At 73.0% G+C, this 41,077-nt stretch carries 32 protein-coding genes and 1 tRNA gene (1 of these 33 cut by a window edge); 16 read left to right on the top strand and 17 right to left on the bottom strand.

Annotation, left to right across the window (positions count from 1 at the left end; all coding sequences use genetic code 11):
• The first annotated feature begins 490 nt into the window (after nucleotides 1–490).
• Nucleotides 491–892, top strand: coding sequence for a hypothetical protein (locus IEY93_RS29120; protein WP_189166333.1), 402 nt, complete (start codon nucleotides 491–493; stop codon nucleotides 890–892).
• Between the two features lie 91 nt (nucleotides 893–983).
• Nucleotides 984–1,175: a hypothetical protein gene (locus IEY93_RS29115; RefSeq protein WP_189166332.1), complete on the top strand. Its 192-nt coding sequence runs from the start codon at nucleotides 984–986 to the stop codon at nucleotides 1,173–1,175.
• A gap of 73 nt (nucleotides 1,176–1,248) precedes the next feature.
• On the opposite strand, the gene IEY93_RS29110 is transcribed toward IEY93_RS29115, so the two are convergent.
• Complete coding sequence (locus IEY93_RS29110; protein WP_189166331.1) at nucleotides 1,249–2,835, bottom strand: bifunctional 3'-5' exonuclease/DNA polymerase; 1,587 nt, start codon at nucleotides 2,833–2,835, stop codon at nucleotides 1,249–1,251.
• A gap of 169 nt (nucleotides 2,836–3,004) precedes the next feature.
• Here IEY93_RS29110 and IEY93_RS29105 point away from each other — a divergent pair, with 169 nt between their 5' ends.
• Entirely contained in the window at nucleotides 3,005–3,841 is an 837-nt protein-coding gene (locus tag IEY93_RS29105) for a UbiA family prenyltransferase (RefSeq protein WP_189166330.1), read from the top strand.
• 219 nt (nucleotides 3,842–4,060) lie between these two features.
• Here IEY93_RS29105 and IEY93_RS29100 read toward each other — a convergent pair.
• The 5 genes from IEY93_RS29100 to IEY93_RS29080 form a co-directional block, all read right to left on the bottom strand.
• Nucleotides 4,061–4,134 (bottom strand) — tRNA-Met (locus tag IEY93_RS29100).
• A gap of 221 nt (nucleotides 4,135–4,355) precedes the next feature.
• Nucleotides 4,356–7,310, bottom strand: coding sequence for a UPF0182 family membrane protein (locus IEY93_RS29095; RefSeq protein WP_307837548.1), 2,955 nt, complete (start codon nucleotides 7,308–7,310; stop codon nucleotides 4,356–4,358).
• Between the two features lie 307 nt (nucleotides 7,311–7,617).
• Nucleotides 7,618–8,661, bottom strand: coding sequence for a YlbL family protein (locus IEY93_RS29090; RefSeq protein WP_189166328.1), 1,044 nt, complete (start codon nucleotides 8,659–8,661; stop codon nucleotides 7,618–7,620).
• 99 nt (nucleotides 8,662–8,760) lie between these two features.
• A complete protein-coding gene (locus IEY93_RS29085) occupies nucleotides 8,761–9,186 on the bottom strand; it encodes a molybdenum cofactor biosynthesis protein MoaE (protein ID WP_189166327.1) in 426 nt (141 codons plus the stop codon).
• A gap of 47 nt (nucleotides 9,187–9,233) precedes the next feature.
• Nucleotides 9,234–10,304, bottom strand: coding sequence for an NAD-dependent epimerase/dehydratase family protein (locus tag IEY93_RS29080; RefSeq protein ID WP_203967985.1), 1,071 nt, complete (start codon nucleotides 10,302–10,304; stop codon nucleotides 9,234–9,236).
• Between the two features lie 82 nt (nucleotides 10,305–10,386).
• Here IEY93_RS29080 and IEY93_RS29075 point away from each other — a divergent pair, with 82 nt between their 5' ends.
• From IEY93_RS29075 to IEY93_RS29065, 3 genes are all read left to right on the top strand, one after another.
• Nucleotides 10,387–11,718 (top strand): zinc-dependent metalloprotease, encoded by a 1,332-nt coding sequence (locus IEY93_RS29075; RefSeq protein WP_229691570.1) that lies wholly within the window; start codon nucleotides 10,387–10,389, stop codon nucleotides 11,716–11,718.
• A complete protein-coding gene (locus IEY93_RS29070; protein ID WP_189166325.1) occupies nucleotides 11,715–12,296 on the top strand; it encodes an NUDIX hydrolase in 582 nt (193 codons plus the stop codon). The genes IEY93_RS29075 and IEY93_RS29070 overlap by 4 nt, the downstream gene beginning before the upstream one ends.
• 166 nt (nucleotides 12,297–12,462) lie before the next feature.
• Nucleotides 12,463–13,473: an endonuclease/exonuclease/phosphatase family protein gene (locus IEY93_RS29065; protein ID WP_229691569.1), complete on the top strand. Its 1,011-nt coding sequence runs from the start codon at nucleotides 12,463–12,465 to the stop codon at nucleotides 13,471–13,473.
• Between the two features lie 29 nt (nucleotides 13,474–13,502).
• On the opposite strand, the gene IEY93_RS29060 is transcribed toward IEY93_RS29065, so the two are convergent.
• A complete protein-coding gene (locus tag IEY93_RS29060; protein ID WP_203967986.1) occupies nucleotides 13,503–14,147 on the bottom strand; it encodes a glycosyltransferase family protein in 645 nt (214 codons plus the stop codon).
• Nucleotides 14,141–14,656 carry a M48 metallopeptidase family protein gene (locus IEY93_RS29055; RefSeq protein ID WP_189166324.1) on the bottom strand — a complete coding sequence of 172 codons (516 nt, stop codon included), beginning with the start codon at nucleotides 14,654–14,656 and terminating at the stop codon, nucleotides 14,141–14,143. Before IEY93_RS29055 ends, IEY93_RS29060 begins: the two co-directional genes overlap by 7 nt.
• A 209-nt stretch (nucleotides 14,657–14,865) precedes the next feature.
• On the opposite strand from IEY93_RS29055, the gene IEY93_RS29050 reads away from it, so the two are divergent.
• Entirely contained in the window at nucleotides 14,866–15,999 is a 1,134-nt protein-coding gene (locus IEY93_RS29050) for a ThiF family adenylyltransferase (RefSeq protein ID WP_229691568.1), read from the top strand.
• Nucleotides 15,996–17,306, top strand: coding sequence for an ABC1 kinase family protein (locus IEY93_RS29045; protein ID WP_189166322.1), 1,311 nt, complete (start codon nucleotides 15,996–15,998; stop codon nucleotides 17,304–17,306). Before IEY93_RS29050 ends, IEY93_RS29045 begins: the two co-directional genes overlap by 4 nt.
• Before the next feature lie 38 nt (nucleotides 17,307–17,344).
• Here IEY93_RS29045 and fxlM read toward each other — a convergent pair whose 3' ends face one another.
• The 6 genes from fxlM to IEY93_RS29015 form a co-directional block, all read right to left on the bottom strand.
• Nucleotides 17,345–18,583, bottom strand: coding sequence for a methyltransferase, FxLD system (gene fxlM / locus IEY93_RS29040; RefSeq protein ID WP_189166321.1), 1,239 nt, complete (start codon nucleotides 18,581–18,583; stop codon nucleotides 17,345–17,347).
• A 381-nt stretch (nucleotides 18,584–18,964) separates the two neighbouring features.
• On the bottom strand, nucleotides 18,965–19,159 hold the full coding sequence (locus IEY93_RS29035) for a putative WhiB-interacting protein (protein ID WP_189166320.1): 195 nt from the start codon (nucleotides 19,157–19,159) through the stop codon (nucleotides 18,965–18,967).
• A 44-nt stretch (nucleotides 19,160–19,203) separates the two neighbouring features.
• The gene (locus IEY93_RS29030; RefSeq protein WP_189166319.1) at nucleotides 19,204–19,473 is read right to left on the bottom strand and encodes a WhiB family transcriptional regulator; all 270 of its coding nucleotides are present in this window, start codon (nucleotides 19,471–19,473) and stop codon (nucleotides 19,204–19,206) included.
• Between the two features lie 132 nt (nucleotides 19,474–19,605).
• Complete coding sequence (locus tag IEY93_RS29025) at nucleotides 19,606–19,941, bottom strand: hypothetical protein (RefSeq protein ID WP_189166318.1); 336 nt, start codon at nucleotides 19,939–19,941, stop codon at nucleotides 19,606–19,608.
• 114 nt (nucleotides 19,942–20,055) lie between these two features.
• Nucleotides 20,056–20,928, bottom strand: a complete 873-nt coding sequence (locus IEY93_RS29020) for an acyl-CoA thioesterase (protein WP_189166317.1) — start codon at nucleotides 20,926–20,928, stop codon at nucleotides 20,056–20,058.
• Entirely contained in the window at nucleotides 20,925–22,994 is a 2,070-nt protein-coding gene (locus IEY93_RS29015) for an ATP-dependent DNA helicase UvrD2 (RefSeq protein ID WP_189166345.1), read from the bottom strand. The genes IEY93_RS29020 and IEY93_RS29015 overlap by 4 nt, the downstream gene beginning before the upstream one ends.
• A gap of 238 nt (nucleotides 22,995–23,232) precedes the next feature.
• Between IEY93_RS29015 and IEY93_RS29010 the strand changes: the two genes are divergently transcribed.
• Nucleotides 23,233–24,243, top strand: a complete 1,011-nt coding sequence (locus IEY93_RS29010) for an alpha/beta hydrolase (protein ID WP_229691567.1) — start codon at nucleotides 23,233–23,235, stop codon at nucleotides 24,241–24,243.
• Nucleotides 24,244–24,382: 139 nt separating this feature from the next.
• Nucleotides 24,383–24,628, top strand: coding sequence for a mycoredoxin (locus tag IEY93_RS29005; RefSeq protein WP_189166344.1), 246 nt, complete (start codon nucleotides 24,383–24,385; stop codon nucleotides 24,626–24,628).
• Nucleotides 24,629–24,733: 105 nt separating this feature from the next.
• Here IEY93_RS29005 and nudC read toward each other — a convergent pair whose 3' ends face one another.
• Entirely contained in the window at nucleotides 24,734–25,708 is a 975-nt protein-coding gene (gene nudC / locus IEY93_RS29000; RefSeq protein ID WP_189166343.1) for an NAD(+) diphosphatase, read from the bottom strand.
• Between the two features lie 200 nt (nucleotides 25,709–25,908).
• Between nudC and IEY93_RS28995 the strand changes: the two genes are divergently transcribed.
• The 6 genes from IEY93_RS28995 to IEY93_RS28970 all read left to right on the top strand — a co-directional run bounded on the left by IEY93_RS28995 (nucleotide 25,909) and on the right by IEY93_RS28970 (nucleotide 34,322).
• Nucleotides 25,909–27,099: an ATP-grasp domain-containing protein gene (locus IEY93_RS28995; protein WP_189166315.1), complete on the top strand. Its 1,191-nt coding sequence runs from the start codon at nucleotides 25,909–25,911 to the stop codon at nucleotides 27,097–27,099.
• The gene (locus tag IEY93_RS28990; protein ID WP_189166314.1) at nucleotides 27,096–28,835 is read left to right on the top strand and encodes an IucA/IucC family protein; all 1,740 of its coding nucleotides are present in this window, start codon (nucleotides 27,096–27,098) and stop codon (nucleotides 28,833–28,835) included. The genes IEY93_RS28995 and IEY93_RS28990 overlap by 4 nt, the downstream gene beginning before the upstream one ends.
• Nucleotides 28,832–30,637, top strand: a complete 1,806-nt coding sequence (locus IEY93_RS28985) for an IucA/IucC family protein (RefSeq protein WP_229691565.1) — start codon at nucleotides 28,832–28,834, stop codon at nucleotides 30,635–30,637. Before IEY93_RS28990 ends, IEY93_RS28985 begins: the two co-directional genes overlap by 4 nt.
• Nucleotides 30,634–31,740 carry an alanine racemase gene (locus IEY93_RS28980; RefSeq protein WP_189166313.1) on the top strand — a complete coding sequence of 369 codons (1,107 nt, stop codon included), beginning with the start codon at nucleotides 30,634–30,636 and terminating at the stop codon, nucleotides 31,738–31,740. Before IEY93_RS28985 ends, IEY93_RS28980 begins: the two co-directional genes overlap by 4 nt.
• 325 nt (nucleotides 31,741–32,065) lie before the next feature.
• On the top strand, nucleotides 32,066–32,461 hold the full coding sequence (locus IEY93_RS28975; RefSeq protein WP_189166312.1) for a hypothetical protein: 396 nt from the start codon (nucleotides 32,066–32,068) through the stop codon (nucleotides 32,459–32,461).
• Between the two features lie 463 nt (nucleotides 32,462–32,924).
• Nucleotides 32,925–34,322: a sensor histidine kinase gene (locus tag IEY93_RS28970; protein ID WP_189166311.1), complete on the top strand. Its 1,398-nt coding sequence runs from the start codon at nucleotides 32,925–32,927 to the stop codon at nucleotides 34,320–34,322.
• Between the two features lie 19 nt (nucleotides 34,323–34,341).
• Here IEY93_RS28970 and IEY93_RS28965 read toward each other — a convergent pair whose 3' ends face one another.
• Both IEY93_RS28965 and IEY93_RS28960 read right to left on the bottom strand, forming a co-directional pair.
• Nucleotides 34,342–38,127 carry a UvrD-helicase domain-containing protein gene (locus IEY93_RS28965; RefSeq protein WP_189166341.1) on the bottom strand — a complete coding sequence of 1,262 codons (3,786 nt, stop codon included), beginning with the start codon at nucleotides 38,125–38,127 and terminating at the stop codon, nucleotides 34,342–34,344.
• Between the two features lie 181 nt (nucleotides 38,128–38,308).
• Nucleotides 38,309–41,077: the 3' portion of an ATP-dependent helicase gene (locus IEY93_RS28960; RefSeq protein WP_189166310.1), read on the bottom strand. The gene runs 411 nt beyond the window's last position; the window shows 2,769 of its 3,180 coding nt (coding positions 412–3,180); the start codon falls outside the window, past its right edge; its stop codon occupies nucleotides 38,309–38,311.

Here is a 41,077-nt window from a genome sequence, read left to right as displayed (position 1 = left end):
GGCCCCGGCCGGGGCGTTCATTTCGTTGTGCCTTAATCTTAGCCGCTCCCCGCGGCCGGGACCAAATCGCGCTGTTTCCCAGCACTTGACTCCCAGCCACCCGAACCAACTAACATTCAGGCCGCCCCGTCTCCAGGGCAACCCCTCTACCTTACCAGCCAACCGGGCAGATGTCACATCAGGCCATCAACCGGGAGGAACCGGGCAGTAGGTGGGCTTGCCGGACATACTGACCAGGCCTCAAGATTTTTTGGATCTCTCGGGGCTTGATCTCCGCCCAACGAGGGAAAACTCTAGCAGCCCTCGGGCGTGCCCGATGCCACTTCGCCATCCTGTAAACCTTTCCCGCCTCTCAGCCATCCCAAACAGCGAGCGATTCGCGCCGGGGCAACCCCTCGGCAAGTCATCCGCAATCGCCACACGTTACGAAGAGGGTGCGGGACCCGCTCTGCGCCACCCGGCGCCGAGGACCCGCCCGTGGAGGTGGATCATGACACGGTCGGAGTTCGACGACATCCGTGCTCACATCGCGGCCGAGAGGGGTGCCTCTGACGAGCTGCTGCAGATCGCCGGCACCCTGCTCGACGACCTCGAGCAGGCACGCCTCCGCGAGGCGACCCTTCGCGCGCACTACCTGGGCCTGCTGACGGCCGCCCGGGCCAGCATCGCCGCGGACGCGGTGGGCGACCCCGACCCGTTGACCTTCCTGCGGCACGAGCTGGGCAAGAAGGGACAGCTCCCCACCGGCGAGGAGGACATCGTGCGCATCCTGTCCGACGTGCGTTCCACCGAAGCCCTGATCGCCCATCTGGAGCAGCGGCCGGCCGCGCGTCCTCGCTCCGCTTCCCGCATGCGGCGGTGCTCCGGCACCGCCCGCCGGCTGCCCCATTGACCAGCAATGCCGTGAAATCGACACAGCAAGCTCACGTGTCGAGATGACTCGCTTTGCCGTGACATGAGAGTTGCCCTGGGAGACTTCCCCCATGTGGACGCGGGGGCTGAACTGGGCGGCGATCACCTTGGTAGGAGTGTTCGGCATGCTCTGGCTCGGCGTGGTGGTCTTCGCCGCCACGGCGACGCCGGGGTGGCTGCGCGTCGCCCAGGTGGTCTTCAGCGTCTCCCTGATCGTCTGGGCGGGCCGCAGGTCGGTCGCGCTGCTCAGGTCACCGGCCTGACCCTGCGTGCGTCCCGCCCGGGGCTCCCGGGGGCACCGGACGTGCGCCGGTGCGCGTCCGGGGTGAGCGTGGGCTACTTGGCGTCGGCGTAGCAGGCGACCGCGACGGCTTCCATGGGGATGCGCACAGGCGTCTCCCCGAAGAGCAGCCGGGTGGCCTCCTCCGCCGCCCGGCTCACCCCCGCCGACACCTCGTTCACGAGGTCCTCCGGGCAGTGGACCATGACCTCGTCGTGTTGGAAGAACACCAGCCTGGCCGGGGCCGGCAGCAGCCCGCGCAGCAACGCCATCAGCGTGAGGGCCCACTCCGCGGCGGTCGCCTGCACCACGAAGTTGCGGGTGAACCGGCCACGGTCACGCGCCGCCCGCCCGCCCTCGGGCCCGGAGACCAGCTTGAGCCAGTGAGCCGACGGCGGCGGGCAGGTGCGCCCGAGCCAGGAACGTACCAACCGGCCGTCCTCCCCCGCCTTCGCGGCATCTTCCACGAAGGCGTAGGCCAGCGGGAACCGCTGTCGCATGACCGCCAGGAGCTTGGCCGCATCGCCGCTGGTGCCGCCGTACATCGCGGACAGCATGGCGATCTTGGCGTTCTCACGCGCGCCGCCGAACGCCTGTGCCAGCGCGGCGTACAGGTCGATCTCGCCGGCCGCCCGGGCGAGGCCCCGGTCACCGGCCATCGCCGCCAGCACCCTCGGCTCCAGTTGCGCCGCGTCGGCCACCACCAGCCGCCACCCTTCGTCGGCGACCACCGCGCGGCGCATGACCTTCGGGATCTGCAGGGCTCCGCCACCGCTCGTCGCCCAGCGTCCGGAGACCACGCCGCCGGCGACGTACTCAGGACGGAGCCGGTGACCGCGCACCCACTGCTGAGCCCAGGCCCAGCCGTGAGAGCTGTACAGACGGGCGAGCTCCTTGTAGGCGAGCAGCGGCCCGACCGCCGGGTGGTCGACCTGTTTCAGCACGTGCGACCGGGTCGAGGTGACGGTGAGCCCGGCCATCTTGAACGCCTTGACGAGCTGTTGCGGCGAGTCGGGGTTCACGGCGGTGCCGAACGCGGCGCCGACCTGGTCGGCGAGGGCCTGGAGCTTCGCCGGGCGCATGCCGCGCACGGGCTTGGGGCCGAGCAGCTCGCTCAGCAGCTGGTCATGGAGGTCCTCCCGCCAGGGCATGCCGTCATGGCCCATCTCGGCCGCGACCAGTGCTCCGGCGGACTCGGCGGCGACCAGGAGGCGGAAGCGGGCGGGATCTTCGGTGGCGGCGACCCGCCTGAGCTGGTCGGCGTACACCGCGGCGAGATCGATCTCGACGGGCTCGGGCTCGAAGAGGGTGTCCTGCACGGCGTGCGGGCCGGTCTCGTCGGCGGGCACGGGCAGGCCGCGCAGCCGGGCGTGGGCCGCCTGGGCCGATCGGGGCTCGCCGTACCTGCCCTCGTAGGCCAGGAGCAGCGACTCGGTGAGCGTCAGGTCGTGGCAGCGCGCCACCCGGACGTCCCGCTCGATCAGCGCCGGGTAGACGGCGCGGGTGTCCGCCCAGATCCACCGGGGACGGACGTCACGTTCCAGATCGTGAACGGCCCGCGCGAGATCGCCGACGCGCCGGGCCTCCTCCCCCAGGGGCCACAGCGTGCCGCCGTGCGCGTCCGCCGCGAGCGCGATCCGCATGGCGGCAGACTATCCGAGGGCGGCGACAGTGCTCGATCACAGGTTCGAGTTCGCCCGCCTGGGCGCGGCCTGGTGAGGCGCCGGCCCGGACGCGGTTCGCGGCGATCTGGGACGAGGAGCGGCGGAGCGGCGGTTCCGGGGTCCTGCGCGGGCAAGGGAGACTGATCGCATGCTCGCGCTGATCCGGGCCTGCCATCCGGGCCCCACGGTGGTCGTGACGGTCGTGGGCGCGGCGCTGGCGGCCGGCGTCGGCAGAGGCCCCGGCGGCACCCTGCTCGTCGGCGCGGCGGTGCTGAGCGGCCAGCTCTCGATCGGCTGGAGCAACGACTGGATCGACCGGTCACGTGATCAGGCGGCGGGCCGGTCCGACAAGCCTCTCTCCGGCACGTCCACCGGCCACTCTGCGGCGTCCCTCGCTCCCGGAACGGTGGCCCGCGCCGCCTTCGCCGCGCTCGCGGCGTGCGTGCCGCTGTCGCTGGCGAGCGGCGTCCTGGCCGGAGTGGTCCACCTTGTGGCCGTCGCCTGTGGCTGGCTGTACAACATCCGGCTCAAGGCCACGCCGGCCTCACCGCTGCCGTTCGCCGTGGCCTTCGGATTGTTGCCCGCGTTCGTGACGCTCGGCCTGCCCGGGGAGCCCTGGCCCGCGCCGTGGGCCCTGGCGGCCGGCGCGCTGCTCGGCATGGGCGCGCACTTCGCCAACGTCGTGCCCGACCTCCCGGAGGACCTGACGCTCGGGGTGCTCGGCCTGCCCCAGCGTCTCGGCCCGACCGGCGCGCGGATCGGCGCGGCCATCCTGTTCGTGACCGCGTCCGCGGTCATCGCGCTCGCTCCCGGCGCAGGCCCCGGCGCGGTGGCCGTGGCCGGCCTGGCGGCCGTGGTGGTGGCCCTCGCCGGAGGCCTGATCGCGGGCCGGGGCGACCTCAGACGGACGGCGTTCGTCGTGACCGTCGCGGTGGCGCTGATCGACGTGGCGATGTTCGTCGGCCAGGGCGGCCAGATCGTCTGAGCCTCCCCGGCCGCCGAGCGGTGGTAAGGCGGGCGGGAGGAGCGAACGCGGCAGTAAGCCGCCGATCTCGAGTCACCACCAGCACCCCGGATCCATCCGGTCGCACTGGTCGTCGGCCGGCACTCCCTCCGCCGGGCGGAGGAATGGGGACAGCGGGCGAACAGGGGGAAAGAAGAAGGCCCTGGTCTCCGAGAAACTCGGTGACCAGGGCCTTTTCAGTAGCGGGGGTAGGATTTGAACCTACGACCTCTGGGTTATGAGCCCAGCGAGCTACCGAGCTGCTCCACCCCGCGTCGGCTTGCTTTGAAAGACTATCGGCCCTGGAGAGCACTGGCAAATCATCGCCCCCGCCAGGCGGCCCATACCGAGGCGTCCGGGCGGTGTTGTCGCAGGACATCCCACTCGTGGGACCGATTTTCCCCATGCCGTGCGGCCGGTGCTTCCGGTCCGGGAACCTCGGGGTTCCCGGACCGGAAGCGGAGCCTGCGTGCCGCCTGCCGGCGGGACGGCGGCGTTACGAACTCGGCGGTGAGACGGACGGGCTCGGCGCGGGGCTCGGCGTGCCGGTGCCCGCCGCCGCGGCCGACGGGTCCGGCGTGGGCGTGGCGCCACCGGACGCTCCCGGTGACGGCGTCGCCGACGGGGACGGCGACGTCGTCGGAGCGGCGGCCTTCTGCTTGCCCAGCGCCGACTCGATCTGCTTCAGCGCCTCGGCGAGCCGCTTCTGCGCCTCGCCGTACGCGGCGAAGTCGCCCTTCTTGATCGCCTCCTGGCCCTCGTCGTAGGCCTTCTGGGCGTTGGTGTAGGCGGTGGTCAGGTCCGTCGTGACCTGCGAGGCCGTCGGATCCTGCGGCGTCGTCGGGTTGGCCGGGGTCTGCGCGGACCGCCCGAAGACCTGGTCCAGGGCCTCCTTGAGGTTGCCGCCGAGACCGACGTCATTGCCGAACGACACCAGCACCCGGAACAACGTCGGGTAGCGCGCGGAGTTCTCGACCTTGGGCTGGACGTACACCGGCTGGACGTACAGCAGGCCGCCACCGAACGGCAGGGTGAGCAGGTTGCCGTTCAGCAACTCGGTCGTGCCGCCGATGCGCAGGTCGTTGAGTACGCTCGCCGCCTTGGTGTCGAAGGCGTTCTGCGCCTGCTTGGGACCCGGGATCGTGGTGTCACTCGGCAGTTGCAGAATGCGGATCTTCGTCCCCGGGCCGGCCGTGGCGTCCACCGCCATGAACGCCGCGAGGTTGTCCCGGTTGTTGGGCACCAGCGTCGTGGTCAGCGAGAAGCGCGGCTCGGTGTCACCGGGCATCCGCAGCGTCACGTAGTACGGCGGCTGCTTGGTCTTCGTGCTCGCCGGGTCCTCCGGCACCTTCCAGAAGTCCTGGCCGCCGTAGAAGGCGTTGGCGTCGGTCACGTGGTACTGGCCGAGAATGTCACGCTGCACCTTGAAGAGGTCTTCGGGGTAGCGCAGGTGGGCCATCAGCTCCGGTGAGATCTTGGACTTGGGCTGGACGACGCCGCCGAAGGCCTTCTCCCAGGTGCGCAGCAGCGGGTCGCTCTCGTCCCAGGCGTACAGGGTCACCGAGCCGTCGTAGGCGTCGACGGTGGCCTTGACCGAGTTGCGGATGTAGTTGATCTGGTCGCGCGGCTGCTGCGGGGTGAGGGCGCGGGTGGTGGAGGTGTCGTCGGTCATCGTGCCGAAGCTGCGGCGCTCGGCGTAGGGGTAGTCCTCCGACATGGTGTACCCGTCGATGATCCACACGATCTTCCCGCCGACGACCGCGGGGTACGGGTCGCCGTCCAGGGTGAGGAACGGGGCGACCTGCTGCACCCGCTCGCGCGGGCTGCGGTTGTACAGGATGCGGGAGCCGCTGTTGATGTCCGACGACAGCAGCAGGTTGGTCTCGCTGTACTTCGCGGCGTACAGCAGGCGGGTGAAGTAGTTGCCGATCGGCACGCCACCCTTGCCGTGGTAGGTGGTGTTCACCTGGCCGCTGTTGTCGTTGGTGCTCTGGTCGGGGTAGTCGAGCTCCATGTTGCCGCGGCCACCGACGATCGAGTAGTCCGGAGAGTGCTCGCCGAAGTAGACGCGCGGCTCGAACGTGCCGAGCCCACCGGTCGGCGGGATGTCCTTGACCAGGAAGTCGGGCCTGCCCTGCGGGTCGGTCTTGTTCCCCTGGCTCGCCACGAAGCCGAAACCGTGCGTGTAGACCAGATGGTCGTTGATCCAGTTGCTCTCCGGCGGCCGGCCGATCTCGCGCACCGCGACGACCGTGTCACGTGACACCCCGTCGATGGTGTACCGGTCGACGTCGAGCTGCTCGGGGAACCGGTAGTAGCCCTTGATCTGCTGGAGCTGCTCGTAGGTGGGCGGCAGCACGGTCGGGTCGAGCAGGCGGACGCCCGGGATGGTGGCCGCCTCGCTCTGGATCTCCTGCTGGGTGCCCTCGGTCTTGGCGCTGTAGGGAGTCACCTCGGCCGATCCGACGCCGTAGGCGTCCCGGGTGGCCTGGATGTTGTAGCCGATGAACTCCCGCTCCTTGCTCTGCTGGTTCGGCCTGACCTGGAACTGCTCGACCAGCACAGGGTAGAGCCCGCCGACCAGGATGGCCGAGAGCACGAGAAGGCCGAGGCCGACGCCGGGCAGCATGCCGCCCGGCCGCACCACGCCGGCGAAGAACAGCACCGCGCAGATGAGCGCGATGATCGCCAGGATGCTCTTGGCCGGGAGCACGGCGTTCACGTCGGTGTAGGAGGCGCCGAACACCTTGCCGCGGTCGGAGAAGACCAGGCCGAACCGGTCGACCCAGTAGGCGACGGCCTTGAGCAGCACGAACAGGCCGACCAGCACCGACAGGTGGACCCGGGCGGCGCGGGTGGCGTGCAGGCCGGGGGCGTTGAGCCGGAAGCCGCCGTACAGGTAGTGGATGATCGCCGCGACGATGATCGAGATGATGACCGCGGTGAACAGGAAGTTCAGCACCATCCGGATGAACGGATAGGTGAACATGAAGAACGAGATGTCCATGTGGAACATCGGGTCGTTCTTGCCGAACGGCGTGCCGTTGGCGAACAGCAGCCAGGTCTTCCACTGGCCCGCCGTGGAGGAGCCGGTGAACAGCCCCAGCACCGCCAGGCCGACAATGAAGATCATCTTACGGTGCGGGTCGAGCGCCGCGCGGTAGCGGTCGGCTCCCTGGGCCGGGCCGCCGAACATGCCGATGCCGAACAGCGGGCGCGTCCGGAAGGCGAGCAGCGCGTTGCCGCCGACGATGACACCCATCAGCAGCGCGCCGACGACGAACAACAGCAGCTGGGTGAGGAGCATCGTCGAGAACACCGAGGTGTAGCCGACCGAGTCGAACCACAGCCAGTCGGTGAAGACGCCCGCGAAGACGAAGAAGAGAATAATGATCACGACCAGCGTGATCGCGACAGGGACGAGAAGCCGCGGCCGGCGGGGCAAACGCACTGCCCGACCCGCGCCGGGGTTCCGGAAGGTCAAGGCCCACCCCTAGGTTTCACGAGTAACGGTCGGTGTCTGGCAACCTACACCGGTGATGGCGCGGTCACGCTCCGAGCCCTGAGCCCGATGGGGCCGCAAGACGCCTCCAGTGCGGGGGGCGCCACCGCCCGTGACGGAGGGTGGCCGCTGGGAGGGCTCGGTGAACGCGCGCCGCCACCGGATGCGACGCGCGCGTTCACGTGGCCCAACGGCCCGAGCGCACGACGGGTTCCCCGCTACGGGACGAAAGGGCGTCATCGGGACGGGCACCGTGTCATCGCGCCGCGCAGCCCGGCACCGATCCCGCGCCGGTGCGCAGGGCGTCGATGGCCTGGATGGCTTCGTGCATGGTGCCGACCTTCACCAGTCGCAGCCCGTCGGGCACGGCCGGCAGGGCCTCGTCGCAGTTGTCCGCGGGGGTCAGGAAGACCGTCGCACCGGCGTCGCGCGCCCCGACCATCTTCTGCTGGATGCCGCCGATCGGGCCGACCTTGCCGTCGGGGGTGATCGTCCCGGTGCCGGCGATCGACTTGCCCCCGGTGAGCGGGCCCGGGGTGAGCTTGTCGTAGATGCCCAGCGAGAACATCAGCCCGGCGCTCGGGCCGCCGACGTCCCCCACGTTGACGTCGACCTTGAAGGGGAACTTGTACCGGCTGTTCATGTTGACCCCGACGATCGGGCCGTCCGGCCCCGCGACCGTGCCCACCCGGACGGTCATCGGCTTGCCTCCCCGCAGCAGGGAGAACACGGCCTCCTCGCCCGGCTTGTGCTTCAGGACCGCCGCCTTGACGTCCTCCACGGAGGAGATGGGGGCGCCGTCCACCGCGGTGATCTCGTCGTTCTGCCGCAGCCTGCCGTCCGCGGGCCTGCCCTTCAGGGTGGAGGCGACGTACACGATGACGTTGATCGGGACCTTGAGCTCGTTCAGCGCGGCCGCCGTCGCGTCCTGCTGGGAGCTGCTCATCTCCTGGGTGTTCTGCTCTTCGACCTCTTTGACCGACACGGTCTTGGGGAAGATGGTCTCTTCCGGCACGACGGCGACCGTCGGGTTGATCCAGCCGCGCAGCGCGGTCAGCAGGTCGATGTGGGCGTCCGGGCCGCCCTGGTAGGCGACCGTGACCAGGCTCAGCTTGCCCGCCGTGGGATAGGTCTGGCGTCCCGAGATGCTGATGACCGGCTTGCCCTTGACGTCGCCGAGGGTGTTCTCGGTGGGCCCCGGGCTCAGCGCGACGTACGGCACGGGAAGCAGCGCGCCCGCGCCACCGAGCGCGAGCGTGAGGACGGCCGCCATCGTCAACGTCAGACGTCGTCGGGACATGGTGGCAACTCTATGCGCTCACCAGGGCGGCGGTTACCCGGACACTCACCGGGCGGACATCCTGGTCAATCGCTGCTTCCCGCCGTCTGTGCGGTGCGGTCACCCGCCGGCGCCGACCCACTCGGTGGAGCCGTCCGCGAACGCCTGGTGCTTCCAGATCGGCACCTCCTTCTTCAGGTCGTCGATCAGCCGCCGTGACGCCTCGAACGCCTCACCGCGGTGCGGCGCGGAGACCGCGACGATCACCGCGGCGTCGCCCAGCTCGAGCTCGCCCACCCGGTGCACGGCCGCCAGGGCCGTGATCGGGAAGTCGGCGGCGACCTTCTCGGCGACCCGGCGCAGCTCGGCCTCGGCGCTGGGGTGCGCGGAGTACGCAAGCTGAGTGACCGGCTTGCCGCCGTCGTGGTCGCGCACGGTGCCGACGAAGAGTGTCGTGCCGCCGGCCGCGTGGTCACCGACGGCGGCGAGCACCTCTTCCACCGACAGCGGAGTGTCTCGAATGCCGAGCAAACGAATCGCCTTCACGAGGAGAGTCTAAGAGCCCGCGCACTCAGAGGGGGAGGGTTCGGCGGTCAGGTGCGACGGCGGCGGCGGGCGCGGCGGACGATGGCGGCGGTGCCGATCACCGCGACGGTGGCGCCGGCCGCGGTCAAGGTGGCCTCCTTGACCGGCAGTCTGCGGCCGACGACGGCGTGGTGGCCCTCGCGCAGGTCGAGGAGCTGCTGGAACGCCGCCTCGTTCGTCCAGGTGGGCTTCCAGCCGGCCTCGCGCAGCGAGGTGCAGTCGACCACCCAGGGGTAGACGACGTAGTGCAGATCGGTCGCCGGGGCCGGGGTGATGCCGAGCCGGTGCAGGCGCTGGGCGGTCCCGAAGGTCACCCCGGCGGGCAGCTCGAACCGCCGCAGGCCCGATAGCTCCTCCACCTGCTCCATCTCCAGCCAGCCCTCACCGCCCACGTTCACGACCCCGGACACCTGCCCGAGCGCGGCCAGCTCCAGCGCCGAGACCAGGTCCTCCACGTGGCAGAACTGCCAGCGGGGCGCCGAGCCCTTGACGGTGAGCAGGCGCGGGGCCTCGAAGTGACGGGTGACCACGGTGTCCACGCCCGGACCGACCACGGCGGCCGGCCGCAGCACGGTGACCTCCAGGCCCGGATGACTGCGCAGGCAGCGCCGGACCAGCGCCTCGATCTCCAGGTGGTCGCCGACCACTCCGGAGTCGGGCTCGGCGGCGACCGGAGCGTCCTCCGGCAGCGGGACGGGGTTGTCCGGCGCCGCGCCGTAGACCATGGCGCTCGTCACGAGCACCACCCTGCGGACCCGTGCGGCGGCGGAGGCGGTGAGCACCGTCTGGGCGGCCCGCAGGTTGTAGGCGCGCCGCTCCGCCGGGTCGGTGTCGAGCCGGTAGTCGGCCGCCAGGTGCACCAGGACGTCCACGTCCGAGATGCGGTTCGCCAAGAGCGGATCTCGGACGTCGATCACCCGCCAGGTGACGTCCGTGACGTCGCCCCGCTGATCGTCGATCGCCACGACGCGGCGGAAATCCGCAGACGAGGCGACCCGGGAGAGGAACTCTCTCCCCAGACCGGTCGCCGCGCCGGTCACCGCGACGACCGGCGGGCGGAGGCGTTTCGAGGTAGGCACGAGGTCCTCACTTTGCACTGATCCGCCCTGCGACGGATAACGTGGCGGATGTGGACTCCTCCATCCTGCACGAGGTAGAGCGGTGACTGACCTGCCAGGTCGCGAAAACGACCCCAACGAGAACCCGTTCGAGATGTTCGGCGACCCGCAGCAGATGGCCGCGGCCATGCGGCAGTTCGCCGACATGCTGTCGGCTCCGGCGGGCTCCGGGCCCGTCAACTGGGAGATGGCCAAGAACATCGCCCGGCACGCCGTGGTCGCCGAGGGCGACCCGAGTGTCATGGAGGGGGAGCGCCGTCAGATCGTCGAAGCGCTCCGCCTCGCCGATCTGTGGCTCAATGAGGTCACCGAGCTGCCGAGCGGGCTGACCGCGCCCGAGGCGTGGAGCCGCTCGGAGTGGATCGAGAAGACCGTCCCGGTGTGGAAGCGGCTGTGCGACCCGATCGCCGAGCGCATGGTCGAGACCATGGGCGGCGTCCTCGGCGGAGGCGGCGCGCTGGGCGGGCTCGGCCCCGAGGCCCAGTCCATGGCCGCGCAGCTCGGGCCGCTCATGGGCATGATGCGCCAGATGGGCGGCATGATGGTCGGCAGCCAGATCGGGCAGGCGCTCGGCACGCTGGCGCCCGAGGTGATCGGCTCGTCCGACATCGGGCTGCCGCTCTCGGACACCGCCGCACTGCTGCCCGGCGGCATCGCCGCCTTCAGCCACGGGCTGGAGATCCCCTCCGAGGAGATCCGCCTCTACCTGGCTCTGCGGGAGGCCGCGCACCACCGCCTGTTCCAGCACGTGCCGTGGCTGCGCACCCAGCTCTTCGGCGCCGTCGAGGAGTACGCCAAGGGCATCACCGTGGACACCTCCGCGCTGGAGGAGCAGATCCGCGGGCTCGACGTCAGCAACCCGCAGCAGATCCAGGAGGCCCTGAGCGGCGGCGCGCTGCTCAAGCCCGAGGAGACCGAGCGCCAGAAGGCCGCGCTGTCCCGGCTGGAGACCATCCTGGCCCTGGTCGAGGGCTGGGTGAGCACAGTGGTGGACGCCGCCGCCGAGGGCAAGCTGCCCTCCTCCGCCGCGCTGTCGGAGACCATGCGGCGGCGGCGCGCGACCGGCGGCCCGGCCGAGCGTACATTCGCCACGCTCGTCGGGCTGGAGCTGCGGCCGCGCCGCCTGCGCGAGGCCGCGGCCCTGTGGCAGGCCCTCGCCGCCGGCCGCGGCGTCGAGGGGCGCGACGCCGTCTGGTCGCATCCCGACCTCATGCCCACCGCGTCCGACCTGGACGACCCCGAGGCGTTCGTCCGGGGCGACGCGAAGTTCGACCTGTCGCACTTCGAGGACGGGGGGGCGGGCGAGGGCAGGCCTTCCGACGACGAGAAGCCGGGCGAGGGCGACCCGGGCGGGCCGGAGTCCGGCCGAGGATGACTCTTCACGACCAGGCGCGGGCCGCCCTGACCGGCTGGACCGCGCCCACCCCCGACGAGGAGTCGCTCCGCTTGCGGTTCCTCGAACACCTTGACCGGCACGACGACGCGATGTGGCGCTCGTGCGCGCCGGGCCACCTGACGGCCACCACGGCGGTGCTCTCGCACGACGGCGCGCAGGTGCTGCTCACCCTGCACCCGAAGGCCGGCATGTGGCTGCCCATGGGCGGCCACTGCGAGGCCGGTGACGTGTCGCTGGAGCAGGCCGCGCTGCGGGAGGCCACCGAGGAGTCCGGCATCGCCGGTCTCACCCTGCTTCCCGGGCCGCTCGCGCTCGACCGGCACCGGGTCTGGTGCCATCCCCCGCACAGCTGGCATCTGGACGTCGAGTACGGCGCGGTGGCGCCGCCAGGGGCGGAGTTCGTGATCAGCGACGAGTCGCTGGAGCTCCGCTGGGTGCCCGTGGACGACATCCCGGAGCCGACCGACGAGGCCACCCGCCGCCTGGCCCGCCGCGCCCGGGCGGCGCTGGCCGCCGTGCCGCGCCCGGAGGTGCCCGTCCGGTCCCCTGTGGACTGACGCGCGGAGCACGCCGGCGCCGCGAGCGGTGCGGGCAGCGAGGCCGGGCGCCCGCGTGCGACTCCTCCTCGCGGACACCCCGCGCGGCGCTCCGGCTTTCACGCGGGCCATACGCGCGCTGGATAGGGTCAGGACGTACAGACGGAAAGACGCCGGGGGGCTCTGGGTGAACACCACGACCGAGACGCCGGTGGGGGGTGTGATCGTCACACCTCGCCGGCGCCTGCGTGTCTCGGGCAAGCTCGCCTGGCTGGCGGTGACCCCGTTCGCCGCCTGGGCGGTCTGGCGGATGGGCGGCCTGGAGCGTGGATCGTTCCCCGCGCAGATCATGACGGCCACGCCGTACGCCGCCGCGGGCTCGCTGCTGCCGGTGCTGCTGTCGGTCCTGTCACGCAAGAAGGCCGTGACGGTCGTGGCGCTCGCCACGACCGCCGCGCTCGGCACCGGCGTGCTCCCCCGCGCCTTCGGGGACGTCCCGGTGGCCGGCGCGGCGTCCGGGGTGCCGTTCACGGTCATGACGTCGAACCTGTTCTTCGGCCACGGCGACGCCCGCACCATCGTCGACCTGGTACGCCGGAACAAGCCCGACGTGCTGAGCACCCAGGAGCTCACCCCCGCGGCCGTGACCGAGCTGGACGCCGCCGGGCTGAAGGACCTCATGCCCTACCGCCATCTGCAGGACGAGTGGAGCGCGGCGGGCAGCGGTATCTTCTCCCGTCACCCGATCACTCCGCTCGACGGCCTTTTCCCGGTGATCGGGCACAACATGCCGGCCGCGAAACTGACGCTTCCCGGCGGGGCCCAGGTCGAGCTCGTCGACGTGCACACCCTGCCGCCGCTCGGCCGTCAGGTCACCCAGTGGACCGAAGGGCTGCGCGCGCTGCCGTCCGGGCCGTCGTCGGGACCGTTCCGCATCCTGGCCGGCGACTTCAACGCCAGCCTCGACCACGCCGAGATGCGGGGCGTGGTGGCGCGCGGTTATCGCGACGCCGGGGACGTGACCGGGCGCGGGCTGACGCCGACCTGGCCGGCCGGCCGGAAGCTGCCGCCGATGATCACGATCGACCATGTGCTGGCCGACCGGCGGGTCTCGGTGCTCGACTACCAGGTGTACACCGTCCCGCGCACCGACCATCGCACGGTGATCACCCGGCTGTCCCTGCCGGCGCCCCGCTGAGCGCCTGCTCACGGGCGCCGCAGCTGCGGTCAGTGCCCGCTGAGCAGGGCGCGGGTGGTGTCCCAGCCTTCCAGGCCCGGGTCGAGCCGGGCGATGTCGGCGGGGACGCGCAGCCGGTGCCAGCCGGGGCCGGTGGCCACCATGCGCCTGCCCGGCGCCTGCCCGCGTAGCCGCGCGACCATGTCCTCGTCGTCCAGGCCCGCGGTGGCCCACGGGGGGAACGGCAGCCGGGCGGCCACGGCCACCGCGCCACCGCCCGAGGCGGGGCAGACCGCGATCGGCGCCCGGCCGAGCTCACGGAACAGCTTGCCGATCAGCAGCGGCGGCAGGTCGGGAGCGTCACCGCTGATCACCACGGCCTCCTGGCCGTAGGGCGCGAGGGCCGCGAACGCCTCCGTGACCCCGCCGGAACCGGGCAGGTCGATCACACGGGTGCCCGGCCAGGCGATGTCCTGCAGTCCGTCCACTCCCGCGGCCAGGATGACCGGCTCCACCAGGTCGAGCCCGGCGACGATCTCGTAGGTGTCCTCGGCGAGGGCCAGCAGGAACTCGTCCGGGTCCACTCCGGGCGGCGCGGCCTCGCCCGCGGCCGGCGTGACCAGGACCGCCGCGAGCCGTACGGCCCTTCCCGTACCGTCGTGCGCGGGGCCGCCATCAGCTTGCGTGGTCAGCATTCCTCCACCGAACCGTTGGCCGCCATGGAGTACCCTTCCAGGAAACCGCGTGCCCGTTCGGCCCTAGGGTAGCGCTCGACGAGAGTCCAGAAGCGGGGGCCGTGGCTGGGCACCAGCAGGTGTGCCAGCTCGTGCATGATCACATAGTCCACGACCCAGGCGGGCATGCCGCGCAGGCGCGTGGAGAGCCGTATGGTGCCGTGGTCCGGAGTGCACGAACCCCAGCGGTGCCGCTGGTTCTCCGCCCACCGCACGCTGGACGGCATGGCCGTCCCGTCGAGATAGCGGAGGGCGAGGTCACGCGCCCGGTCGAGCAGGTCGTCATCGCTCGGCCGCCTGCGCTGCTCCTTGGCCGCGAGGCGATCGAGCATCCGCCGGACCCATTGCTCCTCGTCTGTCCTGCTCAGACCGGCAGGCAGCAGCACGATGGTCTTGTCGCCATCGCGGTATGCGGATACGGTCCGCCGGCGGCGTGCACTCCGGCGGACCTCGACTGTCTCGGGGGGCACATATGCACGGTAGCCGACAGTGCCGAATTTCCACAGGGGGTGAACGACGTTTTCGCTGGTCAATCAGCGTTCGCTGAGTGTTCAGCCAACTCAGCTCTCCCACGGGTCTCACATGATGGCGCCGCTCGCGGTGAGAACCGCGCGAGAGTTGTCCACAGGTGGGGATGAACGGCGACCGGCGGGGCGGCGCGTGTGCGACGCTCGCGCCCGTGACCTTCCTCCCTTCCTTCTCGCCTCGCCGCCGCCGGCCCCGGCCGGCCCCCGTCCGCCCGCGGCTCAAGCCCGCGCTGCGCCGTCTGTGCCGGGACGAGCGCACCCTGCAGTTCGGCGTCCATCCGCTGCGCGCGGTCGTGCTCACCGATTTGGAGCCGCCCGTGCGCAGCCTGGTCGAAGCTCTGGACGGCACCCGCACGCTGGACGAGTTGATCGCCTCGGCCGATCTCGACGAGGGCACCGTCCGGGGGGTCGTGGGGCTGCTGGCCCAGCATGGCGTGCTCGACGACGCCGCCACGCGCCCCGCGGCGCTGAGCGACATCGGGATGGACGAACGCGACCGTCTCGGGCCCGATCTCGACGCTCTGTCGCTGTCCACCGTGGACGCGGGGGATGGCGGCCTCGCCGCGCTGGCGCGCCGCCGTGCCGCGTGCGTCCGGGTGATCGGCGCCGGGCGGGTCGGCGCCCAGGTCGCGGTGCTGCTGGCCGCCTCGGGCGTCGGTCACCTGTGCGTGGTCGATCCCGGGACGGCCCGGCACGAGGACGTCGTGCCGGGCGGGCTGTCGTTCGCCGACGCCGGCCGCCCCCGGGAGGACGGCGCGGTGGCCGCGGCCCGCCGGGTGGCGCCCGGGGTCAACGCGTGGGCCGGGCGCACCGCCGCGCATCTCGCCGACGGCGCCCACCGTCCTGATCTGGTGGTTCTGGCGCCGGTGGGCCCGCTGGACGCCCTTGTGACCCACGAGCTGGTGACGCTGGGCCTGCCGCACCTGCTGGCGACGGCCGGCGAGGGCGTGGGCTCGGTCGGCCCGCTCGTGCTTCCCGGAGTCACCTCCTGCCTGCGCTGCCTGGAGCTGACCCGTCGCGACCGAGACCCCTCGTGGCCGATGCTGGGTGCCCGGCTCGGTGGTTTCCCCGCTGGTGAGATCGCCTGCGGCACCGTGCTGTCAACGCTGGTAGCGGCGCACGCGGCGGCCGAGGCGCTGGGTTGTGTCGACGGCCTGGAGCCTACTGTGACCAACAGCACAGTTGACGTAATGCCTGATTGGCGTTGGAAAAAACGCAGCTGGCGGGCTCATCCGCAATGTCGTTGTAGTCGAAACCACTTTGGTCCGCTAACAATGGTCGCGTGAGCGACTTCCCGCAGCACGCCGTGACGCGTTCGGCCAAGCTGGCGACCCTGCCTCTGGGATTCGCCGGCCGCACCGCCCTGGGCATCGGCAAGCGCATCGGCGGGAAGCCGGCCGAGATCGTCGCGCAGGAGATCCAGCAGCGCACCTCCGAGCAGATCTTCAAGGTTCTCGGCGAGCTCAAGGGCGGGGCGATGAAGCTCGGCCAGGCCCTGTCGATCTTCGAGGCCGCGCTGCCGCCCGAGATCGCCGGGCCCTACCGCGCGACACTGACCCGGCTGCAGGACGCCGCGCCGCCCCTGCCGGCCTCGACGGTGCACGCCGTCCTCGCCGAGCAACTCGGGGACGGCTGGCGCGAGCACTTCCTGAGCTTCGAGGACACGCCCACGGCCGCCGCCTCCATCGGGCAGGTGCACAAGGCGGTCTGGCAGGACGGCCGCCAGGTCGCCGTCAAGATCCAGTATCCGGGGGCGGGCAAGGCGCTGCTGGCCGACTTCAACCAGCTCGCCAGGCTGGGCAAGCTCTTCGGAGTGCTGCTGCCGGGGCTCGACATCAAGGCGGTGCTGGGCGAGTTGCGGGAGCGGGTGGCCGAGGAGCTCGACTACCTCCGCGAGGCGGAGGCCCAGCACGCCTTCGCCACCGCCTACTACGGCGACCCCGACTTCTGCGTGCCGGACGTCGTCGCGGCCAACGAGCAGATCATCGTCAGCGAGTGGATGGACGGCACGCCACTCTCCAAGATCATCACGGCCGGCACCAAGGAGCAGCGCGACCGGGCCGGCCTGCTGTTCGTGCGGTTCCTGTTCAGCTCACCCGCCCGGGCGGGCATGCTGCACGCCGACCCGCACCCCGGCAACTTCCGCATCCTCCCGGACGGCCGGCTGGGCGTGCTCGACTTCGGCGCGGTGAACCGCCTGCCGGACGGCTACCCGGAGGCCTTCGGCACGCTGACCCGCATCTTCAACAAGGGCGACATGGCTGCCGTCGTCCAGGGACTGCGCGACGAGGGGTTCATCCGCCCGCACATCGAGGTGGACGTGGAGGCGCTGCGGGCCTTCCTCGCCCCCTACGTCGAGCCGACCCAGGTGGAGGAGTTCACCTTCAGCCGCGAGTGGCTGCAGCAGCAGGTCGCGACGGTCACCGACCTGCGCCCGAACAACGTGGTGCGCCAGCTCAACCTGCCTCCGTCGTACGTGCTGATCCACCGTGTGCACGCCGCGGGCATCGGCGTGCTGTGCCAGCTCGGCGCCACGGCCCGGTTCCGTGACGAGGTGATGCGCTGGGTCCCCGGCTTCGCCGACCAGACCTGACGACTCCGGGCTCCACCCCGCCACAGCTGGACGCCGGGTCAGAGCGGGTGCGGCCAGGAGAGGGCGAGGCGGGTGTGGGTCTTGTCGATCACCGCGTCACCGCGCATCGCGTCGTCGGGGGTGGCCCGGGGATAGGCGTCCAGGTAGAGGGCGGTGCTGGCGGGGCGGCCGGCGGCCGCCCACCGGCGGACGTGCGCCGCGAGCCGCTCGGCCAGGGCGCCGCCGCCGGGACCGTGACCGGCGGCGACCAGATCGAAGGACGCGTCCGTACCAGGACCGCGCCGCAGCACGGCGAGCCCGTCATCGCCGGTGATGCCGTGGGTGAGCCTGAACGGCTGGAGGGACAGCGGCGGCTGCCGGAGCACCCCGGAGGTGCCGGCCTCGGTCACGGTGCACCAGTCCTGCTCGTGCATCGCCAGCCACAGGTTGAGCCCGGCGATGACATCGGCGGAACCGGCGGTCACCCCGGTGTCCCGCTCGACGGCCGGCTCGGCCAGCAGCGCCCGGGTCGCGGCGACGTCGAGCTCGCGTCCGGCGGGTGATTCCAGGACGAGCCGGCGGTCGGCGTCCAGCACGTAAGAGCGCTCGGGGCCGGCGGCGACGCCGCGCATCCGCATGAAACCGCACGGCATGACCGACCTGCTGGTCCAGCGTCCGTCCGCGCGTTCCAGCGCCACCGAGCACTGCACGCCGCGCAGGTCGAGCGGAACGACGATCCGCCCGCCGGGGGCGAGCTGGTCGAGCCACGCGGGCTCAAGGTCCCACACCCCGACCGTGGCGATGACCCGGTCGTACGGCGCCCGCTCGGCGAACCCGGCCGCCCCGTCCGCGCGGACCACGCGCACCTGCGGGTATCCGGCCTCGTCCAGGTGCTCGCGTGCCGCGTCGACCAGGTCCTGATCGATGTCGACGCTCACCACCTCCCCGCGCGGGCCGGTGATGTACGCCATGAGCGCGGCGTTGTAGCCGGTCCCGGCGCCGATCTCCAGCACCCGGTGGCCGGGCTCGACGCCGAGCTGGTCGAGCATGATCGCCATGATCGTCGGCTGGGAGGAGGAGCTGACCGGCCGTCCTTCTGCGTCGCGTTTGGTGACGATGGGCTGGTCGTCGTAGGCCGCCTCGGGAGGCGTCCCGGGCAGGAACGTGTGCCGCGGCACCGACGTCAGTGCCTCGGCCACCTCCGCGGTCACCGCCCCGCCCCGCTCGCGCACCAGCTCGACGAGCCGGCGCCGCAGCTCCGCGAGTTCGTCCGCGCCGGGATGCCCGGGCCGAGCCATGGTCGTCTCCCCTCGCTTCGCGGTGAGCCCATCATGCCCGAACGCCGGCGAAGGCAACGCGATCGCCGGACGGCGGTGGGCACGCCGACGCCCCCGCCGGACCGGTGGGCCGGCGGGGGCATGTTCGTGCATCTAGCACCGGCGAACGCCGACGCCCGCCCGGCATGGTGACCGGGCGGGCTTGGTCGAGCCGAAGGCAGTGCCCCGGGCTCAGCGGCACGGCCGGCGCCCTGACCAGGCAGGAACACCACACCACGCGGCGAGGCCCGCCCGGCATGGTGGCCGGGCGGGCGGGAGAGCCGAGGGCAGTGTCCCGGAGTGTTCGGGCCGCGCCGGACCCGGCGGGCACACCGGCCGGCCGGCGGAGGTGTGCCCGGAGGGTCAGGCGAGACGGGTCAGGGCGTGCCTGAGACGGAGGGAGGCACGCTCGGCCCGCTTGCGGGCGCGCTTCACCCGCATGAGATGGAGCACGAGACGTTGCTGCTCGGCCTCGTGGTGCAACGTTCGTATTCGGTCCCGCACCAGTTCTTGGCGGATAAACGGGATCTCGTTGCTCCAGGTAGGCAGGAAGCTCATCGTGGTGGCCTTTCTTAAGGTGGAACGGTGGGTGGTACGGGTGGTCAGGCTGCGACCGGAGTCTTGCGGGGACGGCCCCGCGGCCTCTTCCTCGGAACGACGGCTCCGCGCAGGACGAGCTCGCCGCCCCAGACGCCCCACGGCTCCCCGCGCTCCAGCGCGCGGGCGAGGCAGGCCTTCTGGATCGGGCACCCTCCGCAGAGGGTCTTGGCGAACTCGACGTCCTCCGGGGACTCGGCGAACCACAGGTCGGGGTCGGTACGACACGGGATATCGGCTTCGTCGACCAGGTCCGTGGTCGTCCAAACCGCCATCTGCGTCACCTTTCTGTACTGGTTGATCGGGGCATTACCTCTTGGGTGGTGGTCGGATCTGGCGGCGGAAAAAACAAGAAGGCCGCGGATCCTGGGTACGGATCCGCGGCCTGGAGGCGGTGTTTCGACCGGTCAGGTTATGACCGGTCGCCTCCAGGGTGGCGGACCCTGCACCCCACCATTGGCGGTGCTCGGGGTCGCGTCGTCGGCCGGGCGGCGGAAAGCAGCCGCGTAGCCGGCGACCTGGGCGGTGGCTCCGTAGGCGATGACCGCCGCGTCGGCCTGGACGCGGACGGACTTCTCCTGCCGGAGTTTGGCCGGCCCATCGGCGGTGAGGCCGAGGGCGGGCATGGCGATGGCAGCGGCATGGCGAGCGACACCGAGACCGGCGGCGGTCGTGTCGTGCATGCCATCGGCACACGGGAAGGCGAGCCACGGCATGGCGGGCGTCATGGACATCAGCTTCACGGGGCTCACCTCCAATGGGATCTTCCAGGCGTCGGACGGGGATCGTCCGACCGGCTTGTGCATGACTCTAAACGTGGACCCTGCGGCCCGGCAACATATTTTCTACCTGCGATTTCACGGATTCACGACACGAATCATGCACTCCTGCACCACCGACACGGCGAGCTCGCCCGAGGCGGTGAACATCTGCCCCTTCGCGAGACCGCGCGCGTTGCCCGACCACGGCGACTCCTGGGCGTACAGCACCCACTCGTCCACCCGCAGCGGCCGGTGGAACCACATGGCGTGGTCGAGGGAGGCGCCCTTGAGATTGGAGGCGCCCCAAGCGAGACCGTGCGACAGCAGCACGGTGTCGACCAGCGTGTAGTCGGAGGCGTAGGCGGCGAGCACGACGTGCAGCAGAGGGTCGTCCGGCAGGTCGGCGTCGTATCGGAACCACACCTGCGTCTCGGAGCCGCGCAGCGAGGGGTCCTTGTACGCCTCCCAGGTGAGCGGCGTGACATAGCGGGCATCGACCGGGCGGGGCTTGGCCAGCCACTCGCGCCACGGCTCCTGGTCGCCGACGACGGCGCGCATCCGCTCTTGGTACAGCGGCAGCGTCTCGGGGGCGGGCACCGCGGGCATGACCGCGGCCTGGTGGCTCACCCCTTCCTCCAGCACGTGGAAGGACGCGGACATGGTGAAGATGGCCTTACCGTGCTGGATGGCCACGACCCGCCGGGTGGTGAACGAGCGGCCGTCGCGCACGCGTTCGACGTTGTAGACGATCGGGATCGCCGGGTCGCCGGGGCGGATGAAGTAGGCGTGCAGGGAGTGGACGGTGCGCTCGGCGGGCACGGTGCGGCCGGCCGCGACCAGCGCCTGGGCGGCCACCTGCCCGCCGAAGACCCGCTGGATGCGCTCCTCCGGGCTGCGGCCACGGAAGATGTCCTGCTCGATCTGCTCCAGGTCGAGCAGGTCGAGGACCTCCTTGAGCGCCTCGTTCACGTCACTTCCCCTCCGCGGCAGATGTCCAGCACGGCCTGGCCGTAGCGCTCAAGTTTGACGCGCCCGACTCCGGCGATCGCCAGCAGGTCCTCCTCTGTGGTGGGGACCCGCTCGGCCAGTGCCTGGAGCGTAACGTCGGTGAACACCACGTAAGTAGGGACCTTCGCGTCTTTCGCGGCTTTCGTCCGCCAGAGTTTGAGCCGTTCGAGCAGCTCCTGGTCGTAGTCGGCCGGGCAGGTCGCGCACCGGCCGAGCTTCTGCTCGGCGGCGGCGGTGAGCGTCTTGCCGCAGACGCGGCAGGAGATGGGGACGGCGACACGGGGCTTGCCGGCACGCCGCTCCCGCCCGGCGGTGCGCGCCGGCGACCCGGCGGCGGTGGCCCCGCCGGTGAGCCCGTCGAGGAAGCGCGAGGGCCGGCGGGCCTTGCGCCCGCCCGGTGAGCGGGCCAGCGCCCACGACAGGTGCAGATGCTCGCGGGCACGGGTGACGCCGACGTACAGCAGGCGGCGTTCCTCCTCGACCTGCTCGGGCGTCTCGGCGTAGACGATGGGCAGCATGCCCTCGGTGAGGCCGGCCAGGAAGACGGCGTCCCACTCGAGGCCCTTGGCGGCGTGCAGGGAGGCGAGGGTCACGCCGTCGACCGGCGGCGCGTGCTGCTCGGTGGCCCGGCGCTCCAGCTCGGCGACGAAGCGCGGCAGGTCGCCGCCCTCGGCCGCGATGTCCTCGGCCAGGTCGGCCAGCGCCTTCAGCGACTCCCACCGCTCGCGCGCGGTCCCTCCCCCCGGTGCCTCCGGCGTGAGGCCGATGCCGGCGAGGATGTCGTGGACGGTGCGCACCAGCGGCTCGGCGTCATTGGCCGAACGCGCCGCGCCGCGCAGCAGCACGACGGCCTGCCGCACCTCGGGCCGCTCGAAGAACCGCTCGGCGCCGCGCAGGACGTAGGGCACGCCGGCCTGGCCGAACGCCTGCTCGTACAGCTCGGACTGGGCGTTGACCCGGAACAGCACGGCGATCTCGCGCGTCGGCACGCCCTGGGCGATGAGCTCCTTGGCCCGCATCGCGACCAGGGCGGCCTCGGCCGGCTCGTCGTCGCACTCGGCGAACACCGGGCTCGGGCCGTCGGGCCGCTGGGCGACCAGCTCCAGCCGGTGCGGGGTGCGCGCCTTGGCCAGCACGCCGTTGGCCAGGCCGACGACCTGCGGCGTGGAGCGGTAGTCGCGCACCAGCTTGATCACCGCGGCGGAGGGGTGCTCGACGGCGAAGTTGGTCAGGTAGCGGGGAGTGGCGCCGCTGAAGGAGTAGATCGTCTGGTTGGGGTCGCCGACGACGCAGATGTCGTCGCGCCCGCCGAGCCAGGTGTCGAGCAGGAGCTTCTGCAGCGGGTTGACGTCCTGGTACTCGTCGACGACGAAGTAGCGGTACTGCCGGCGGATCTCGGCGGCGACCTCCTGGTGCTCGGTCATCACCGCGGCGGTGAGCTCGAGGATCGTCTCGAAGTCGACCAAATGCCGCTCACGCCGGAGCGTCTCGTACGCCTCGTAGAGGTGCGCCACCTCCGAGGCGGCGATCGGCGGGGTGCGCCCGGCCTTGGCGGCGAGCGCGACGTACTCCTCGGGGGGCGTCTGGGTGACCTTGGCCCACTCGATCTCGGCCGCGACGTCGCGCAGCTCGCCGCGCTCGGGCGAGCGCCGCGCGAGGCGGGCGGCCTCGACCAGCAGGGGCAGCTTGGACTGCACGACCCGCGGGGCGTCGCCGCCGATCACCCGCGGCCAGAAGTAGGTGAGCTGGCGCAGCGCGGCGGCGTGGAAGGTGCGCGCCTGGACACCACTCGCGCCGAGGGCGCGCAGCCGCTGCTTCAGCTCGCCCGCCGCGCGGGTGGTGAAGGTCACCGCCAGCACGCTCTGCGGCTCGACCACCCCGCTGCGGACGGCGTGCGCGATGCGGTGGGTGATCGCCCGCGTCTTGCCGGTGCCGGCGCCGGCGAGCACGCACACCGGCCCCCGCACCGCCTCGGCCACCTCGCGCTGCTCGGGGTCGAGCCCGGCGAGGGCGTCGTCGCGCTCCAAGTGGGCCTCCTGCTGTGCGGTCTGGTGCCGTGCGGACGGGTTGCTGGCATCATCCTCCCAGCAGCCCGCCACCCGCGCGGCACGGCCTGTGGACAACCTGAAGAAGCTCACAGGCAAGTGATCTACGCTTCCGGCGTACGCGGTCCGGGCATCTCCTGGAAGCCTCGGCAACGTGCACAACTAGCCCGGTTTGCTCCACAATGGGGGCGCCATGGATTTCGGGGAAGGAAAAAGTCCAGTGAGAAGCGCGGTAACGGTGGGAATGCTCGCTCTGGCCGGCGTGCTCCTCGCGCCGGCGGCCGCACTGCCGGCCGGCGCCAGCGCCGCACCGACGCCCACCCCCACGCCCTCTCCCACGTCGTCCACGGCCCCGACCTCTCCCGAGAACGTCCTCACCAGGACCATCGTCCGCACCTACGCCTATGGCCGCCAGTCGGCCCGTCAGCGCATGGACGTCTGGTGGGAGCCGCGGGCGGGGCGGCGGCCCGGGGTGTTCATCATCCACGGGGGATGGTGGAACAGCGGTGACAAGAAGTACATGACCGCCGTCAGCCGCTCGTACGCCGAGATGGGCTACACGGTCTTCAACATCAATTACCGCCTGTCGCAGGACGCCGCCTGGCCGGCGCAGCGCACCGACACGCTGGCCGCCATCGCCACGGCTCGCAAGCACGCCGATTTCTTCTCCTTCGACCCCGACCGTTACGTGGTGGTCGGGTTCTCCGCCGGCGGCCATCTCGCCACCGCGGTCGGCACCTACCGGGACGGCCTGCCCGGGCTCCGCGGTGTGGTGGGCATCTCGCCGGTGATCTCCCCCCTCACCGCCTACTCCGACGGCGACGAGGGCGCGGACTTCGACCAGCGCAAGCTCCGCCTGGCCGCGATCGCGCTGGCCGGCGGCTGCCGTCCCACCGGGGCCTGCGCGAAGGTCTGGTCCAGCATGGAGATCCCGTGGCACGCGAGCCCGCATGACGCGCCGGTGCTCACCGTGCACTCCTCGGACGAGTTCGTGCCGCCCTACCAGAGCGAGTTGCTCAAGGAGCAGCTCAACCAGGTCGGCGTGGCGATGAACATCCGGGTGGTGCCGGGCTACTACCACAGCTCGCCGCTCTACCGTGAGCCCGGTGTGGCCGAAGGCGTGCGCGAGTGGGTCGCCGGCAAGCTCGCGGCACCGGCCATCCCCAAGCCGACCACCACGTCCACCACCTCGGCCCACCTGCCGTCCCTGAGCAAGGTCCGCACCCACTGACCACCCCTACTGCGCAACCCCCTTGCCCGGTGCGAGGGACGGGGTCCCCACACCTGACCGCACCTGCCGCCGGGCGGGAACATCGGCGGTGGCGGCGATGTTGGCAGCGAATGCCGACGACGAAGGGATGACGCACACAATGGCGCTCAAGGTGTACACGACGAGCTGGTGTGGCCCGTGCAAGAGGCTGAAGAGCCAACTGACGCGTGAGGGCATCTCCTACGAAGTGATCGACATCGAGGCCGACCCGGTGGCGGCCGAATTCGTGATGAGCGTCAACAACGGGAACCAGACGGTCCCCACGGTGGTCCTGGAGGACGGCACCGCCCTGACGAACCCTTCGATCATCCAGCTGAAGCGCCTGCTCGCCCAGGCCGGCGCCTGATCTCGGGCGGCTGCGAGCCTGGTGGGACATAGATGGCCGCGTGGGCGCAAAGCCCGCGCGGCCGTACGCGTGACCGACTTTCTCCGGCGGGTCACGGGACCGGGGTCACCAGTCGCCGGGAAGGTGGGAGCCGTACCAGGTCTCGATGAGGCGGCGGGCGATCGAGACGCCCGGCGGGAGCCTGATCTCGCCGTTCTCGACGGCCGCGCCCAGCTCGGACCGGGTCAGCCACATCGCTTCGGCGATCTCGGCGGGGTCGAGGGTGATCTCGGTGGACGTCGCCCGCGCGAAGAACCCGAGCATGAGGCTGCGCGGGAACGGCCACGGCTGGCTGCCGAGGTAGCGCGGCTCGGCCACCGTGACGCCGACCTCCTCCAGGACCTCGCGCGCGACGGCCTGCTCGAGCGACTCGCCCGGCTCGACGAACCCGGCCAGCACCGAGTAGCGCCCCTCCGGCCACTGGGGGCCGCGGGCCAGCAGGCAGCGGTCGTCTCCGTCGTGGACGAGCATGATGACGGCCGGGTCGACGCGCGGGAAGTGCTGGCTGCCGTCGTTCGGGCAGACGCGCACGTGCCCGCCGGACAGGATGTTCGTCCGGCTGCCGCACCTCGGGCAGTGCTCGTGGGTGGCGTGCCACGCCTCCAGCGCCACGGCGTTGACCAGCAGCCCCGCGTCGCGATCGCCGAGCGCGGCCCCCACCTTGCGCAGCCCCTCGGTCGCGACGTCGGCCCAGTCGGGAACGTCCTGCACCACTTCGGCCACCATGGTGCCCTCGGGCAGGGGCGCCGGCGGCGGCAGCTCGCCCTCGACCGCGACGGCGAAGTAGGCGATGCCCTCCGGATCGACGCCGAGCAGGTAACGCTCGCCGGGCGGCGCCTGCCGCGGGGACAGGAACACCAGGCCGGCGGTGCCGTTGTCGCGGCGGATCAGCGTGTTCCCGTCGCTGATCAGCAGGACGCGGGTGCGCGGGTCGGCCCAGGCGGATTTCAGCCATGCCTCGTCGGTGCGGTGCGCGGCGGACCTGTCGACGCCTCCCCGCGCCAGGAGCAGAGGCCCGAGCAGCGGCCGGCCTTCCGAGATGTCCCCCACGTACGACTCCCTCCCAGCAGGCTGCCCATCTTATGCCGCCGACGATGGCCGTCCGAAATGACCGCTGCACGCGTAGAACACGGACATTCGGGGCGTTCAGCACGTGGGGCGGCGAGGCGATCGAGGTACGGCTAAGATTCGGCGGGTCAACCCGGTTAGGTTAGCCTTACCTCAATCCTGGGGGTGCCCGCGTGCGGCTGTACGTCACCGCGCTCAACCCGAACGACTCGCTGACCCAAGGCTTCCTCCCGGCCGCCCGCGCGCTGGGCTGCGAGGTGACGCTGCTCACCGACCAGCCGGAACGCCATGCCGGGGTCGAGGCACTGCGCACCGACGTCCGCGACGCCCGCGCCGTGATCGACGCCGTGGCCCGCCATCACCGGCCGGACGCGATCTTCTCGGCCTCCGACCACGTCCAGCCCGAGACCGCCCTGGCCGCGGCCTACTTCGGGCTGCCGGGCAAGGACTGGCGCGCCTGCCTGACCGCCAAGAACAAAGCGCTGACCCGGCGGGCGCTCGCCGCCGCCGGAGTGGAGCAGGTGCGCTCCGCGACGCTCCCGCCCGGGCAGCCGCCGCCCGGCGACCTGCCGTTTCCGGTCGTCGTCAAGCCGCGCGAGGGAGTGGCCAGCGAGGAGGTCATGCTCGCGACCGACGCCGGCGAACTGGCCCGCGCGCTGGCGGGCATCCGGGAACGCCGCCCGGGGGCGACGCTCGTGGCCGAGGAGTATCTGGAGGGGCCGCTGCGCACCCTGGAGACCCTCGGCGACGGCCACGCCCTGCACGTGCTCGGCGGCTTCCGCACCACTCTCGGGCCCCTCCCGCACTTCATCGAGGAACGGCTCGACTGGAACCCCGCGGCCGCCGAGACCGCGACGGGCGCCGGCGGCCGGATCGAGGCCGCGGCGCGGGAGCACGTGCTGCGGGCGCTGGCCGCCGTCGGCGTGGGATTCGGCGCCTGCCACACCGAATACGCCCTCACCGCGCACGGTCCGCGGATCATCGAGATCAACTACCGGCTCATCGGCGACAACTGCGACTTCCTGCTCGCCGAACTGCTCGGCGTACCGCTGTTCGAGCAGATCCTGCGGGTGCACCTCGGCGAGCCCGCCCAGGCCCCGCCATCCGTCACCGGGCACGGGGCGGCGGTGAGCCTGGTCGCGCCCCGGAGCGGCGTCGTGAAGTCCGGCCCGGGCGAGGTGGCCGAGACGATCGGCGGCGTACGGCTCCGCCACCGGCCGCTGCGCGCGCCGGGCGACACCGTCGAGCTGACCCACACCAACCGCGACTACCTCGGCGTGGTGCGCGCCGCCGGCCCGGACCGCGCGGCCGTCGACCACGCCCTCGCATCCTTCCGTGCCCGGACGCCCTGGGTGGTGGAATGAGCCGGGACCCGAGCCGTGGGGCCCCGGAGCCGTACCTGGCCGCGCGGGTGCTGGACGCCCTGATCCGCGAGGACTACGGCGGGCTGGCGGGCCGGGTGACCCGCGGCAAGGACGCCGTCCAGATCGTCCTGCCCGCCGGACGGCGGGTGCGGCTGGTGCCGGGACGGCTCTACCAGGACTTCAGGGTGGCACCGGAGGAGTCGCTGACCTTGGCCGAGGTGATCGAGACGCTGATGCTGGTGGCCGACTCGGCCGACGCCGAAGGGGTGGCCGCCTTCGCCGCGGAGTGTCACGCGGCGCTTCGCGCGTACGAGCTGCACGACCGGCACCGCGGCGAGGTGCTGGCCCGCGTCCGGCACGCGCTCCGGCCGGCCGCGCGGGGCATCGGCACGACGATCGCCTACGAGACGCTCGCCGCGTTCGCCGACCACCCCGTCCACCCGGCCTCGCGCGCCCGGCCGGGCCTGACCGACGACCAACTGCTGGCGTACGCCCCGGAGTTCGCGCCGTCCTTCCCGCTGCGCTGGGCCGCCGTACCGAGCGGCCTGGTGACCGCCGCGGGGGGCGCGGCGGCGGCGTGCCGGGACACGAGCGTGGCCTGCGGCGCGGACGGACACCGGGCCGGGTGGACGGACGGGCATCGGCCGGGACGCAGGAACGAGCATGGCGCCGGGCGGGACGGCGGGGAGCCGGGCGGCCTTCCCGGCTGGTGGCCGGCGGGCGACGGCACGACCATGATGTTCCCGGTCCACCCGCTGACGGCGCCGGCCGTCCGGGAGATCCCCGGGGTGATCCTCCTGGACGCGCCACACCTGACCGTACGGCCCACGCTGTCCATGCGGACCGTCGAAGTGGACGCGCGGACGCACCTGAAGCTTCCGCTGCCCATCAGCACGCTGGGCGCTCGCAACCGCCGATCGATCAAGCCCGGCACGCTGGAGGACGGCGCGCGGGCGGAGTCGCTGCTGCGCGAGGTCCTGCGCCGTGAGCCGGACCTCCCGGTGCTGCTCGCCGACGAGCAGACCTACGCGCACACCGGGCACGAGTACCTCGGCTGGATGCTCCGCCGTCTGCCGCCCGGCGAGATCGTCTCGGTCGCCGCCCTGCCGGCCCCGTCCCCCGCGTGCGGTCCGGGCGGGGGGCTGGTGCTGGACGAGCTGGCGGCGCGCTACCGGGGCGGCGACACCGGCGCGCTGCTGGACGACTACCTGCGGGTGCTGTTCGCCTGGAACGTCCGCCTGCTGGTCGGCTACGGCATCGCGCTGGAGGCGCACCAGCAGAACCTCGCCCTGGTCTTCGACGACCACGCGCGCCTGCGGCTGCTGGTCAAGGACAACGACGGCCTGCTCGTCGCACCGGACCGGCTGCGCGCCGCCGGCCTCGCGGTGCCGGACTTCGCCGACCGGCGCCTGCTGACCGATGATCCGCACGCGCTCGCCGACGTGTTCGTCACGATCACGCTGCACCTGGCCGCCGCCGCCGTCGCGTCCGGCGCCGGGCGTGCCGAACGGGTCGCCGAGGCCCTCGACGGCGCGCTGGCCGAGCACGGCGACCACCCGATGGCGCGGCTGCTGCGCGCCCGCACGCTGGACGCGGACCGGCTGACCGGCAAGGCCATGGTCAGCGCCGCGACCCTGATGGCCCGCACGCGCGTCGCGGCGGACGTCAACAAGCACTATGGGGCGGGCGGGCCGAACTACCTGCGCCACCGTCAACGGAGAGAGGCGAACTCGTGAGCGGGGTCGTGTGCGGCTTTCCCACCCTCGGCTCTCCCGCCCCGGTGCGGGTCGAGGAGCCGGAGCAGGCGGCAAGGACCGGCGAGGAGTGGCACGCGGTCGCCGAGCGGGCGACGCTGGCGGCGCTGCTGCGGTGCTGCGTCCGCGAGGTGGCGGGCCCGCGGGGCGAGGTGTGGGCGGCCCCGCCGTACGTGCTGCTGCGCCTGGCGGGCACGCTGATCCGGGTGCCGGCGTCCGGCGGGCTCGCCCTCCGCTTCGACGGGCCGGCCCAGTGGCTGCGTCGCGGCGCGTGGCTCCCGCTGTCGGTGGACCATCTCGTACGCCTCGTCGAGGCCGAGCTGGGCGGCCCGCCCGCCGTGACACCCCCGCGGGCCCCGCAGGACGATGAACCGGGAACCCGCGACGAGCGGGACGGCCGGCCGCACCCACGGCGCGATGCCGGTGCCGGGTACAACGAGGAGTTCGCCGGGCAGGTCGCGGCCAGCCGCGCCGCGATCTCGGTCATGCTGCGCGAGCGGGCCGCCGCCACCCCGCCCGAGGACCCGTGGCTCGCCTCGGAGCAGGCACTGGTGCTCGGGCACCCGTTCCACCCCTCTCCCAAGGCCAGGGGCGGCTCCGGGTGGGCGAGGTACGCGCCCGAGACGCACGCCGCGTTCCCGCTGCGACTGCTCGGCGTCCGGGACGACGTGCTCGCGAGCGGCGGCGACCCGGGCGCCGTCGACGGGCTCGGCGCGGCGCCGCCCGGGTACACGTTGCTGCCCGCCCACCCCTGGCAGCTCGAACTGCTCGCCGCCGAGCTGGCCGCCCCGCTGGAGGACGGGCGGCTCGTCGACCTCGGCAGCGCACCGCGCCCGGCGGTCCCGACCTCGTCGGTACGGACGGTGTACGAGCCGGCGATCGGCGCCTGCCTGAAGTTCAGCCTGGACGTGCGGATCACCAACTGCGTGCGCAAGAACGCCTGGTACGAGCTGATCTCGGCCACCGAGCTGAGCGGCAGGCTGGAGCCGGTGTTCGCCGACCTGTCGCGGCGGTTCCCCGGCACGCGGTGGCTGCCCGAGCCGGGGTACCGGTCGGCGTCCCTCGGCCGGCGGCTGCTCGAAGGGCTCGGGGTGATCGTCCGGTCGAGTCCCTGGGACGTCACCGGTCCGGGGGTCGTCCCCGTCCTGGCGGGCGCGCTGGCGGCCCTCGGCGCCACACCGCACCCCGCGAGCGCCCCCGTGCCGCGCCCGCTGGCCGCGGCGGACACGGCGATGCGAGAGGAGCCGGCGCGCTGGTGGGGGGCGTACGTGGACCTGGTCGCGCTGCCGGCGCTCGACGCCTTCTTCCGACACGGGGTGGTGCTGGAGGCCCACCTGCAGAACGTGCTGGTCGGCATCGACGCCGAAGGCATGCCACTTGAGGTGATATTTCGGGATTTGGAAGGCAGCAAGCTCGTCCACGGACGCCACGACCTGACCGGCCTGCCGGATCCGGTCACCCGCGCGGCGACCTATGACCCCATCCGCGGCTGGAACCGCGTGGTGTACTGCGTCATGGTGAACCATCTCCCCGAGATCGCCGCCACCGTCGCCCGCGCCGCCGCGCCGCACGCGCCCGACGAGCTGCTGCGCGAGTTGTGGGCGGGCGCCGGGGCACGTGTCGCCCGGTACGCCGGCCCGCGCCGCCCGGCGCCCCTCGCCGACCTGCTGGCCGGGGCACCGCTGCCCGCCAAGGCCAACCTCGCGACCCGGTGGGCCCGCGCGGCCGATCGCGACGCCGGATACGTCCCCGTCGCCAACCCCTTCGCGGGGGGTGCGCGATGATCCTCCCGGACCGGGTGCGCGAGCGCGCCGAACGTCTCACCGAGGCCCTCCCCGCCTACGTGTACGACCTGGCCGCGCTCGACCGGCACGCCGCCGCCGTCCGCCGGGCGCTCGGGGACACCGAGCTGTACTACGCGGTCAAGGCCAACCCCGACCCGGCCCTGCTGCGCACCCTGGCGCCGTACGCGGACGGGTTCGAGGTGTCCTCCATCGGCGAGGTGCGGCACCTGCGATCGGTGCTGCCGGACGCCCGCCTGGCGCTCGGCGGTCCCGGCAAGACGGACGCGGAGCTCGCCCTGGACGTCCACCGCGTGCACGTCGAGAGCCCCGGCGAGCTGCGCAGGCTCATCGGCATGGACGCTCCGGCGGACGTCCTGCTGCGGGTGAACCTCGCCGTCCCGGTCGAGGGCGCGTCACTGGCGATGGGCGGCGGCGCGACGCCGTTCGGCATGGACCCCGCGGGGGTGCGCGAATGCCTCGGCCTGCTGCCGGCGAGCACCCGCGTGCGGCTGCGCGGCGTCCACGCCCACCTGGCCAGCGGCCTGCGGGCACCCGAGCTGCTCGGCCTGGCCGAGACCGTGCTGGCCTTCGCCCGGGAGCTGGCGGCCGGCGAGGTCGACGTCGGCGGCGGGATGGCCGTGTCGTACCACGAGCCGGAGCGGCTGTTCGACTGGGAGACGTACGGGCGGGGGCTGGCCCGTCTGCGCGCGCCTGGCGAGACGCTGCGTGTCGAGCCGGGCCGGGCGCTGACCGCCTACTGCGGCTGGTACCTGACCCGGGTGATCGACGTGAAGCGGGTGCACGGCGAGGTGTTCGCCGTGGTCACCGGCGGCACCCACCACCTGCGCACCCCCGCGGCCAAGGGTCACGACCAGCCGCTCGCCGTCCTGCCGACCGGCCGCGCGGGCACCGGCACGACCGGCGAGCCGGTCACCGTCGTCGGCCAGCTCTGCACGCCCAAGGACGTCTTCGCGCGGGAGATCCCCCTGTCGGTGAACGTGGGCGACATCGTGGCGTTCGGCCTGGCCGGCGCCTACGCCTGGACCATCTCCCACCACGACTTCCTCATGCACCCGAGGCCCGGATTCCACTACCTCACCTGATTTTCTCCTCTGCTCGTACCCGCTCGCGGAATCGCGCCACCCGGCCGGTTCCAGCGCGTCAACGTCGTCCGGCACGGCATTCGGGGTGCGGAGCGGGGATTCACGAGGGCGACGGGCAAAGGAAGGCAGCGAACGTTTGTTACGAACATTCCCTTACCTCGGGCAAGAGATCGAGACCGGGCGGGAAAGGGAAGAAGGGAATTCACTTCACGAAGGCGCGGGTCATGTGCGGAAAAGCAGAAGAATCCGATATGGGAGATGAAGAAGGGTGTCGGCCCCCGATTGCGGACGCGGCCCTGCCGATACGCGAACGAGGGCCCGGCCGATGAGCGGCGACGAAACGGTGTCGGAGAAGCGCGCCGCCGGGGACGCCGAGTTGCTCGCGGCACTACGCCGCCGCCTGTACGCCGAGGGGGTGCGCTCCCGGGTCTTCCAGCGGGTGCGGCTCGCGATCGGTACCGAGGAGATCCCGGCGCAGCGCCGCCACCACCCGGCGGAGCTGATCGTCTACGGCCACGACGGAGGGGTGCGGGCCAGGGTCACCGTGCGCGCGAAGCTCTGGGGCACCGCTTTCCTGGTCACCCCGGCCGGCGACGCACCGGGGTCGCAGTTCCCCGTCAGCCGGATCTCCGGGGTCATCCGCCGGCTGGGCCTGCTGGCCGGGGACGAGCCGAGCCCGCACCTTGCCGGGAAGTCCTGCCGCGCCAACGGGTCGTGGTAGCCGTCGCCACGGCCGGTCGTCGCCCACCGAGTCCCGGCACGGTCTAGGTCCACCTCGGTCCACATGGTGGCCCGGTGACCCGGCACGCGGCCTGGCACAGCAAGCTTGACTAACTCTTTTCCTGGGATCATTCCACTTTACTGGTAGCGTTCAACCAGGTCAGAAGCTTGTGGCACCTCGTCGCGGCCCCGCCGTACGCTCCGCCACCGCTCCCCGACCGGCCGGGGTGTCATCTCCCGCTCGACGCCACCGGTCGCGGCCACCGGCCCCGCGCCGCCCTCACCGACCGCCCGCCACAACATGCCACTCTCCGCCTCCCCGATCGGAGTCCTCTCATGCCGAACTCCCTGCGCCCCGGCCTCCGAGCCCGCTCCGTTCCCGACCCGTGGGTGCCGCCGCGACGGCGGCCCGCGGCGCCGATGAGCGCCGGCCACAACGGCCGCGGCACGCCTCCCGGCAGGTCATGAAGCCACCACGCCTGCGGCGTCCCCGCTCGATACGCGCGAGGTGCACCCTGCTGGCCGTGGGGCTGTCGGCGATCTTCCTCGCCGCGATGGGAGCCAGCATCGACGCGGCGATCCGCTACAAGGTCGAGGTGGAGACCTTCGACGCGACCAAGAGCGTGGCCGGTCAGTGGAGCGCCGCGGTGCGCAACGGCAGCGTTCCACACGTCATCCCCGTGCACTCCAAGGTCGACCTCATCCAGGTCGTCGACGCCCGCGGCCACGTGGTGCACGCCAGCAAGGCCGTCGAGGGGGAGCCCCCGCTGAGCACGCTGCGCCCACCGCCTGACGACCGCTTCCAGACCGGTACGAGCTGCGTGCCCGGCGGCGAGTGCGCCATGCTGATGGCCATCCGGGTCTCTCCGGCCGCGAACGCGCCGGTCGTCTACGCCGGCGTCGCCGAACCGGCCATCCTCGCCACCAGAGAGCTGGACTTCGGTGTCGCCGTCGCGGCTCTGCCGATCCTGCTGCTGATCGGGTGGGTCACCTGGACCGTGCTCGGCCGCACGCTGCGCCCGGTGCAGACCATCTGCCAGCGGATGTCGGAGATCACCGGAAGCGATCTGAGCCTGCGGATCCCGCTGCCGTCCGGGCACGACGAGCTCACCCTGCTCGCCGAGACCGCCAACCGCACGCTCGCGCGGCTGGAGAACGCGGTCAAGCAGCAGCGCCGCTTCGCCTCGGACGCCTCGCACGAGCTGCGGTCCCCGATCGCCGGGTTGCGGGTGGGGCTGGAGGAGGCGCTCGCCCATCCGGAGGAGGTGGATCAGCGCGAGGCGCTTCGTACGGCCCTGTCGACCACCGACCGGCTGGGGTCGATCGTCGACGACCTCCTGGTGCTGGCCCGCCTGAGCGGCGCCGACCGGTCCTCACCCGAAACGGTCGACCTCACCGCCCTGGCCCGCGAGGTCGTCGGCGGGCGCGCCTGGCGGGTGCCGGTGCGCGTACGGGCCGGGGGGCCGGTGTGGGTGTCGGGCTCGCGGATAGGGCTCATGCGCATCGTGGAGAACCTCGTCGCCAACGCCCAGCGGCATGCCCGCAGCGGGGCCCGGGTCACCGCGTGCCTCACCGCGGGCGAGGCGACGCTGGTGGTCAGCGACGACGGCGACGGCATCGCGCCCGAAGACCGTGAGCGGGTCTTCGCCCGGTTCACCCGGCTCGCGGACGGCCGGCGGCTCGACCCGTCGGGCAGCGGCCTCGGGCTGGCCATCTCGCGCGAGATAGCCGAGGCCCACGGAGGCACGCTGCGCGTCGAGGACTCCGTACAGGGTGCCCGCTTCGTCCTCCGGCTGCCGCCGGCGGGCCGCTCCCCCATGGCTGCCAGTGGACCTCGCGCCGCCGCGGGGCCGGCGCGCTGACCTGCGCGCCGGCCCGCCGTCAGGCGTCCGTGGGGACGGACTCGACGAGGCGGACCAGGCCGGCGGCGTCGAGAAGGTCGACGGGACGGACGGTCTGGTTGAGCCGCACGTAGTGGAAGGCGGCGCCGACCTTGTCCAGCGGGACTCCGGCGAGCCGGGCCCAGGCCAGCCGGTAGGCGGCGAGCTGCACCGACGCGGCCGCGCCGGCCCGCCCGCGCGGGGGCTCGCCGGTCTTCCAGTCGACGACCACGTACCCGTCGTCCTCGGTGAAGACGGCGTCCATGCGGCCGCGCACCAGCCGGTCGGCGATCATCGTCTCGAACGGCACCTCCAGGTCGACCGGTTCCAGGGCCGCCCAGGTGCTCTCCTCGAACCTGGCCTGCAGCTCGGCGAGCCGGACGTCGGTCTCCGACAGCTCGTCGGACGCGCCGGGCAGCTCCAGGTCGTCGATCAGCCGCTGCTGGCCCCAGCGTCCCTCCAGCCAGCGGTGGAAGGCCGTGCCACGGCGCGCGAGCGGCGCGGGCCGGTGCGGCAGCGGGCGGCGGATCTGCCGGGCCAGCGCGGTGGGATCGGCCGCGAGGGTGACCAGCGAGGACACGGTCAGGTGCGCGGGCAGCTCCACGAGGCCGCCCCCACGCCGCCTGCCCTGCTCCCGCTCTCTGAGCAGCAGCTCGGTGTCGCGCGCCCAGGCCCGGACGCGCTCGCGCTCCCATTCCTTCAGCGCGGCCTCGGCGATCGGGATCTCCTCGGACGGCCGGTGCTCCTGCGCGTTGCGGGCGGGCATTTCGTCTCGCGTGGCGTCCTGCGGGAACGCCTCGGGCCGAGAGGCGTCCGCCGGGGTCGCCTCGTCCCACAGCGCCTCGTCCGCGAACACCTCGTCCCAGGGCGCCTCGTCCCAGGCGGCCTCACCCGGGTCATCCCAGGAAGGCTCGGGCAAAGGCACGTCGTCCCAGGACGCGCCATTGAGCGAGGCCGCGGGCGCCTGTGGGAGGTCCCTGGCGGCCTCATCCGGGAAAGGGGCATCTTGCGCAGGCTCGTCCAGGAAGGGAGCGGCCCGGGAGACGTCTCCGTTCTGACCGGCCGCGGGCGGCATCGGGACGGATACCGAGGACGCATCGGACCGCGGACCGGGCGCGGCGGACGAACCCGGCACGGCTGACGAGGCGGGTGCGGCGGACGAACCCGGCGCGGTGGACGAGGGAGGCGCGGCAGGTGGACCGGAGGCGGCCGGGGCCGCGGAGAGGTGGCCCAAGGCGGCGAAGACCAGCGCGGCGCCGGAACGGACGGCGTCCTGCCGCTCGCCCTCCGGCGTGACCGGCCAGGACGCCGAGGCGGGCTCGGCGAGCAGGGGGTTGGCGGCGCCCTCCGCCATCTCGGGAGCCCACTGCGCGACCTGGCCGCCGGAGTCGCGGACCTCGCGCAGGAAGTCGGACGGCTCAAGCGGTCTGGCGGCCGAACCCCAGCGGTAGCCCGAGGCGATGAGCAGGTAGTGCGCCCGGGTGACCGCGACGTAGGCGAGCCGCCGCTCCTCCATCAGGTCGCGCTCGCGGCAGCGCTCGTCGAACTCGGCCAGGTCGTCCTTCTCCAGCCCCGCCAGCGCCGGAAGGTCGGACCGGTCGCCGCGCAGGGAGTACGGCAGTTTGCGTGGGTTCTCGGTCCACCGCGAGTTGGTCGCCGGGGTCGCCGGGAAGACGCTGCCCTTGGCCGGCCCGCCACGCCGGCTGGTGATCTGCGACAGGCCCGGCACGATGACGACCGGCCACTCCAGGCCCTTGGAGGCGTGGACCGTCATGAGTTTCACGCTGTTGGTCTCGCCGACCCGGCCGGCCTCCAGACCGAACTCCTCGGCCTCGGCCGCCTTCAGGTAGGCGAGGAAGGCACCCAGGGTGGGGTCCTCGGCGTCGCCGGCGAACCGGGAGGCGGCGTCCAGGAAGGCGTCCAGGTCGGCGCGGGCCGCCAGCGGACCGCCACCCCGGGCGGCCACCTCGATGTCCAGGCCGGTGCGCCGCTCGATCTCGCTGATCAGGTCGGGCAGCGGCTGCCCCGCGTGCGCGCGCAGGACGCGCAACTCGTGCGCCAGCCGCGGCAGCCGGGCGCGGGCGAGCGGCGAGAACCGCTCCAGCCACTCGGAACGGTCGGCCAGCTCGTCCAGGGCGTCGACCAGGCTGCCGCGCTCCTCGCGCATGTCGGTCACGGCCTGCTCCAGCGGGTCGTCCGCCGCCGGCCCGCCCCGGGTGGTCGCGGTGAGCTCTCTGGCCAGGTCACCGAGGGCCTTGAGGTCGGCGGGGCCGATGCGCCAGCGCGGCCCGGCGAGCAGCCGGGCGAGCGCGTCGCCCGCGGTCGGCTCGTACAGCACGCGCAGGGTCGCCACCAGGTCGGCGACCTCGGGGACGGTGAGCAGCCCGCCGAGGCCGACCACCTCGACCGGGATGCCACGCGCCTCAAGGGCCCGGCGCAGCGCGGGGAACTGCGACCGCTTGCGGGCCAGGACGGCGACGTCCTGCGGCTGCAGCGCCATCGGCCCGCCCCACGGGCCGCTGGACTTGACCTTCTCGCGGAGTTTGTCGCGCTCGCCGTCCCCCCACGGCAGGCCGTCCGGCGCGACCTCTCTGCCGAGCAGGCGGACCACCTCGCCGGCGATCCACTCGGCCTCGCCGTCGGCGGTCTCGTGGAAGGCGCAGATGACCCGGCCGCGCCCGACGCGGTTGCCGCCGGGGACCAGCACGGGCACCTCGCGGGCCTCGGCGCGCAGCGGGCCCTGTACGCGGGCGGCGACGTCGAGCACCCGCTCGCCGTTGCGGAAGCTCACCGAGAGCCTGCGCACCGGGGCGGGCCGGCCGGCCGCGGTGGGGAAGTCGTGCACGAAGCGCCGGAGATTGCCCGACGACGCCCCGCGCCAGCCGTAGATCGACTGGCAGGGATCGCCGACGGCGGTGACCGGATGGCCGCCGCCGAACAGCGCCCGCAGCAGGACGAGCTGGGCGTGGCTGGTGTCCTGGTACTCGTCCAGCAGGACGACCGAGAACCTCCCCCGCTCGATCACGCCGACCTCGGGGTGCCGGTCGGCGATGCGGGCGGCGAGCGCCATCTGGTCGCCGTAGTCGATGACCTCGCGCCTGCGCTTCTCCCGCTCGTACGCCTCGACGAGCGGGAGGAACTGCTCGCGGATCTCCTGGGTGCGCACCGGCCTGCGCTGGACGAGGGTCGGGCGGCCGGTGAGCCGGGCGAGGCGCTCGTCGAGCCAGTGGCCGACCTCGCGCACGTCGCCGGGGGTGCGCAGGTGCTCGGCCAGCTCGCCGGCGAGCTCCAGCACGGCCGCGGTGACCGACGGCGGGGCCAGGTCGATGCGGTCCATCGGGCCGTCGTACCGGCCGACCACCCGGGCCGCCATCTGCCAGGAGATGGCCGGGCTGACCAGGCGCATGGTCGGCTCCATCGCCTCGCGCAGCGCGTGGTCGGTGACCAGCCGCGCGGCGTAGGAGTGGTAGGTCGACACGGTGGGCTCGGTCTCCAGCAGCTCGGCCGGGGCCAGGCCGACCTCGGCCAGGCGGGTGAGCCGCTTGCGGACGCGCGCGGCCAGCTCGGCGGCGGCCTTGCGGGTGAAGGTGAGGCCGAGGACGCGTTCGGGGTGGACCAGCCCGTTGGCGACCAGCCAGACGACCCGGCCGGCCATGGTCTCGCTCTTGCCCGACCCGGCGCCGGCGACGACGACCGTCGGCTCCAGCGGCGCCTCGATGACGGCGGCCTGCTGGGGGGTGGGCGGCGGGATGCCGAGCTTGTCGGCCAGCTCGGCCGGGCTGATCAGCGCCGGCCTGGTGTCGTCCCGCCCGGCCGCCGGGGCCGGCGGATGCGCTCCTAGCACGCCGTCCCCCGGACGCTACGTGGCCATGGCGCCGGGGCGAGAACGGCCGGCATGGGGGCGGGCAGAGTGAGCCGGATCGACACACGAGCCGGCGGGGAGAGCCTGCACGGCATGGCGGAAGCGGTCAGCACACCTGGCCTCCGCCGTCGTTGACCGGGCAGCTCGCCTTGGCGGCGCAGGTGCGGCAGCCGTCGTTGACCTGGGCGGTGAACACGCCCGAGGCCATGCCGGTCGCGACCGTGGTGACCAGGCTGCGCGCCCACTCGGGGTCGGGGTCGTCGCCGAGGGCGCCCTGGGCCTGCTCCTTGGCCTTCTTGGCGTCCTTGCCCGCGGCCTTGCCGACCTGGACGAGCGCGGCGCCGCCGGGGTCGCGCACGTCGTGGCGCTCGAACGCGCCGAGCAGGGTGGCGAGCTGGTAGACGCCGAGCTGGGGGTGGCGGTCGATCTCCGGGTCGGACGGCTTGGTCCCGCCGGTCTTGATGTCGATGATCACGGCACGCCCCTGGTCGTCCCGCTCCACCCGGTCGACCCGGCCGCGGATCTCCACCCCGTCCGACAGCTTGGCGGTGAAGGCCTCCTCGACGGCGATCAGCTCGCGCGGGTTGCCCTCGTGCCAGGCGAGGAAGCGGGCGACCATCTGCTCGGCGACCCGGCGTTGCTTGCGGTTGAACCATACGCCGCCGAAGTCGAGGCCGTCCCAGATCTCGTCGAGCCGTTTGCCGAGGGTGTCCCCCTCCTGCCCGGCGGCGGCCAGGACGGCGATGGCGTGGATGACGCTGCCGAGGCTGCGGGACATGTCGGTGCCCGAGGCGCCCACGGCGGTCTCCAGCAGCCAGCGCAGCCCGCACTTGGTGAAGCTCTCCACCGCGGACGGGGAGACCCGGACGATGCCGGAAGGCCAGCTCAGCGGGCGGTCGTCGGACAGCGGCGTGAGCGCGTACCACTCGTCGGGGTGGGCCCCGGAGACGCCGGCCCGGGCCAGCCGGGCCAGGTGCGCCGCGGCAGCCTGGCGCATCGGCTCGGGCCGCGCCGTGTCGCACACGGCGGCCCGCAGGTCGGCGACCAGCGCGGACATGCTCAGCCAGCGGGCACGGTCGTCGACGGCGGCCTCCTCGACCGCGCCGGGCGCCAACTCGGCCAGGAACCGCGAGGGACGCTCGTCGGTGTCCTCGCCGCCGACCGCGGTGACGACCAGCCGGCGGCGGGCGCGGGTGGCCGCCACGTAGAACAGCCGCCGCTCCTCGGCGAGCAGCTTGCCGGCCAGGGCGGCTCCTGCGGCGTCCGCGCCGTCGAGCGCCGAGCCCTCGGCCAGCTCGACCATCTCCTGCACGCCGAGCAGCGACCCGCGCAGCCGCAGGTCGGGCCAGACGCCTTCCTGCACGCCCGCGACCACCACGACGTCCCATTCGAGGCCCTTGGAGCGGTGGGCGGTGAGGATGCGCACCGCGTCGCCGTGCGGCGCGTGCTCGGCCAGGGTGCTGCCCGCGATCTCCTGGGAGGACAGGTCGTCCAGGAAGACCTGCGGGCCGGCGTGCGGCAGGCGGTCGACGAAGCGCGCGGCGTGGTCGAACAGCGCCACCACGGCGTCGAGGTCACGGTCGGCCTGGGCGCCGCGCGCGCCGCCGGCCAGGCTCGTCTCGGTCCAGGCGTCGGCGAGGCCGGACGCCTGCCAGACCGCCCACAGGGCCTCCTCGGCGGTGTCGCCCCGCTCGGCGGCCTCGCGGGCGACGCCGATCAGCCGGGCGACCCGCGCGGCGGGCGCGGCCACGTGCTCCTCGACCGGGACCAGCTCGCGGGCGTCGCGCACCGCGGCCAGCAGCAGCTCGTCGGACGAGCGGGCGGGCGCGGACGGCATCCCTTCGCTCTCGGCCGTCGCGGCGAGCTCGGCGGCGCGCAGCGCGCGGCGCAGCCGCCGCACCCCGATCGGGTCGGTGCCGCCGACCGGCCCGGTCAGCAGGTCCTCCACCGTGGCGACGTCCAGGGTCCGCGGCCGGAGCGCGACGCGCAGCACGTCGATCAGCGGCCGCACCCCCGGCTCCCGCACCAGGGGCACCTCGTCGCCGGCGACCACGACGGGCACCCCGGCGGTGAGCAGGGCGCGGCGCAGCATCGGCACCTGGCGGCTCGCCGACCGCACCAGGACGGCCATGCGTCCCCAGGGCACCCCGTCGAGCAGGTGCGCGCGGCGCAGCGTGTCGGCCACCACCGCGGCCTCCTGGCTCTCGCTGTCGGCGAGCAGCACTCGCACCTGGCCCGGGTCCGCGTCCTCGGTGGCGATCAGGTCGCGGTGGCCGCCGCGGGCCCGGCCGGCCGTGGGCGTCCCTGCGGCACCGGGGACCGCGGGCGCGGCGGGCAGGCGGGCGGCGACCCGGCGGGAGGCCGCCAGCAGCTCGCCGCCGCTCCTGCGGCACACCCGCAGCGCGATCACCGGCGCCTCGCGGCCGTCCGCCGTGGGGAAGCGGTGCGGGAACGCCAGGATGCCGCGCACGTCGGCGCCGCGGAACCCGTAGATCGACTGGTCGGGGTCGCCGACGGCGATCAGGTCGCGGCCGTCGCCTGCGAGCCGGCGCAGCAGGACCTCCTGCGCCGGGTCGGTGTCCTGGTACTCGTCCACGAAGACGACGTCGTAGGCGGCGCGCTCGCGCTCGCGCACCCCGGCGTCGTCGAGCAGGCCGGCGGCGGCGCGGATCAGCTCGGCGTAGTCCAGCGAGGGGGTCGGGTCGAGGTCGAAGCGGTCGGCGTACCGGTGGGCGAACCGGCCCGCGGCCACCCAGTCGGCCCGGCCTTGCTCGCGGCCGAGGACGACCAGGTCGTCTCCGTCCAGGCCGCGCTCGGCGGCCCGGGCCAGGAAGTCGCGCAGCTCCTCGGCGAACCCGCGGGTCTTCAGCGCCTC

This window comes from Sphaerisporangium melleum (genome assembly GCF_014646695.1).
Lineage (GTDB): Bacteria > Actinomycetota > Actinomycetes > Streptosporangiales > Streptosporangiaceae > Sphaerisporangium > Sphaerisporangium melleum.
Note: the sequence above shows the minus strand (reverse complement) of the source record. Positions and strands in the feature narration are given on the sequence as shown.

Excerpts from the sequence above, each read along its gene's own strand:
- IEY93_RS28980 (WP_189166313.1), top strand. The coding sequence starts at position 30,634 with ATGATCCTCCCGGACCGGGTGCGCGAGCGCGCCGAACGTCTCACCGAG.
- IEY93_RS29090 (WP_189166328.1), bottom strand. The coding sequence starts at position 8,661 with ATGTCCCGACGACGTCTGACGTTGACGATGGCGGCCGTCCTCACGCTC.
- IEY93_RS29070 (WP_189166325.1), top strand. The coding sequence starts at position 11,715 with ATGACTCTTCACGACCAGGCGCGGGCCGCCCTGACCGGCTGGACCGCG.
- IEY93_RS28975 (WP_189166312.1), top strand. The coding sequence starts at position 32,066 with ATGAGCGGCGACGAAACGGTGTCGGAGAAGCGCGCCGCCGGGGACGCC.
- IEY93_RS29035 (WP_189166320.1), bottom strand. The coding sequence starts at position 19,159 with ATGAGCTTCCTGCCTACCTGGAGCAACGAGATCCCGTTTATCCGCCAA.
- fxlM (WP_189166321.1), bottom strand. The coding sequence starts at position 18,583 with ATGGCTCGGCCCGGGCATCCCGGCGCGGACGAACTCGCGGAGCTGCGG.
- IEY93_RS29120 (WP_189166333.1), top strand. The coding sequence starts at position 491 with ATGACACGGTCGGAGTTCGACGACATCCGTGCTCACATCGCGGCCGAG.
- IEY93_RS29030 (WP_189166319.1), bottom strand. The coding sequence starts at position 19,473 with ATGGCGGTTTGGACGACCACGGACCTGGTCGACGAAGCCGATATCCCG.
- IEY93_RS29115 (WP_189166332.1), top strand. The coding sequence starts at position 984 with ATGTGGACGCGGGGGCTGAACTGGGCGGCGATCACCTTGGTAGGAGTG.
- IEY93_RS29110 (WP_189166331.1), bottom strand. The coding sequence starts at position 2,835 with ATGCGGATCGCGCTCGCGGCGGACGCGCACGGCGGCACGCTGTGGCCC.
- IEY93_RS29005 (WP_189166344.1), top strand. The coding sequence starts at position 24,383 with ATGGCGCTCAAGGTGTACACGACGAGCTGGTGTGGCCCGTGCAAGAGG.
- IEY93_RS29105 (WP_189166330.1), top strand. The coding sequence starts at position 3,005 with ATGCTCGCGCTGATCCGGGCCTGCCATCCGGGCCCCACGGTGGTCGTG.
- IEY93_RS28970 (WP_189166311.1), top strand. The coding sequence starts at position 32,925 with ATGAAGCCACCACGCCTGCGGCGTCCCCGCTCGATACGCGCGAGGTGC.
- IEY93_RS29060 (WP_203967986.1), bottom strand. The coding sequence starts at position 14,147 with ATGCTGACCACGCAAGCTGATGGCGGCCCCGCGCACGACGGTACGGGA.
- IEY93_RS28990 (WP_189166314.1), top strand. The coding sequence starts at position 27,096 with ATGAGCCGGGACCCGAGCCGTGGGGCCCCGGAGCCGTACCTGGCCGCG.